This window comes from Pseudomonas sp. SB113 (assembly GCF_040754745.1).
In the GTDB taxonomy this organism is placed as follows: domain Bacteria; phylum Pseudomonadota; class Gammaproteobacteria; order Pseudomonadales; family Pseudomonadaceae; genus Aquipseudomonas; species Aquipseudomonas grimontii.
The window spans coordinates 55,139-105,545 of the sequence record NZ_JBFMHW010000023.1 but is presented as its reverse complement, the minus strand read 5'-3'; the positions used below and the strand labels follow the sequence as shown (position 1 = coordinate 105,545).

44 protein-coding genes and 3 pseudogenes (1 of these 47 only partly in view) are annotated in these 50,407 nt (G+C 60.4%); 31 read left to right on the top strand and 16 right to left on the bottom strand.

Annotation, left to right across the window (positions count from 1 at the left end; all coding sequences use genetic code 11):
* Nucleotides 1–200 precede the first annotated feature (200 nt).
* Genes recC through AB1462_RS25075 form a run of 6 tightly spaced genes read left to right on the top strand, consistent with a single transcriptional unit; the run spans nt 201 to nt 11,748 of the window.
* On the top strand, nt 201–3,650 hold the full coding sequence (gene recC, locus AB1462_RS25100; protein ID WP_367248150.1) for an exodeoxyribonuclease V subunit gamma: 3,450 nt from the start codon (nt 201–203) through the stop codon (nt 3,648–3,650).
* The gene (gene recB, locus AB1462_RS25095) at nt 3,647–7,321 is read left to right on the top strand and encodes an exodeoxyribonuclease V subunit beta (protein ID WP_367248148.1); all 3,675 of its coding nucleotides are present in this window, start codon (nt 3,647–3,649) and stop codon (nt 7,319–7,321) included. Before recC ends, recB begins: the two co-directional genes overlap by 4 nt.
* The gene (gene recD / locus AB1462_RS25090) at nt 7,318–9,423 is read left to right on the top strand and encodes an exodeoxyribonuclease V subunit alpha (protein ID WP_259194555.1); all 2,106 of its coding nucleotides are present in this window, start codon (nt 7,318–7,320) and stop codon (nt 9,421–9,423) included. Before recB ends, recD begins: the two co-directional genes overlap by 4 nt.
* A gap of 12 nt (nt 9,424–9,435) precedes the next feature.
* Complete coding sequence (locus AB1462_RS25085) at nt 9,436–10,002, top strand: YfiR family protein (protein ID WP_090400766.1); 567 nt, start codon at nt 9,436–9,438, stop codon at nt 10,000–10,002.
* Nucleotides 9,999–11,252, top strand: a complete 1,254-nt coding sequence (locus tag AB1462_RS25080; RefSeq protein ID WP_090400765.1) for a diguanylate cyclase — start codon at nt 9,999–10,001, stop codon at nt 11,250–11,252. Before AB1462_RS25085 ends, AB1462_RS25080 begins: the two co-directional genes overlap by 4 nt.
* Nucleotides 11,253–11,256: 4 nt before the next feature.
* Complete coding sequence (locus AB1462_RS25075; RefSeq protein ID WP_090400764.1) at nt 11,257–11,748, top strand: OmpA family protein; 492 nt, start codon at nt 11,257–11,259, stop codon at nt 11,746–11,748.
* Nucleotides 11,749–11,875: 127 nt separating this feature from the next.
* Here AB1462_RS25075 and AB1462_RS25070 read toward each other — a convergent pair whose 3' ends face one another.
* From AB1462_RS25070 to AB1462_RS25055, 4 genes are all read right to left on the bottom strand, one after another.
* Nucleotides 11,876–12,166 carry a DUF3077 domain-containing protein gene (locus AB1462_RS25070; RefSeq protein WP_367248146.1) on the bottom strand — a complete coding sequence of 97 codons (291 nt, stop codon included), beginning with the start codon at nt 12,164–12,166 and terminating at the stop codon, nt 11,876–11,878.
* A gap of 604 nt (nt 12,167–12,770) precedes the next feature.
* The gene (locus AB1462_RS25065; RefSeq protein ID WP_367248144.1) at nt 12,771–13,427 is read right to left on the bottom strand and encodes an MAE_28990/MAE_18760 family HEPN-like nuclease; all 657 of its coding nucleotides are present in this window, start codon (nt 13,425–13,427) and stop codon (nt 12,771–12,773) included.
* 10 nt (nt 13,428–13,437) lie between these two features.
* Nucleotides 13,438–14,544: a DUF262 domain-containing protein gene (locus AB1462_RS25060; protein WP_367248142.1), complete on the bottom strand. Its 1,107-nt coding sequence runs from the start codon at nt 14,542–14,544 to the stop codon at nt 13,438–13,440.
* 157 nt (nt 14,545–14,701) lie between these two features.
* Nucleotides 14,702–15,649, bottom strand: coding sequence for a LysR family transcriptional regulator (locus AB1462_RS25055; protein WP_367248141.1), 948 nt, complete (start codon nt 15,647–15,649; stop codon nt 14,702–14,704).
* A gap of 131 nt (nt 15,650–15,780) precedes the next feature.
* On the opposite strand from AB1462_RS25055, the gene AB1462_RS25050 reads away from it, so the two are divergent.
* Both AB1462_RS25050 and mmsB read left to right on the top strand, forming a co-directional pair.
* Complete coding sequence (locus AB1462_RS25050; protein ID WP_367248139.1) at nt 15,781–17,298, top strand: CoA-acylating methylmalonate-semialdehyde dehydrogenase; 1,518 nt, start codon at nt 15,781–15,783, stop codon at nt 17,296–17,298.
* Between the two features lie 14 nt (nt 17,299–17,312).
* Nucleotides 17,313–18,200, top strand: a complete 888-nt coding sequence (gene mmsB, locus AB1462_RS25045; protein ID WP_367248137.1) for a 3-hydroxyisobutyrate dehydrogenase — start codon at nt 17,313–17,315, stop codon at nt 18,198–18,200.
* 184 nt (nt 18,201–18,384) lie between these two features.
* Here the strand turns inward: mmsB and AB1462_RS25040 are convergent, their stop codons facing one another.
* Complete coding sequence (locus AB1462_RS25040) at nt 18,385–18,729, bottom strand: cupin domain-containing protein (protein WP_003230905.1); 345 nt, start codon at nt 18,727–18,729, stop codon at nt 18,385–18,387.
* 286 nt (nt 18,730–19,015) lie between these two features.
* On the opposite strand from AB1462_RS25040, the gene kynB reads away from it, so the two are divergent.
* Together kynB and kynA are read left to right on the top strand one after the other, a co-directional pair.
* Complete coding sequence (kynB, locus tag AB1462_RS25035; RefSeq protein ID WP_259194552.1) at nt 19,016–19,666, top strand: arylformamidase; 651 nt, start codon at nt 19,016–19,018, stop codon at nt 19,664–19,666.
* A complete protein-coding gene (kynA, locus tag AB1462_RS25030; RefSeq protein ID WP_090400760.1) occupies nt 19,663–20,520 on the top strand; it encodes a tryptophan 2,3-dioxygenase in 858 nt (285 codons plus the stop codon). Before kynB ends, kynA begins: the two co-directional genes overlap by 4 nt.
* Nucleotides 20,521–20,565: 45 nt before the next feature.
* On the opposite strand, the gene AB1462_RS25025 is transcribed toward kynA, so the two are convergent.
* Both AB1462_RS25025 and antC read right to left on the bottom strand, forming a co-directional pair.
* Nucleotides 20,566–21,969, bottom strand: coding sequence for an amino acid permease (locus AB1462_RS25025; protein ID WP_090400759.1), 1,404 nt, complete (start codon nt 21,967–21,969; stop codon nt 20,566–20,568).
* 72 nt (nt 21,970–22,041) lie between these two features.
* A pseudogene (gene antC, locus AB1462_RS25020) lies at nt 22,042–22,158 on the bottom strand (anthranilate 1,2-dioxygenase electron transfer component AntC); the annotation flags it as partial.
* Between antC and AB1462_RS25015 the strand changes: the two are divergent.
* A pseudogene (locus tag AB1462_RS25015) lies at nt 22,153–22,425 on the top strand (catechol 1,2-dioxygenase); the annotation flags it as partial. The pseudogenes antC and AB1462_RS25015 overlap by 6 nt on opposite strands.
* 15 nt (nt 22,426–22,440) lie before the next feature.
* Here the strand turns inward: AB1462_RS25015 and AB1462_RS25010 are convergent.
* Nucleotides 22,441–22,914, bottom strand: coding sequence for an Lrp/AsnC family transcriptional regulator (locus AB1462_RS25010; RefSeq protein ID WP_003176072.1), 474 nt, complete (start codon nt 22,912–22,914; stop codon nt 22,441–22,443).
* A gap of 143 nt (nt 22,915–23,057) precedes the next feature.
* Here AB1462_RS25010 and kynU point away from each other — a divergent pair, with 143 nt between their 5' ends.
* Both kynU and AB1462_RS25000 read left to right on the top strand, forming a co-directional pair.
* Entirely contained in the window at nt 23,058–24,308 is a 1,251-nt protein-coding gene (gene kynU / locus AB1462_RS25005; RefSeq protein ID WP_367248135.1) for a kynureninase, read from the top strand.
* Between the two features lie 127 nt (nt 24,309–24,435).
* Nucleotides 24,436–24,597: pseudogene (locus AB1462_RS25000) on the top strand (amino acid permease); the annotation flags it as partial.
* Here the strand turns inward: AB1462_RS25000 and AB1462_RS24995 are convergent.
* A complete protein-coding gene (locus tag AB1462_RS24995) occupies nt 24,543–25,439 on the bottom strand; it encodes a LysR substrate-binding domain-containing protein (protein ID WP_367248152.1) in 897 nt (298 codons plus the stop codon). The pseudogene AB1462_RS25000 and the gene AB1462_RS24995 overlap by 55 nt on opposite strands.
* Nucleotides 25,440–25,549: 110 nt before the next feature.
* Between AB1462_RS24995 and AB1462_RS24990 the strand changes: the two genes are divergently transcribed.
* From AB1462_RS24990 to AB1462_RS24970, 5 genes are all read left to right on the top strand, one after another.
* Nucleotides 25,550–26,314 (top strand): sulfite exporter TauE/SafE family protein, encoded by a 765-nt coding sequence (locus AB1462_RS24990; RefSeq protein ID WP_367248133.1) that lies wholly within the window; start codon nt 25,550–25,552, stop codon nt 26,312–26,314.
* Nucleotides 26,315–26,432: 118 nt separating this feature from the next.
* Entirely contained in the window at nt 26,433–27,023 is a 591-nt protein-coding gene (locus tag AB1462_RS24985; RefSeq protein ID WP_090400754.1) for an NAD(P)H-dependent oxidoreductase, read from the top strand.
* A 30-nt stretch (nt 27,024–27,053) separates the two neighbouring features.
* Complete coding sequence (locus tag AB1462_RS24980; protein WP_367248131.1) at nt 27,054–27,950, top strand: LysR substrate-binding domain-containing protein; 897 nt, start codon at nt 27,054–27,056, stop codon at nt 27,948–27,950.
* A 103-nt stretch (nt 27,951–28,053) separates the two neighbouring features.
* Nucleotides 28,054–28,947, top strand: coding sequence for an NAD-dependent epimerase/dehydratase family protein (locus AB1462_RS24975; protein ID WP_367248129.1), 894 nt, complete (start codon nt 28,054–28,056; stop codon nt 28,945–28,947).
* Nucleotides 28,948–29,101: 154 nt separating this feature from the next.
* The gene (locus tag AB1462_RS24970) at nt 29,102–30,547 is read left to right on the top strand and encodes a SulP family inorganic anion transporter (RefSeq protein WP_090400751.1); all 1,446 of its coding nucleotides are present in this window, start codon (nt 29,102–29,104) and stop codon (nt 30,545–30,547) included.
* A 4-nt stretch (nt 30,548–30,551) separates the two neighbouring features.
* Here the strand turns inward: AB1462_RS24970 and AB1462_RS24965 are convergent, their stop codons facing one another.
* Nucleotides 30,552–30,929, bottom strand: a complete 378-nt coding sequence (locus AB1462_RS24965; protein WP_259194545.1) for a lysozyme inhibitor LprI family protein — start codon at nt 30,927–30,929, stop codon at nt 30,552–30,554.
* A 247-nt stretch (nt 30,930–31,176) separates the two neighbouring features.
* On the opposite strand from AB1462_RS24965, the gene AB1462_RS24960 reads away from it, so the two are divergent.
* The 5 genes from AB1462_RS24960 to AB1462_RS24940 all read left to right on the top strand — a co-directional run bounded on the left by AB1462_RS24960 (nt 31,177) and on the right by AB1462_RS24940 (nt 37,881).
* On the top strand, nt 31,177–32,526 hold the full coding sequence (locus AB1462_RS24960; RefSeq protein WP_244176224.1) for a gluconate:H+ symporter: 1,350 nt from the start codon (nt 31,177–31,179) through the stop codon (nt 32,524–32,526).
* 12 nt (nt 32,527–32,538) lie between these two features.
* A complete protein-coding gene (locus AB1462_RS24955; RefSeq protein ID WP_090400748.1) occupies nt 32,539–33,399 on the top strand; it encodes a MurR/RpiR family transcriptional regulator in 861 nt (286 codons plus the stop codon).
* Nucleotide 33,400: 1 nt separating this feature from the next.
* Nucleotides 33,401–34,873, top strand: a complete 1,473-nt coding sequence (locus AB1462_RS24950) for an amidohydrolase family protein (RefSeq protein WP_367248127.1) — start codon at nt 33,401–33,403, stop codon at nt 34,871–34,873.
* A gap of 118 nt (nt 34,874–34,991) precedes the next feature.
* Nucleotides 34,992–37,436, top strand: coding sequence for a DUF6543 domain-containing protein (locus tag AB1462_RS24945; RefSeq protein ID WP_367248125.1), 2,445 nt, complete (start codon nt 34,992–34,994; stop codon nt 37,434–37,436).
* Nucleotides 37,437–37,512: 76 nt separating this feature from the next.
* Complete coding sequence (locus tag AB1462_RS24940) at nt 37,513–37,881, top strand: glyoxalase superfamily protein (protein WP_090400745.1); 369 nt, start codon at nt 37,513–37,515, stop codon at nt 37,879–37,881.
* A 117-nt stretch (nt 37,882–37,998) separates the two neighbouring features.
* Here AB1462_RS24940 and AB1462_RS24935 read toward each other — a convergent pair whose 3' ends face one another.
* The gene (locus AB1462_RS24935) at nt 37,999–39,918 is read right to left on the bottom strand and encodes a methyl-accepting chemotaxis protein (RefSeq protein ID WP_259194542.1); all 1,920 of its coding nucleotides are present in this window, start codon (nt 39,916–39,918) and stop codon (nt 37,999–38,001) included.
* Nucleotides 39,919–40,179: 261 nt separating this feature from the next.
* Between AB1462_RS24935 and AB1462_RS24930 the strand changes: the two genes are divergently transcribed.
* Nucleotides 40,180–40,797: an FKBP-type peptidyl-prolyl cis-trans isomerase gene (locus AB1462_RS24930; RefSeq protein WP_003176055.1), complete on the top strand. Its 618-nt coding sequence runs from the start codon at nt 40,180–40,182 to the stop codon at nt 40,795–40,797.
* Nucleotides 40,798–40,857: 60 nt separating this feature from the next.
* On the opposite strand, the gene AB1462_RS24925 is transcribed toward AB1462_RS24930, so the two are convergent.
* The 3 genes from AB1462_RS24925 to AB1462_RS24915 all read right to left on the bottom strand — a co-directional run bounded on the left by AB1462_RS24925 (nt 40,858) and on the right by AB1462_RS24915 (nt 42,732).
* Complete coding sequence (locus AB1462_RS24925; RefSeq protein WP_003194088.1) at nt 40,858–41,115, bottom strand: hypothetical protein; 258 nt, start codon at nt 41,113–41,115, stop codon at nt 40,858–40,860.
* A gap of 159 nt (nt 41,116–41,274) precedes the next feature.
* On the bottom strand, nt 41,275–41,616 hold the full coding sequence (locus AB1462_RS24920; RefSeq protein WP_003230858.1) for a zinc ribbon domain-containing protein YjdM: 342 nt from the start codon (nt 41,614–41,616) through the stop codon (nt 41,275–41,277).
* A 147-nt stretch (nt 41,617–41,763) separates the two neighbouring features.
* Nucleotides 41,764–42,732: a polyprenyl synthetase family protein gene (locus tag AB1462_RS24915; protein ID WP_053132020.1), complete on the bottom strand. Its 969-nt coding sequence runs from the start codon at nt 42,730–42,732 to the stop codon at nt 41,764–41,766.
* Between the two features lie 377 nt (nt 42,733–43,109).
* Between AB1462_RS24915 and rplU the strand changes: the two genes are divergently transcribed.
* From rplU to AB1462_RS24880, 7 genes are all read left to right on the top strand, one after another.
* Entirely contained in the window at nt 43,110–43,424 is a 315-nt protein-coding gene (rplU, locus tag AB1462_RS24910) for a 50S ribosomal protein L21 (protein ID WP_003176051.1), read from the top strand.
* A 34-nt stretch (nt 43,425–43,458) separates the two neighbouring features.
* Nucleotides 43,459–43,716: a 50S ribosomal protein L27 gene (rpmA, locus tag AB1462_RS24905; protein ID WP_003176049.1), complete on the top strand. Its 258-nt coding sequence runs from the start codon at nt 43,459–43,461 to the stop codon at nt 43,714–43,716.
* Nucleotides 43,717–43,910: 194 nt separating this feature from the next.
* A complete protein-coding gene (gene cgtA / locus AB1462_RS24900; RefSeq protein ID WP_015885843.1) occupies nt 43,911–45,134 on the top strand; it encodes an Obg family GTPase CgtA in 1,224 nt (407 codons plus the stop codon).
* A gap of 109 nt (nt 45,135–45,243) precedes the next feature.
* Entirely contained in the window at nt 45,244–46,362 is a 1,119-nt protein-coding gene (proB, locus tag AB1462_RS24895; RefSeq protein WP_053132023.1) for a glutamate 5-kinase, read from the top strand.
* A 16-nt stretch (nt 46,363–46,378) separates the two neighbouring features.
* Nucleotides 46,379–46,843, top strand: a complete 465-nt coding sequence (locus AB1462_RS24890; protein WP_015885841.1) for a CreA family protein — start codon at nt 46,379–46,381, stop codon at nt 46,841–46,843.
* A gap of 101 nt (nt 46,844–46,944) precedes the next feature.
* Nucleotides 46,945–47,427 carry a glutathione peroxidase gene (locus AB1462_RS24885; RefSeq protein WP_090400743.1) on the top strand — a complete coding sequence of 161 codons (483 nt, stop codon included), beginning with the start codon at nt 46,945–46,947 and terminating at the stop codon, nt 47,425–47,427.
* 194 nt (nt 47,428–47,621) lie between these two features.
* Nucleotides 47,622–48,725 carry an NADH:flavin oxidoreductase gene (locus AB1462_RS24880; protein ID WP_259194541.1) on the top strand — a complete coding sequence of 368 codons (1,104 nt, stop codon included), beginning with the start codon at nt 47,622–47,624 and terminating at the stop codon, nt 48,723–48,725.
* Here AB1462_RS24880 and AB1462_RS24875 read toward each other — a convergent pair.
* Nucleotides 48,694–49,896, bottom strand: a complete 1,203-nt coding sequence (locus AB1462_RS24875; protein WP_367248123.1) for a glycosyltransferase family 4 protein — start codon at nt 49,894–49,896, stop codon at nt 48,694–48,696. The two genes, AB1462_RS24880 and AB1462_RS24875, sit on opposite strands and share 32 nt — an antisense overlap.
* A gap of 54 nt (nt 49,897–49,950) precedes the next feature.
* Nucleotides 49,951–50,407, bottom strand: the 3' portion of a protein-coding gene (gene cysZ / locus AB1462_RS24870; protein ID WP_367248121.1) for a sulfate transporter CysZ. It continues 308 nt past the right edge of the window; only the last 457 of its 765 coding nucleotides appear in the window; its start codon lies beyond the right edge, outside the window; it ends in the stop codon at nt 49,951–49,953.

The window sequence follows — 50,407 nt, the reverse complement described above, 5'->3', positions numbered from 1 at the left end:
TGAAACGATGCATCGCCGATGGTAGTGTGGGGTTTCCCCATGTGAGAGTAGGTCATCGTCAAGATTAAATTCCGAAACCCCATTTGCGAAAGCAGGTGGGGTTTTGTTTTGCTCGGTCGAAAAGTGCGAAGAGGCGCCTCGGGGTGGCCTTCAGTGCTAAAGTCCATGCCCTCGATTTTGCTTTTCCCAAGGAAGCCGTTATGCCGGATGCGACGTCCCTCAGCGCTGGATTCATGGTGGTTCACGGCAACCGCTTGGACGAACTGCGCAGCCTGGTGGTGAGTTGGATGCGTCGTTACCCGCTGGCGCCCCTGGAAAACGAAATCGCCCTGGTACAAAGCAACGGCATTGCCCAGTGGCTCAAACTGGCCTTGGCTGAAGATCCGGAAGATGACGATATGGGGGGCTGTGGAATCGCCGCAGCCATCGATGTACAGCTCCCTGGCAGCTTCATGTGGCAGCTTTACCGCATGGTACTGGGACGTGACGAAATCCCTCCAAAATCCCTGCTCGATAAAGCGCCGCTCACTTGGCGCCTGATGCGACTGCTCCCGGAACTCATCAATCAACAGCACTTCGAGCCGTTGCAGCGCTTTTTGACCCACGACTCTGATCTGCGCAAACGCTACCAACTGGCGGAACGACTGGCGGACCTGTTCGACCAATACCAGGTCTACCGTGCCGACTGGCTGGAGGACTGGGCCGCTGGCCGTCATCAATTGCGTAACGGTCGAGGCGAATCAAAGCCACTTAACCCTGCCAACTGCTGGCAGGCCGAGTTATGGCGTGCGCTGTTGTTGGACGTAGGTGAAGAGGGCATGGCTGAAAGCCGCGCCGGCGTGCATCAGCGCTTCATCGAACGTATCAATGCACTTGAGGAGGCACCGAAGGGACTGCCTTCTCGGGTGATTGTCTTCGGGATCTCGTCCTTACCCGCCCAAGCGCTCGAAGCGCTGGCCGGTCTGGCCCGTTTCAGTCAAGTCCTGCTGTGTGTGCACAATCCGTGTCGCCACCATTGGTCCGACATCGTGGCCGACAAAGACCTGCTGCGTAACGAATATAAACGCCAGGCGCGCAAAGCCGGAATGCCCGTTACCATCGACCCACAAACCCTGCACCAGCATGCCCATCCGCTGCTGGCCGCCTGGGGCAAACAAGGTCGTGACTACATCAGCCTGCTGGACAGTTACGACGATCCCAACAGCTACCGCGCGGCTTTTCGCGATGGTCGAATCGACCTGTTCAGCGACAGCGAGCCCACCACACTGCTCAACCAGCTTCAGGACGACATTCTCGAACTGCGCCCACTCAATGAGACTCGTGAGCTATGGCCCGCTGTCGATTTAGAGCGTGATACATCCATCCGCTTCCACATTGCCCACAGCGCCCAACGCGAAGTGGAGATTCTCCACGACCAATTGCTCCAACGCTTCAGCGCCGACCCCATGCTTCGCCCAAGGGACATCATCGTCATGGTCCCCGACGTCGACAGCTATGCGCCGCATATTCGCGCGGTATTCGGTCAACTGGACAGAATCGATCCCCGCTTCATCCCCTTCACCCTGACCGATCAAGGCCAGCGCGGCCGCGATCCCCTGCTGATCGCCGTCGAACACCTGCTCAAACTCCCCGATAGCCGCTTTCCCGTCAGCGAGATTCTCGACCTGTTGGACGTCCCGGCCTTGCGCGAACGCTTCGCTATCAAGGAGCGCGATCTGCCTACGCTGCACCGCTGGATTGAAGGCGCCGGTATCCGTTGGGGGCTCAACGCCGAGCAACGCGCGGGTCTCGGTCTGCCGAGTGAGCTGGAACAAAACAGCTGGCGATTTGGCCTTCGCCGTATGCTTCTAGGCTATGCCGTCGGCACCGGTGCGGCCTGCGAAGGCATTGAGCCTTACGACGAAATCGGCGGGCTTGATGCGGCCTTGATCGGCCCGCTGGTCGCTTTACTCGATGCGCTCAGCGATGCCCATCAAGCGCTGTCACAACCCGCAGCGCCCCACGAATGGGGCGAACGTCTGCAACGCCTGATGCAACTATTCTTTCTACCCAGCAGCGAGCACGACGACTACCTGTTGGGTCAGCTTGAGCAACTTAGAGAAACCTGGTTGGAAACCTGCGAGTCCGTCGGCCTGCAGGATGAGTTACCGCTTACCGTAGTCCGCGAAGCCTGGCTGGCCGGCCTGGACCAAGGCCGTCTGTCCCAGCGCTTCCTCGCCGGAGCTGTCAATTTCTGCACCTTGATGCCCATGCGCGCGATTCCATTCAAGCTGGTGTGCCTGCTCGGCATGAACGACGGCGACTACCCACGCGCCCAGCCACCGCTGGATTTTGACCTGATGGGCAGCGACTACCGTCCCGGCGACCGTTCGCGCCGCGAAGACGACCGTTACCTGCTACTCGAAGCCCTGCTGTCCGCCCGCGATCAGCTTTATATCAGCTGGGTCGGCCGTAGCATCCGCGATAACAGCGAGCGCCCGGCCTCTGTACTCATTGGCCAATTGCGGGACCATATCGCCAGTGGCTGGCACAACGCACAAGAAACGCCGCTACTGGACGCGATGACTCAGGAACACCCGCTTCAACCCTTCAGCGCCCGCTACTTCCACGACGGTGATCCGCTGTTCAGCTACGCCCGCGAATGGCAGTTACTCCACGAAGCAGCGGATACCGTGTCAAAAGAAGACCCACTGGCGCAGCACCAACAAGAAGAACCCCTGAGCCTCGGCCAGCTACAGGATTTCCTGCGCAACCCGGTCAAACACTTCTTCAGCCAGCGTCTGAAAGTGTTCTTCGAAGCCGCCGAAGTACCGTTGGCCGATGAAGAGCCCTTCGTGCTTGACGCGCTGCAACGCTACAGCCTGAGCGATAGCCTATTGAACGCTGCGCTGTCCCAGCCCGAGCACCTCGACCAGGCCCTCAACGCCCAGGCCCTGCGGTTGCAAGGCAGTGGCTTGTTGCCGATGGTCGGCTTCGGCGAGTGCCTGCGCAACGAACTTATTGAGCCCCTGCCCGACTTGTTGCAACGCTACCAGCACTTGTTGGCTCTCTGGCCAACGCCACACACCGCTGCAGAACCGATCAGTTTCGAGCATCAAGGTATAGCGCTGGAAGGCTGGATCAGCGGGCTGCATCGACGCAGTGATGGCGGATTGTTAAGTGTGACCACCATCCCCAATAGCATCGGGTCGATCAAAACACGCAAATGGCATCGCCTGATCCGTCCCTGGGTCAATCATGTGGTGGCCTGCGCCTGCGGCCTGTCGTTGAGCACGGGGTTGGTGGCCAGTGACGATACGTTGCTACTGGCCCCGCTGGATCAGCCCATCGCCCGGGAAATCCTCGGCAACCTGCTGTTGGCCTGGCACAACGGCATGAGCGAACCGCTCCCGGTCGCCGTCAAGACAGCCTTCGCCTGGCTCAGCCAAACCGATCCGGCCAAAGCCCACGCCGCCGCGAGCAAAGCCTATGAAGGCGACGGCCTGACCACCGACGGTGAGCGCCGCGAAACCCCGGCGCTCACCCGACAGTTTCCCGATTACGCCGCCCTGGTCGCCAGCGAAGAATTCGAAGGCTGGTGCGAAACCTTGTATCGACCGCTCATCAACGCCCCATGGCGATCACTCACAGGCGAGGAGGCCGGCGCATGAGCAGCAAACCCTTGGCCCTGGCCTTCCCGTTGCATGGCAGTCAGCTGATTGAAGCCAGCGCCGGCACCGGCAAGACCTTCACCATCTCCGCCTTGTACCTGCGCCTGGTCCTTGGCCACGGTGGTGATGAGTCCGGTTTCGGTCGTGAACTGTTACCGCCGCAAATCCTCGTGGTGACCTTTACCGATGCCGCCACCAAAGAGCTGCGTGAGCGCATCCGCATTCGTTTGGCCGAAGCCGCGCGTTTCTTTCGCGAGGAGATTGAACAGCCCGACACGTTGATCGCCGACCTGCGTGCGCAATACCTCCCCGAGCAATGGCCCGCCTGCGCCAACCGCCTGGACATCGCTGCCCAGTGGATGGATGAAGCGGCGGTTTCCACGATTCACAGTTGGTGCCAGCGCATGCTGCGCGAACACGCGTTCGACAGCGGCAGCCTGTTCACCCAGACCTTGGAAACCGATCACAGCGACCTGCTCGGCGAAGTGCTGCGCGATTATTGGCGGCTGTTTTGCTACCCGATGCACGACGACGCGCTCAATTGGGTACGCAGCAACTGGGGCGGCCCGGCCGCGTTGATGCCACGCGTACGCGCACTGTTCGGCAGTGAGCGGCCGACCGACGAGCCCCGCGAGCCCGCCGAGCTGATCAACGCCTGCCTGCAAGAGCGCCGCGAAGCGCTGGTCGCACTCAAAGCCCCTTGGCAGCAATGGGCTGCCGAGTTGCGCGAAATCTGCCTGCAAGCCGTGGCCGCCAAAGCCGTCGACGGCCGCAAGATGCAAGCGCGTTACTTCGAGCCCTGGTTCGAAAAGATCAGCGCCTGGGCCGCTGACGAAACCCTCGAGCAACTGGACATTGGCACCGGCTTCACCCGCCTCACCCCCGACGGCATGGCCGAAGCCTGGAAGGGCGACCCGCCGCAACACCCCGGCATCGACGCCATGGCCAGCCTCAAGGCCGCCCTCGACGCGCTGCCAACCCCCGACGCCGCCGTGTTGCAACACGCAGCCGGTTGGGTCGGTAAACGCTTCGAAGAAGAAAAACGCCGTCGTGCCGAAATGGGCTTTGACGACATGCTGATCCGCCTCAACGCCGCCCTGCAAGCCGATGGCGGCGAGCGCCTGGCCAGTGTGATCCGCGAGCAGTTCCCGGTGGCCCTGATCGATGAATTCCAGGACACCGACCCGGTGCAATACAGCATCTTCGACAGCATCTACCGTATCGAAGAGAACCACCTCGACAGCGGCCTGTTCCTGATTGGCGACCCCAAGCAAGCGATCTACGCCTTCCGCGGCGCCGATATCTACACCTACCTGCGCGCGCGTAAATCCACGATCGGCCGTCATCACACCCTGGGCACCAACTTCCGTTCCAGCCATGCGATGGTCGAGGCGGTGAACCATGTGTTCCAGCGGGCGGAAATGGGCCGGGGCGCGTTCCTGTTCCGGGAGTCGAATGGCGACAACCCGGTGCCGTTCCACCCGGTGTTATCCCAAGACCGCAAGGAGAAGTTGCAGGTCGACGGCCAAACGTTGCCGGCGATGAACCTTTGGCACCTGCCCACCGACCAGCCGGTTTCCAACGCTGTATACCGCCAACAACTGGCCGGCGCCTGTGCAACGCACATTGTCGAGTTGCTCAACGGCGGGCAGCAAGGTACGGCGGGTTTCCTGCAAGCGGACGACAGCTTCAAAGGCGTACTGCCGTCGGACATCGCCATCCTCGTGCGCGACGGCAAGGAAGCCCAAGCCGTGCGCGCCGAGTTGGCCGCCCGTGGCGTGCGCAGCGTGTACCTGTCGGATAAGGACTCGGTCTTCGCCGCCCAGGAAGCCCACGATCTGCTCGCCTGGCTCAAGGCCTGTGCCGAGCCGGACGTCGAGCGGCCGCTGCGGGCAGCCCTGGCTTGCGTCACCTTGAACCTGTCACTGCCGGAACTGGAGCGTCTGAACCAGGACGAACTGGCGTGGGAAAGCCGCGTGATGCAGTTCCGTGGCTACCGCGCGATCTGGCGTACCCAAGGCGTGCTGCCGATGCTGCGTCGCCTGCTGCACGACTTCAAGCTGCCGCAAACCCTGATTGCCCGTAGTGACGGTGAACGTGTGCTGACCAACCTCTTGCACCTCAGCGAGTTGTTGCAACAAGCCGCGTCGGAACTGGACGGTGAACAGGCGTTGATCCGTCACTTGGCCGAACACCTCGCGTTGTCCGGCCAAGCCGGTGAAGAGCAAGTCCTGCGCCTGGAAAGTGATGAGCAACTGGTCAAGGTCGTGACCATTCACAAATCCAAGGGCCTGGAATACGACCTGGTCTTCCTGCCTTTCATCTGCTCGGTCAAGCCGGTCGACGGTAGTCGCCTACCGCTGCATTACCACGATGAACACGGCAAATCCCACGTCAGCCTGCGCCCGACCGCCGAGTTGATCGCCCAGGCCGACGATGAGCGCCTGGCCGAAGACCTGCGTTTGTTCTACGTGGCCCTGACCCGCGCCAAACATGCCTGCTGGCTCGGCGTCGCCGACCTCAAGCGTGGCAACAGCAACAGCTCGGTATTGCACCTGTCAGCGTTGGGTTACTTGCTCGGTGCCGGTGCGTCGTTGAGCGAATCCGCCGGCCTCGCGCGTTGGCTGCTGGATCTTCAGGACGGCTGCCCGGCCATCCACTACGCCGCTGTGCCCGACGCCCAAGACATCCTGTTCCACCCGCCGCGCAACACCGCCAACTTGCTCGCTCCCTTGTTGCCTAAGCGCAAGGCCGCCGAGAACTGGTGGATCGCGTCCTACAGTGCCTTGCGTATTGGCGACAGCATGAGTGTCGCCCACCTCGAGGCGCCCGAAAGCCCACAGGCGCAAAAGCTGTTCGATGACGAACGCCTCGATCCCGACGCACCGCGTGAAGTGGCGGCGTCCGGCGCAGACATTCACCGTTTCCCACGCGGTCCGAACCCCGGCACCTTCCTTCACGGTCTGCTGGAGTGGGCCGGGGAAGAAGGCTTCAATGTGACGCCGCAAGCTATCGAACACGCCGTAGGCGCGCGCTGCAATCGCCGCAACTGGGAAGGCTGGATCGTCACCCTCAGCCACTGGCTGGGCCATCTGCTGCAAACGCCGCTGCCGGTGGATAACGACCAGGTCGCGCTGAGCAACCTGCAGCACTACCAGATCGAAATGGAGTTCTGGTTCGCCAGCCATAAAGTCGACGTGCTCGCCCTCGACAAGCTGGTGTGCCAGTACACCCACGACGGCGTCTCCCGTGTCTCAGCCGAACCGGTGCTGCTCAACGGCATGTTCAAGGGTTTTATCGACCTGACTTTCGAACACGATGGCCGCTATTACGTGGCTGACTACAAATCGAACTGGCTCGGCCCCGACGATTCGGCCTACACCCAGGACGCCATGGAACAGTCGATCCTCGAGCATCGGTACGACCTGCAATACGTGCTTTACCTGCTCGCGCTGCATCGTCAACTCAAGGCACGCCTGCCGGACTACGACTACGACCGTCATGTCGGCGGCGCGTTGTACCTGTTCCTGCGCGGCACCCAGGCTGTCAGCCGAGGGGCGTTTTTCACCCGGCCGCCACGGGAACTGATCGAAAGCCTGGACCTGCTGTTCCAGGGCAAGCCCATCCCGCCCAAGGTTGAGCCCGCCTGGGAACAAGGAGTGTTGTTATGAGCCTGTCGCCGTTACCGCTTGAGGCGTTAGCGCCCTTGAGCCGCGCCGCCGACCTGGTGCACCTGCTGGAGCGTTGGGTTGAGCGGGGTTGGCTGCGGGCGTTGGACAAGGCCTTCGTGGGCTTCCTGCACGAACTCGATCCACACGCCGACCCCTTGGTGCTACTGGCGGCGGCGCTGACCAGCCATCAACTGGGCCACGGCCATGTGTGCCTGGACCTGTTCGAAACCCTCAAAGCGCCGGATTTTGCCCTGTCCTTGCCGCCCGAAGGCGACCTGCAAACCGGCGCCATGCTACTGCCGTCGCAGTTGCTCGACGGCCTCGACGGCGCCCACTGGTGCCATGCACTGGCCGTCAGCCCGTTGGTCGCCCTGGCGGTGGACGGCAGCGAATCGGCACACAGCCGTCCCCTGGTACTGTCGGGAAAACGTCTGTACCTGCGCCGCTACTGGACCTACGAGCGACGCATCGACACCGCCTTGCGCCTGCGTCTCGCCACCCAGGAAAGCGTCGCCGCCGATTTGCCCCAGCGCTTGAATGGCTTGTTTGACCAGCCGGCGCCCGATGGCGTGATCGACTGGCAGAAACTCGCCTGCGCCCTGGCCACCCGCGGTGCATTCAGCATCGTCACCGGCGGGCCCGGCACCGGCAAGACCACCACCGTGGTGCGCCTGCTCGCGTTGTTGCAGGCGCCTGCCGTAGAGTCCGGCAGTCCGTTGCGCATCCGCTTGGCCGCGCCTACCGGTAAAGCCGCCGCGCGCTTGACCGAATCCATCAGCCAGCAAGTGCTGTCGTTGAAAGTGCCGCAAAGCGTGAAGGAAAAGATCCCGACCCAGGTCACCACGGTGCACCGCTTGCTGGGCAGCCGTCCGGGCACTCGGCACTTCCGCCATCACCTTGGCAACCCATTGCCCCTGGATGTGCTGGTGGTGGACGAAGCCTCGATGATCGACCTGGAAATGATGGCTAACCTGCTGGACGCGTTACCGCCCCATGCCCGCCTGGTGTTGCTGGGCGACAAGGACCAACTCGCCTCGGTAGAGGCCGGCGCCGTGCTCGGTGATTTGTGCCGCGACGCCGAAGCTGGCTGGTACAGCCCCCACACCCGCCAATGGCTGCAAACTGTCAGTGGCGAAGACCTCAGCGCCAGTGGCCTGCACGAAGACCTTGATGGCAGCCATCCCCTGGCGCAGCAAGTGGTGATGCTGCGCTACTCGCGCCGTTTCGGCGAAGGCAGCGGCATCGGCCAACTGGCGCGCTGGGTCAACCAGCAAAATGCCGAAGAGGCCCGCAAGCTGCTGGCCGCGGGCAGCCACCGCGACCTGTTCTGCGTCAGCCTCAAAGGCGAGCACGACCACGCCCTGGAGCGCCTGGTGCTGGACGGGCAGGGCGACGGCGCCGAGGGTTATCGCCATTACCTCAACCTGCTGCACAGCGCGCGGCCCGCCGTCGACACCCCGCGTGACGACCTCGCCTGGACCCAATGGGCACAACAGCTGCTGCAAGCCTTTGATGCGTTCCAACTGCTCTGCGCCGTACGCAAGGGCCCTTGGGGAGTGGAGGGGCTGAACCTGCGCATCACGGCCGCCTTGCGCAAAGTGCGGCTGATCGAGGGTGATGAGCAATGGTACGAAGGCCGCCCGGTGCTGATGACCCGCAACGATTACGGCCTGGGCTTGATGAACGGCGATATAGGCATCGCCCTCAAACTGCCTGAAAGCGATGGCGGGCCCCAGGTGCTGCGCGTTGCTTTCCCACGTAACGATGGCCAGGGCGGCGTGCGATTTGTACTTCCCAGTCGTCTCAATGATGTGGAAACTGTGTACGCCATGACCGTGCACAAATCCCAGGGCTCGGAATTCACCCACACCGCGCTGATCCTGCCGGACGCGCTGAACCCGGTACTTACCAAAGAGTTGATCTACACCGGTATTACCCGCGCCAAGCGCTGGTTCAGCCTGATCGAACCCCGTGGTGGCGTGTTTGAAGAGGCCGTGCGACGCAAGGTCAAACGCTTGAGTGGGTTGATGCTGGAGTTGGGTCAGGAGCCAGAAATATCTGATGCTGTGCTATCGTTGCGGCATCACCCCGAAAACACCTGAGAGTATCGCTGCATGAACGTGGCCGTCTCGCCTACAGAGCTTGGTTTGAGCTGGAGACGCCTGCTGCTGATGGCGGTTCTATGCCTGCTGGCGCCCCGCGTATTTGCCGAGGCTCCGGGCCCGGCTGACCAGCGCGCCCAGGCGGTCACCCAAGTGGTACTCGGTATCCTCAGCTATGCTCGCTGGCCAGTAGAGCCTGAGCAACTGCGCCTGTGCATCGTCGGCCCGACCCAATACACCGACGACCTGATCAAAGGCACCACCCAGGCCACCGGCCGTCCGGTGGTGGTGCAGCGCCTGCTGGTCGACCACCCCGATGTCGTCAACGCCTGCGATGCCGTGTACATCGGCAAACTCAGCAGTGACGAACGCAGCCGTCTGTTTGCCTCGTTGATCGGCCACCCGGTGCTCAGCATCAGCGAAGGCGGCGACCAGTGCACCGTGGGCAGCCTGTTCTGCCTGCGGGTAGGCGATGAGCAAGTGTCGTTTGAGGTCAACCTCGACTCGGTGGCGCGCAGCGGCGTGCGCATTCATCCCAGCGTGTTGCAACTGTCCCGTCGACGGGCACCTGCGCCATGAAAGTGCGACCGACCCTGCGTTCGGTCATCGGCCGAGGGCACCTGATCCTCGCGCTGATGGCGGTGACCCTGGCCAGTGTGTCCCTGACCCTGCTCGGCGTATTGGCGCTACGGGTCTATGCCGAACATAACCTGCACCTGATCGCTCGCTCCATCAACTACACCGTGGAAGCGGCGGTGGTGTTCAATGACCGCGCCGCAGCCACCGAAGCCCTCAGCCTTATCGCCTCAACCGAGGAAGTCGCCGAGGCCGAAGTATTCGATGCCAATGGCAAGCTGTTGGCGTATTGGACGCGCCCGGAAACCGGGATGCTGTCGCGGGTCGAACTGGAACTGGCGCACGCCTTGCTCGAACAACCCATCATCCAGCCGATCCTCCATCAGGGGCGAACCATCGGCAGCATTCATTTGACCGGCCACGGCGGCAGCCTGCTGCGTTTTCTGCTGAGCGGCCTGGCGGGAATCCTGATCTGCACCGCCCTCAGCGCCTGGGTCGCCCTGTACTTGGCGCGGCGTCTGTTGCGCGGTATTACGGAGCCGCTGCAAAGCCTCGCTGCCGTGGCCCACGCCGCCCGCAGCGAGCGCGACTTCGACCGTCGCGTGCCGCCGGCCCGCATCGCCGAACTGGACAGCCTGGGCAGCGACTTCAATGCCCTGCTCGGCGAGATGGAAGCCTGGCAAAACCACCTGCAAAGTGAAAACGAGACCCTTGCGCACAAGGCCAACCACGACAGCCTCACCGGCTTGCCCAACCGCGCATTTTTTGAAGGCCGCCTGATTCGTGCGCTGCGCAGCGCCGCCAAAGCCAAGGAACAGGTGGCTGTGCTGTACCTCGACAGCGACCGTTTCAAAGAGATCAATGACAGCTTCGGCCATGCCGCAGGCGATGCCGTGCTTGTGGCCGTCGCCGAGCGCGTGCGTGCGCAATTGCGTGAAGATGACCTGGTGGCGCGCCTGGGCGGCGATGAGTTCGCCATCCTGCTGGCACCGCTGTACAAGGTGGAAGACGCCCAGCGCATCGCCGACAAAATCATCGCCAGCATGGACATGCCGATTGTTGTGCCTGGCGACACCCAGGTGTTGACCTCCCTCAGTATTGGTATCGCCATCTACCCCGAGCACGGCGTCACACCCGGCACCTTGCTCAATGCCGCCGATGCGGCGATGTACCAGGCCAAGCGATTGTCCTCGGGTGGCCAGCAAACGGCGGAGTCGGAGAGCCCCGTCGTCAACGTTCAACACAGGAGTTGATCCCTTGTTCTCGACCGCGCGTTTTATGTTTATCACCCTGCTGGTGGCACTGCTCGCCCTTGGCGGCTGCCAAACAGCGCCCCACAAAGGCCTCACCCCGGCGCAAGTCGCCGTGCTCCAGCAACAAGGCTTCGAGCTTACCGATGACGGCTGGGCGTTCGGCCTGTCCGGTAAAGTGCTGTTTGGCAGTGATGTCGAAGCCCTTAACCAACCCAGCACCGACATCGTCCAACGCATCGGCAAAGCCCTGCTGGGCGTAGGCATCGAACGCGTACGCATCGACGGCCACACCGACGCATCGGGCAAGGAAACCTACAACCAGCAACTGTCCCTGCGCCGTGCCAAAAGCGTGGCGACGGTGCTGCAAGGCGTGGGCATGAAAGAAGAAAACATCCAGCTGCGTGGGCTGGGCAGCAGTAAACCGGTGGCCACCAACGACACAGCGGAAGGGCGCACCGAGAATCGGCGGGTGGCGATTGTGGTGATCGCGGACTGAGCCGGCAGTCCGATTTCAATCTGAAATCCAATCAAAATGTGGGAGGGGGCTTGCCCCCGATAGCAGTGTGTCAGCCAGTCCATTCGGTTCTGGCACTCCGCTATCGGGAGCAAGCCCCCTCCCACATTTAACTGCCCGGCGTCATCGCCTGCGTCAAGTCATCCACCACCGCCTTGCCCATCTCACACAGGTAATGCGCAGCCCACGCGTATTGCTCACCGCGCACATCCATGGCGGCTTCCATCGCGAGTTTCTTGGAGTAGAAGAGCAGGGTGGAGGCGTGTTCCAGTGCTTCGCCGATAGGCATGCCGGAATTGACGCGGAACAGCGGTTTTTGGTTTTCGCCGTAGTCGCCGAAGGTGACTACGCCGAGGGTGGTGAGGGAGGAAAGGGGTGGATCGGGGACGATCTTGGACATGGTTTTTCCTTAGGTTAATAAGTAGAAACCGCCACGGCACGTCGCTAAACATGGATAGGTGGCAGCTGTACGCAGGTTAGCGAACCGGTAACCTAGGGAACCCGGTAGACCCAAAGGTCTCCCGCGTACAGCCGCCATAACACGATAAGGCCGGCAAAAGCTACCGGCCAAAAGAGTTGAGGAAGTCGTACCTAAGTTTCTCGGGTCGCTAAACCCAGTCGCTGTTATGCAGCGCCCCGAGGAGGCTAGACACTCAAACCCTAAGGCGCAATAGGGTGGAGATTCTCTAGGAAACGTCCTGCAATTTAAAGGGAATCTTCGCAGGTGGCCTTTTCGATCCGCCAACGATGATTTCTCCTCGCAACTTTGTGCATCTCACCTACGGCCTTCGCGAATAACTGGACGCAATTTTAGAATCACCAAGAGAAGTGAATTACCCCGAATTCTCTAGATGCCCTGAAATCTTAGTTATAAAGGTATCTACAAAGAGAAGAGGAAATTCAGAAGCGCCCTATAACGAGCGCTAGCATTTGAAATTATCGCTTATACGAGTTTCGAAGAAAGCTGCGTGGCTGAGGAGCAGGGAGGAATAAATCCTCGCTTCTCAATTTAAAATCGGTGTTACCCTTTTGTAACCCTCAGTCGAGGCCGCATTAAGCAAGTCTGTTTTGTAGTCTCGCATCAATTGAAGAACTTCATCAACTAGTTCGCCGAACTCCTTGCTTGCCAAGTCCATATATTCTCCATGAGCCACCTTGTTGCGTCGATTTACTAGGCTTTCATCAATAAGGTTGAATTTCGTTGAGTACTGTTCTATATCGATGTCTAGTGAGGTGGCGATGTTGGTGAATACTTTTGATGTAAGGTTCGACTCAGTATTAATGGCTGAAGACATTTGCATATGTGCGGGCTCCCCTAATTCAGATAGGATGAAGTCAAAGGCTTTGATGTTTGGGCCAGCTTTCCGAGAGTCGGATAACATTTGTAGTTTGCCTTTTAGCCCAAAAACTGCAAAGCAGCTTTTTAATTCTCGATAGGTGTGACCTCGATGATGAACAAAATTTAAGTATTGCTCGGAGGATGCCTTTATAAAACCCTCCCAGTGCGCATAAACGAGTGTTACTCCTGCGCGTATGAAGAATTTTTTTTCTGGACTGCCGCCTTTTGAAGCAACTCTGAAGGCACCGATCTCTTTCACTCGCCAGCCCATTTCCGAGTCCAGAGCATCTTGTAATTGGTCTAATGTACGGATATCTGGCATCGATAGTGGCTCACGGTTTCAGCAGGTCAGCTGCGATCGGCAGTAGTCGTGACAAGCGTGTGGTACCTCTGATACCAGCGCCAGAGTATTTGTTGAAAATTGGGTTATCCCAGAGGTTTTTCGCTGCCTGCTGGATAAAGTCATTTCTTTGTTGTTGTGGTAATAATTCTAGTTCGCCCACGTTGTGGGAGACGCCGGTCGACATTACCTCGAATACTGACATTAGGAACATGCCCCCAAAGTCGCGCCCATTCCAGCGCTTGAACGCGGAAGTGCCGAGCGCTTCGGACAAAAATTTAAATGTTTTGTTGAATATTGCGGTTTCGCCATTCATGTCAAAGGCTTTATCTGTAGCCATTTTCATCAAAGCATCATCAAGATACTCGTGAACATCCATGCCACCTTTATAAGGCACATATCTGAAGGCGAAGAAGCGGAGCGCCAACTCCACTCCTGCTTGTGAGTCCAGTGCCGTTTTCGTTTGACCAGTAGTCTCAACGAATTCTTGATTATTTGAATTTTCCATAAGCCAGTTATAGAAGTCTCTATTTAGCGAGACTGCAATGCTATTTCTGACCTCTTGCTCCGTCAAGCTGGCGCCGCCAGTATTCAAACGTTGAAAAAGTTCAAATTTCGCAGAAACGTCACTATCGGACTTTAGAATTTCGACTCTTACCCTCGCGCGTTTGATCTCAATCTGCAACGGCTGACTTAGACCGTCGTCAGCACCAATCGCTGATTCCTTCCATTGCTTCCCATTAAGGCTTGGCAGGAAGCGAGTGCCGTTAAGAACCAGTGTACCTAACTCCCCTGCGCGCTCCCCCTTAAGATCGCCTGTGAGCTGGAGAACCGTCGAGAGGCGTTGTAGTCCATCGATTAGCTCCCACACCCCATTCTCATCTTGGTATACGAAAATGGGTGGGATCGGGATCCCAAGGATGAGGGATTCGATGAACCGGGTTTTACGTTCGTCGTCCCAACGAAAAAGTCGCTGAAAAACAGGATCAATCACTAACTCTTCATCTTTATAGAGATTGATGATTTCGCCGAGAGACATCTCGTAGCCGTCGGTGATCACTTTTTTTCGAGCAGTTTGAATTTCGTCTGACAAAGCCATAATTTCTCCCGATGTCGGCGTATTGGCCGTTTAAAACTTTTAATGAATGAGCCGCACCATGATGCGTTGTGTTGCAGCTGATGGTCGAGGGCTTATACATTCAAGATTACTATTTGCCGAATGTCCATGTGATTGAATTCCGTGTGTTTGAGTACGGTTAATCCGCGAACGTGATCTCCCGCGTCTCCCCCATCAACAACCCCCGATTCTGCTCCGTCACCTCGCGGATGTAATCCCACAACAACGTAATCCGCTTCAACTTCCTCAGATCCTCCCGGCAATACATCCAAAACTGGCGAGTAATTGAAATCTGCTCCCCCAACACCGGCAGCAACCGTGGATCCTGAGCCGCCAGAAAGCACGGCAATATCGCCATCGACCGCCCTTGCTGCGCGGCCACGTACTGCGCAATCACGCTGGTACTGCGCAAACTCGCGCTGGCGCCGGGCACTACGTTGGCCAGGTACAGCAACTCCGAACTGAACGCCAAATCATCCACATAGCTGATAAACGGATGCTCGGCCAAATCGGCCGGGCGTTGGATGGGCGGGTGTTGGTCGAGGTATTCCTGGGTCGCGTACAGCTGCAGTTTGTAGTCACACAGTTTGCAGCACACGTAGGGCCCGTGTTCCGGGCGTTCCAGGGCGATGACGATGTCGGCTTCGCGCTTGGACAGGCTGATGAAGTGGGGCAGCGGCAGGATGTCGACCGATATGGCCGGGTAGGTGTCGACGAAGTGGCTCAATTGCGGGGTGACGAAGAAGCTGCCGAAGCCTTCGGTGCAGCCCATGCGCACATGGCCGGACAGCGCCACGCCGGAGCCGGATACCTGCTCGCAGGCCATGTGCAGGGTGCTTTCGATGGACTCGGCATACCCCAGCAAACGCTGGCCTTCGGGGGTGAGGACGAAGCCGTTGGTCCGGGATTTTTCGAACAGCAGGGTACCGAGCGACACTTCCAATGAGCTGATGCGCCGCGACACGGTGGTGTAGTCCACCGCCAGGCGCTTGGCAGCGACGCTGGCCTTGCGGGTGCGGGCCACTTCGAGGAAAAACTTCAGGTCATCCCAGTTCAGGGAGCCCAGTGATGTGATGTTTTTTTGCATATTGGACCGGCTTTTATGTGCGTTCTTATTAGAGATTTGCACATCTATACTCCAAAAACAGTCCGAACGCCTCATTTCCCAAGGCGGTTTACGCGCCTTGTCTCTGTATAAATATAAAAGTTGGAGACCACATGAACGCATCTGCCGATATTTCCGTGCAACAGGTCAAGTTGCTGATCAAGGGTGAGTGGGTCGAGTCCAAGACCACCCATTGGCAAGACATCGTCAACCCGGCCACCCAGCAAGTGCTGGCCAAAGTCCCGTTCGCCACCGCCGATGAAGTCAATGCCGCCATCGACGCCGCTCATCAAGCCTTCCAAACTTGGAAGCTGACGCCGATCGGCGCCCGCATGCGCATCATGCTCAAGCTGCAAGCCTTGATCCGCGAACACTCCAAACGCATCGCCGCGGTCCTCAGCGCTGAGCAGGGCAAGACCATTGCCGATGCCGAGGGCGATATTTTCCGTGGCCTGGAAGTGGTGGAGCACGCCTGTTCCATCGGCACCCTGCAAATGGGCGAGTTCGCCGAGAACGTCGCCGGTGGTGTCGACACCTACACCCTGCGCCAACCCATCGGCGTATGTGCCGGCATTACTCCGTTCAACTTCCCGGCGATGATTCCGCTGTGGATGTTCCCGATGGCCATCGCCTGCGGTAACACCTTCGTCCTCAAACCGTCCGAACAGGATCCGCTGTCGACCATGCTGCTGGTGGAGCTGGCGCTGGAGGCTGGCGTGCCGGCGGGTGTGCTCAACGTGGTGCATGGCGGCAAGGATGTGGTGGATGCGCTGTGCACTCACAAAGACATCAAAGCCGTGTCCTTTGTCGGCTCGACCGCTGTCGGCACTCACGTCTACGACCTCGCGGGCAAACACGGCAAGCGCGTGCAGTCGATGATGGGCGCCAAGAACCACGCCGTGGTGCTGCCGGATGCCAACCGTGAACACACCCTCAATGCCCTGGTCGGCGCCGGTTTCGGCGCGGCGGGCCAGCGCTGCATGGCCACCTCGGTGGTGGTGCTGGTGGGCGCGGCCAAGCAATGGCTACCGGACCTGAAAGCGCTGGCGCAAAAGCTCAAGGTCAACGCCGGTAGCGAAGCGGGCACGGATGTCGGCCCGGTGATCTCCAAGCGCGCCAAGGCCCGCATCCTGGAGCTGATCGAAAGCGGCGTGAAAGAAGGCGCCAAGCTCGAGCTGGACGGCCGCGATATCAAGGTGCCGGGTTTCGAACAAGGCAACTTCGTCGGCCCGACCCTGTTCTCGGGCGTGACTACCGATATGCAGATCTACACCCAGGAAGTCTTCGGCCCGGTGCTGGTGGTGCTGGAAGTCGACACCCTCGACCAGGCCATTGCGCTGGTCAACGCCAACCCCTTCGGCAATGGCACCGGCCTGTTCACCCAGAGCGGTGCGGCGGCGCGTAAATTCCAGAGCGAAATCGATGTGGGCCAGGTCGGCATCAACATCCCGATCCCGGTGCCGGTGCCGTTCTTCAGCTTCACCGGTTCCCGTGGCTCCAAGCTCGGCGACCTCGGCCCGTACGGCAAGCAAGTGGTGCAGTTCTACACCCAGACCAAAACCGTCACCAGCCGCTGGTTCGATGACGACACGGTCAACGATGGCGTCAACACCACCATCAACCTGCGCTGATTCGGGAGACGACCATGAAGATTGCATTTATCGGCTTGGGCAACATGGGCGCGCCCATGGCCCGCAACCTGATCAAGGCCGGCCATGCGCTGAACCTGTTCGACCTGAACCAGGCGGTACTCAAGGAACTCGCCGAACTGGGCGGCAGCATCAGCGACTCGCCGCGTGACGCCGCCCAAGGCGCCGAGCTGGTGATTACCATGCTGCCCGCCGCCGCCCATGTGCGCAGTGTCTGGCTGAATGAGGACGGTGTTTTAGCCGGGATCGGCAACGGTGTACCTGCGGTGGATTGCAGCACCATCGACCCGCAAACCGCGCGCGATGTCGCCGCTGCTGCCGCCAAGCACGGCGTGGTGATGGCCGATGCACCGGTCTCCGGCGGCACGGGCGGCGCCCAGGCGGGCACCCTGACCTTTATGGTCGGCGCCACCCCGGAACTGTTCGCCACCCTGCAACCGGTGCTGGCGCAGATGGGCCGCAACATCGTGCATTGCGGCGATGTGGGCACCGGCCAAATCGCTAAGATCTGCAACAACCTGCTGTTGGGCATCAGCATGGTCGGCGTCAGTGAAGCCATGGCCTTGGGCGACGCGTTGGGCATCGACACCCAGGTGCTGGCCGGGATCATCAACAGCTCCACCGGGCGCTGCTGGAGTTCCGACACCTACAACCCATGGCCGGGCGTGATCGAAACCGCGCCGTCCTCCCGAGGTTATACCGGCGGGTTCGGCGCCGATTTGATGCTCAAGGACCTGGGCCTGGCCACCGAAGCCGCTCGCCAGGCCAAGCAACCGGTGATCCTCGGCGCCGTGGCCCAGCAGTTGTACCAATCGATGAGTCAGCGTGGGGAAGGGGGCAAGGACTTCTCGGCGATTATCAACAGCTACCGCAAACCCGAATAATCTTGTAAGGGGACCTACTGTGGCGAGCGGGCTTGCCCCGCGTTGGGCTGCGAAGCAGCCCTAAAGGAAAACGCCGCGATCTTCCTGGAAGATCGCAGCGTCGGGTTCAGGGCTGCTGCGCAGCCCAACGCGGGGCAAGCCCGCTCGCCACAACAACGTCAAAGTTGCCCGCTTTGGAAGTGGCTCAAGCAAACACAAAATACTTACGCACCGTCTCGACCACTTCCCACGTCCCCTTCATCCCCGGCTCCACCACGAAAATATCCCCAGCGCGCAGATGGATCGGTTCCATCCCCTCAGGCGTGATCACGCAGTAGCCTTCCTGGAAATGGCAGTATTCCCACTTCACGTATTCCACGTACCACTTACCCGGGGTGCAGATCCAGGTACCCATGATTTTGCTGCCGTCTTCGCTGGTGTAGGCGTTGAGGTTGACGGTGTGCGGGTCGCCTTCGAGCTTTTCCCATTTGCAGGCATCCAGGACCGGCAGGGGGTGAGTGTCGCGCAGTACGGTGATGGGCTTGGACATGATGACTCCGAGGCAGGGAATGGAAAGATGCACCCTAAGGCCTTGGGCGTTGCGCCAGTGGTCTGAACTCGACATCGGGATGCCCAGAAGCGCAGGTGAATGCGACTCCTCAGGCCATGTGCAGTCAATGTGGCAGCTCCACTGTGGCCTGGCGACACTTCTGAGCGTAAATCCAGCATTTCCTCGCAGTAAGTGCGAAAGATTTCCCACTTGGCGCAGGAATTCGCAAGAAAATTCGCAGCTGGCCCTCGTATCATTCATCCCAGTAACCGCCGAGAGCCTTTAAATGAACCCAATAAAAACGTGGTGGGACATCAGCCCGCCCTTGAGCACGGCGACCCCGACCTGGCCGGGCGATACGCCGTTCCAGGAAGAGCGTGTGTGGCAGTTCGGCCCGGAGTGCCCGGTTAATGTCGGGCGCATTACCTTGTCGCCGCACACCGGCGCCCATGTGGATGCGCCGCTGCATTACAGCGCGGACGGTGCGCCGATTGGCGAGGTGTCGCTGGATGTCTACATGGGCCCGTGCCGGGTACTGCATTGCCTGGACAGCGGCGCGCTGGTACAGCCGCATCAATTGGAAGGGCGTGTGGATAACCTGCCGGAGCGCGTGCTGTTGCGTACTTATCCACAAGCACCGCTGACCGAATGGGATTCGAACTTCACCGCCATCGCCCCACAAACCATTGAGCTGCTGGCCAGCCTCGGTGTGCGCCTGATTGGTATCGACACGCCCTCGCTGGACCCGCAACAGTCCAAGACCATGGATGCCCACAACACCGTGGCGCGGTATGGCATGGCGATTCTCGAAGGCATCGTGCTCGATGACGTACCGGAGGGCGACTACGAACTGATCGCCCTGCCGCTGCGTTTCGCCAACCTGGACGCGAGCCCCGTCCGTGCCATTCTCCGACCGCCCAAGGAGCCCACGCGATGAGCCAATGTCCTTTCTCTGCCGACTACCAGCCACCGGAAGAATGGCATAACGCCGAACTGAATTTTTCCGAGTCCATGAGCTATGGCGACTACCTGGACCTGGGCAAAGTGCTCAGTGCCCAGCACCCGCTGTCGCCGGACCACAACGAAATGCTCTTCATCATCCAGCACCAGACCTCCGAGCTGTGGATGAAACTGATGCTCCACGAACTCAAGGCCGCCCGCGAACACGTGCGCCTGGGCGAGTTGCCGCCGGCGTTCAAGATGCTGGCGCGGGTGTCGCGGATCTTCGATCAACTGGTGCACGCCTGGGCTGTGCTGGCGACCATGACGCCATCGGAATACAAGGCGATTCGCCCGTTCCTTGGGCAGTCGTCCGGGTTCCAGTCGTTCCAGTACCGCGAGATCGAATTTATCCTCGGCAACAAGAGCCCGGCGTTGCTGCGGCCCCATGCCCATCGGCCTGAGTTGTTGCAAGAGTTGCAGGTAGCGATTGCCACACCGTCGCTGTATGACGAGGCGATCAACCTGATGATCAAGGCCGGCCTGGCGATTGATCCGAAACGTGCCGAACGCGACCCGACGGCGGCGACGGTTCACGATGAGTCGGTGGAGGCGGCGTGGCGCGAGGTGTATCGCGACCCGAGCCGGTATTGGGACTTGTATCAGTTGGCCGAGAAGTTTATCGACCTGGAAGATTCTTTCCGCCAATGGCGCTTCCGGCATGTGACCACGGTGGAGCGGATTATCGGCTTCCAGCCCGGCACCGGCGGCACCGAGGGCGTGGGTTACCTGCGCAAGATGCTCGACACGGTGCTGTTCCCCGAGCTGTGGCGAGTGCGTTCCACGCTGTAAACGCAATCAAATGTGGGAGGGGGCAAGCCCTCTCCCACATGGATATTACTGCGCAGCGGCTACCGCTTTCGTCTTACTCACTCGCAACCGGTAGGCCACATAGATAATCCCCACCCAAACCGGCATCGCATACACCGACTCGCGAATACCCGGGATCGCCAGCATCACGCTGATGATCATCAGCATGAACGCCAGGCACAGGTAGTTGCTGAACGGGAACCAGAAGGTCTTGAACGACGGCGTCACGCCTTGCTCGCCCATGGCTTTGCGGAACTTGATATGGGTGATGCTGATCAGCGCCCAGTTGATCATCAGCGAGGCAACCACCAGCGCAAACAGTAACTCCAGCGCACTCTTCGGCGCCACGTAGTTGACCACCACGCACAGCATCGTCACCAACGCCGAGATCGCCAGGGCCCGCAGCGGCACGCCTTGCTTGTTGAGCTTCATCAGCGCTTTTGGCGCATCACCTTGCTCGGCCAGGCCGAACAGCATGCGGCTGTTGCAGTACACGCCGCTGTTGTACACCGACAGCGCCGCGGTCAGCACCACGAAGTTGAGGATATGGGCGGCGGTGTCGTTGCCGATCAGCGAGAAGATCTGCACAAACGGGCTGCCGCTGTAGGCATCGCCCGACGCGCCGAGGGTTTGCAGCAGTTGGTCCCATGGGTACAGCGACAGCAGCACGGCCAATGCACCGACGTAGAAAATCAGGATCCGGTACACCACCTGGTTGATCGCCTTGGGGATCACCTTGCGTGGCTCACTGGCCTCGGCGGCGGTGATACCCACCAGCTCCAGGCCGCCGAACGAGAACATGATGAAGGCCATGGACATCAACAGCCCCATGCCGCCATTCGGGAAGAACCCGCCGTGGCTCCACAGGTTACTGATGGAGGCTTGCGGGCCGCCGGTGCCGCTGAACAGCAGGTAGCAACCGAGCACGATCATGCCGACAATCGCCACCACCTTGATGATCGCAAACCAGAACTCGGCCTCACCGAAGAACTTAACGTTCAGGGTGTTGATCAGGTTCACCGCGACAAAGAACACCAGTGCGCTGACCCAGGTCGGGATCTCCGGCCACCAGAACTGGATGTACTTGCCCACCGCGGTCAGCTCGGCCATGCCCACCAGCACGTAGAGTACCCAGTAGTTCCAGCCGGCCAGGAAGCCCGCGTAACCGCCCCAGTATTTGTGCGCGAAATGGCTGAACGAGCCGGCCACCGGTTCTTCGACGATCATCTCGCCGAGTTGGCGCATGATCAGGAACGCGATGAAACCAGCGATCGCGTAGCCCAGGATCATCGACGGCCCTGCCGACTTGAGTACCCCGGCCGAACCGAGGAACAGCCCCGTGCCAATCGCCCCTCCCAAGGCGATCAACTGAATATGCCGGTTCTTCAGGCCACGCTTGAGGCCTACCGGGTTAACCATGTCATCCGCCATTAACGTTCCCTTCTACTTGTTTTTCTCGGGGTTGATTGCACGCCGCATCCGCCCCTCAGAAGTGCTGAGGAGTCAGATATTACTCTGCGTAAACTTTTCGTAATACAGCTGAACGCCATCAAGTGCCTGATCCGCCAGCCATTGTTGGATGGATTCGACCCTCGGCGGGGGGCCGCACACGTACATATCCACTTCTTCATCTCGGCACCGGGGGATCGGCACCTGACCACGCAGATCAACCTGCCGGATGACCCGTACCTGCATGATGATTTTGCCTACGCGACGCGGGACGAATTGATCGCCGAGATTCGCTTCAGCGACGATCAGCAAATGGCGCGGGAGTTTGGCGTGGAAGGGCGGTTTGCGCAGATTGATTTTGACGTTGAGTTGCAGGTGACTGACGCGCCGGTAGAGCAAAAACGCATGCAGCGGGTCCACGCCCTCTCCCACATTTGACGGATGGTGCTGCTCCTATTTGCGAACGACCAGATCAAGCACCTCATCCCGATCCTTGATCTTCTGCAACACAATCTCCGAACGGATATCCATCACCCCCGCCGTGCGGTTCAGGTGGTTCACGATGAAGTCGGAAAAGTGCTTGAGGTTGCGCGCCTGCACGCGCAGCACATAGTTGCTGGCGCCGGTGATCACGTACGCGCTGGCCACTTCCGGCCAGCCTTGCACCTTCTTGATAAACGTCTCATGCCAATCCTCCACATCCTGGCGCAATGACAGGTGGACGATAGCCTCCAGCTCAATCCCCAGTTGCTCTGCATTCAATACCGCGCGGTAGCCGCTGATGATCCCTTCGCTCTCCAGCAGACGTAAACGGCGCAGGCAGGCAGAGGGCGACAACGCGACTTTTTCCGCCAGTTCCTGGTTGCTGATACGGCCATCCTGTTGCAGGAAATGCAGCAGGCGCAGGTCGGTGGCGTCAAGGATCATGATTAGAATAAATCCGTGTGTTCAGGGGTTAAATTCGAATTTCCTACAGCTTAATTAGCCTGTTACCCACCACTTTGCACGAAAATTCTCCAAATCTTCGTTCATTATTTGGTCCGTCTTCACGATAAAAACCAGGATCGCCCATGACCTCCCGAAGCCGCTGCCAAACCCTCGACGCCAGAGACCCGCTGGCGCCCCTGCGCCATCAGTTCGCATTGCCTGCGGGCGTGATCTATCTCGACGGCAACTCCCTCGGCGCGCGTCCGGTGGCATCGCTGGCAAGGGCACAACAGGTGATTGCCGAGGAATGGGGCAATGGCTTGATCCGCAGTTGGAACAGCGCCGGTTGGGCTGACTTGTCCCAGCGCTTGGGCAACCGCCTGGCACCGCTGATCGGTGCGCGCGCCGGTGAGGTGGTGATCACCGATACCACCTCGATCAACCTGTTCAAGGTGCTCAGCGCCGCCTTGAGCGTGCAGCGCCAACGCGCGCCTGCGCGCAAGGTGATCGTCAGCGAAGCGAGCAACTTCCCCACCGATTTGTACATCGCCCAGGGCCTCGCCGAGTTGCTGCAGCAGGGCTATTCCCTGCGTCTGGTCAACAGCCCGGATGAGCTGCCCGAGGCCATCGACGGGGATGTGGCGGTCGTGATGCTTACCCACGTCAACTACAAGACCGGCTACATGTACGACATGCCGGCGCTCACCGCCTTAAGCCATGAATGCGGCGCGCTGAGCATCTGGGACCTGGCGCATTCGGCAGGCGCGGTGCCGATCGACCTGCACGGGGCCGGTACTGACTATGCGATTGGCTGCACCTACAAATACCTCAACGGCGGCCCAGGCTCCCAGGCGTTCGTGTGGGTCAGCCCAGCGTTGGTGGACCTGGTGCACCAACCGCTGTCGGGCTGGTTCGGGCATACCCGGCAGTTCGCCATGGAATCCAGCTACGCGCCGAGCGCCGGCATCGCCCGCTACCTGTGCGGTACCCAGCCGATCACTTCGCTGGCGATGGTGGAATGCGGGCTGGAGATTTTTGAACAGACCGACATGGCCAGCCTGCGCAGCAAATCCCTGGCATTGACCGACCTGTTTATCGAGCTGGTCGAAAGCCGCTGCGCCGCCCATGACCTCGTGTTGATTACTCCGCGTGAACACGCCCGGCGTGGCAGTCATGTGAGCTTCGAACACCCTGAAGGCTATGCGGTGATCCAAGCCTTGATCGCCCGCGGCGTGATCGGTGATTACCGCGAGCCGCGCATCATGCGCTTTGGGTTTACGCCGCTGTACACCAGCTTCAGCGAGGTGTGGGACGCCGTGGAAATCCTCGGTGAGATTCTCGATAACAACACTTGGGACCAACCCCAATTCAAGGTCCGCCATAGCGTTACCTGAATAAACGCCGGAGAAAATGTGGGAGGGGATCTGTGACAACAGTTAGACAGGGCAACCCCAATAATAAAGGGGCACACCACGTGACCATGCCAGACAACGGCTTTGCCGAGATCACCCCCCGCGAACTGGGCTGGTGCTGATGGGGGCGGTGATGATCACCACGTACTTCACCGAGGCGTTCAAGATGACCCGGGTGTTTGGCGTGCCGTTCCTGCTGATCCTGTCGGCGGTGTATTACGGGTTTTTCCGCGAGGGCAGGGCCAAGGCGTCGAACAAGGCCCTGGCGTAACCCGGCAGTTGTTCGAACGAGCGCGCGCATAACAGCAGCGTTCGGCGAGCCCACTCTTCCTGCAACGGTTGGGCAGTGAAGGGGTGTGGCGCTGGCCAGCGCGCCAACGCCGCCTGGGGCACGATGCCCAGGCCGGCGCCGCGGGCGACCATGCGAATCAGCCCGTCAAAACCCTCGGCGCGGATGCGCGTCTGCACACGAAAGCCTGCATGCAGTGCCTGTTCTTCCAGGTACACCGAGAGTGCGCTGGCGGCGCCCAGGCCCACGTAATCGTATTGCAGACTGTCGACAAAGCTCACCTTGCCGTTTGCCAGGGGATGGTCGCGCGGCATGATCAGCACCAGTGGGTCGTCGCGAAACGGCAAGGTCTGCAAGCCGTGGGTGTCCACCGCGTCGGAGATGATCCCCAGCTCCGCCGTGCCCTGGCGCAAGGCCTGGGTAATGCGCAGGCTGGGCAATTCCTGCAGGTCGATATCGAGGTTGGGGTGTTCGCGCAGAAAGTCCGCAAGCAGTTCCGGCAGGTATTCGCTGAGCGCGGTGGTGTTGCACAGCAGGCGCACCTGGCCTTTGACGCCGTTGGCGTATTCCGCGAGGTCCTGTTGCAGGTGCTCGGCCTGTTGCAACAGCAGCCGGGCGTGACGGGCCAAGGCCTTTCCCGCCGGTGTGGGGGTGACGCCGCGACGCCCACGGTCGAGAAAATCGATGCCCAATGAGGCCTCCATCGCCCGGATGCGTGCACTGGCGGCGGCCAGGGATAAATGACTGCGGGCCGCGCCGGCGGTGATATTGCCGGTGTCGAGGGTGTGCAGGTAGAGGCGCAGGTCGATCAGGTCAAAGTGCATGGCGGATTGCTCGGGGGACTGGACTGGCGACATCAGCCTCACGCAAAACAAGAGGCTGCCTCAGTATATGGCGAATTTCCGAGCGCATCGAAAAGTCGCACACTTTGCCCATGAATACCTTCCTCGCGTTCTACCAAAACCTCGGCCCCGCTCTTACTTTGCTGGTGATCGGCACCTTCCTGCTGGCCGGTACCGTCAAGGGCGTCATCGGCCTGGGCCTGCCTACCGTGGCCATGGGCATGCTCGGCCTGGCTATGTTGCCGGCGCAGGCTGCGGCGTTGCTGATCATTCCGTCGACGGTTACCAACCTGTGGCAATTGGCATTCGGCGGGCACCTGGGGGCTTTGCTCAAGCGCCTGTGGCCGATGTTGCTGCTGATTTTCCTCGGCACCGGATTGGGCACGTTGTGGCTGGGGATGGGCGGCGGGCAATGGGTGGTGCGCGCGCTGGGGGCGGCGTTGCTGGCGTATGCACTGAGCGGACTGTTCCTGCCCACGTTCGAGGTCAACGCCAAAACCGAGCGCTGGCTGGGCCCGTTGTGTGGGTTGATCACCGGCATCATCACCTCGGCCACCGGTGTGTTTGTGATTCCGGCCGTGCCGTACCTGCAGGCGCTGGGTTTGAATCGCGATCAACTGGTGCAGGCGTTGGGGCTGTCGTTCACGGTATCGACCCTGGCGCTGGCCGCCGGCTTAGCCTGGCGCGGTGCGTTGGGCGGCGGTGAAATCAATGCATCGTTGCTGGCGCTGGTGCCGGCGCTGCTGGGCATGTGGCTGGGCCAGGTGGTGCGCCGACGCATCAGTGCAGTGTTGTTCAAGCGGGTATTTTTTATCGGTATGGCACTGCTGGGCGGGCATCTGCTGATCGCTGGTTAACAATTCCCGATGTATTCGTGCTTTTGGGTCAAAGGTATTTTGCCCGGTGGCCGCTTATTCCGAAGGGCCGAGGTCGATAGTCTGCGTCCAGACATTTTCAACCTTCTGGATGCCTCCCATGAAAAAAGTACTCCTGCTCAACGGCGGCAAAAAGTTCGCCCACTCCGATGGCCGCTACAACACCACCCTGCATGACACCGCCTTGGCGGTATTGGACCGAGGCGGTATCGATGTCAAAGTCACCCATATCGACGAAGGCTACGACGTGGCCGAAGAGGTCGCCAAATTCCTCTGGGCCGACGTGATCATCTACCAGATGCCCGGCTGGTGGATGGGCGCGCCATGGATCGTCAAGAAGTACATCGACGAAGTCTTCACCGAAGGCCACGGCAGCCTGTACGCCAGCGATGGCCGCACCCGTTCCGACGCCTCGCAGAAATACGGCAGCGGCGGCCTGGTCCAGGGCAAGCAATACATGCTGTCGCTGACCTGGAATGCGCCGCAGCAAGCCTTCGACGACCCGACTGACTTCTTCGAAGCCAAGGGCGTGGACGCGGTGTACTTTCCGTTCCACAAAGCCAATGAGTTCCTCGGCATGACCGGCCTGCCGACCTTCCTGTGCGTGGACGTGATGAAGCGCCCGGCCATCGAAGCCGACGTGGCGCGCTACGAGCAGCATCTGGCGCAGGTGTTCAACCTCTCGGTGTAAGCTGCTGTGAACCGATAACGAGGACCGCCTGTGAAAGCCCGATCCGATGAGCTGCAGATCTTCGTCAGCGTGATTGAGTGCGGCTCGATTTCCGCGGCGGCGGAGCAGGTCGGGCAGACGCCGTCGGCGGTCAGCCGCACGCTGTCGCGCCTGGAAGCCAAGCTTGAGACCACGCTGATCAACCGCACCACGCGGCGCATGGACCTGACCGAGGAGGGCAAGTACTTCTTCGAGCAGGCCAAGCTGATCCTGGCGCAGATGGACGAGCTGGAAGAGCGCCTGTCGTCACGCCAGAAAAACCCCACCGGGCGCCTGCGCATCAATGCCGCCGTGCCCTTCATGCTGCATGGGATCGTGCCCTACATCGCCGAATTCCGGCGTTTGTATCCAGAGATCCAGCTGGAGTTGAACAGCGATGACCTGATCATCGACCTGCTGGAACAGAGCACCGATATTGCGATTCGCATCGGTGCCCTGGCCGACTCCACCCTGCATGCGCGATCCCTGGGTTGTACGCCGCTGCATATCCTCGCCAGCCCCGACTACCTCAAGCAGTACGGCACGCCGACGACGGTCGCCGAGTTGGCCGATCACACCTTGCTGGGCTTTACCCAGACCGAAACCCTCAACCACTGGCCGTTGCGCCATGTGGAGGGTGACCGCTGGCTGATCCAGCCCAGCGTGGCCGCGTCCAGTGGTGAAACCCTGCGCCAGTTGGCGTTGGAAGGGCAGGGCATTTGCTGTCTGTCGAACTTCATGACCTCCGAAGACATCAATGCCGGACGCCTGGTGCCGGTGCTGGAGGCGTTCAACAGTGGGTATCGCCAACCGATCCACGCGGTGTTCTACCGCAACTCGCAATTGGCGCTGCGCATCCAGTGCTTCCTGGACTTTATCCAGGCCAAGCTGGCGCGGTATGCCTGCTGATTCGTGACCGTCGCGCAAGAGTGAATTGGGCGGTGCGGGCTTATTCGTCAGGGATGAGTCCGTAACAATGGACCCATCACTTACCCCGTCAGGAGCACTCTCCATGCACGTATTCATTACCGGCGCAGCCGGCTTTATCGGCGGTTCCATCGCCACTGGCCTGGTCAAGGCCGGTCACAGCGTTACCGGCCTGGTACGCAACGCCGAGCAAGCCGCTGAAATGACCGCCCAGGGCATCAACCCGGTGATCGGCACCCTCGACGATGCTGCTGTGTTGACCGAGCAAGCGCAGAAAACCGATGCAGTGATCAATGCCGCGAGCAGCGACCATCGTGCCGCGGTGGAAACCCTGCTGGCCGCGCTGAAAGGCTCGAACAAGCCATTCCTGCACACCAGCGGTTCGAGCATCGTCGGCGATGCGTCGGGCGGTAAGGCCAGTGATGTCATCTACTTCGAAGACAGCCTGCCGGAACCGACCGTCGACAAGGCCGCGCGCGTGGCCATCGACCAGCTGATTCTGGCGGCGGCAAAAGACGGCGTGAACTCAGCGGTGATCTGCAACACCCTGATCTACGGCCACAGCCTGGGCGTGAAGCGCGACAGCGTGCAACTGCCGCGCTTGCTCAAGCAGGCACGCAAGAGCGGTGTGGTGCGCCATGTCGGTACCGGGCAGAACATCTGGTCCAACGTGCACATTGAAGACGTGGTGGCGCTGTACCTGCTGGCACTGACCAGGAACGTGCCGGGGACGTTCTACTTTGTGGAAAGCGGCGAGGCCTCGTTTATCGACATGACCACGGCTATCGCCCACGCCCTGGACCTGGGCCAGCCACAGGATTGGTCACTGGCCGAGGCTGAAGCCGAGTGGGGCTATGAAATGGCCAACTATGGCCTGGGCTCCAACAGCCGCGTGCGCGGCAAGCATGCCCGCGAGTTGCTGGGCTGGGCGCCGAAGCGCACGTCGGTGGTGGAGTGGATTCGCGACGAGATGGTCTAAGTTTTCTGTCTTTTACGTGTGGCAAGCCCCAATGCCGGTCAGTCAAGGAGCAACACTGTCCCTGTGGCGAGCGGGCTGGCCTTAAAAATCTGGCCCCACCGGGCTCAATTCCGTACCATTCCCCGCCTTATCCCCCGCAATGCCCTGGTACCTCATGAACCTCACTCGTCTGCGCGCCGATGCCCTGGCCGGCCTCACCACGTCCTTTGCGCTGCTGCCCGAATGCATCGCCTTTGCCCTGGTGGCTCACCTCAACCCGCTGATGGGGCTCTACGGCGCCTTTATCATTTGCACCCTGACCGCCTTGTTCGGCGGCCGGCCCGGCATGGTGTCCGGGGCGGCAGGCTCGATGGCGGTGGTGATCGTCGCGCTGGTGGTGCAGCACGGCGTGGAATACCTGCTGGCCACGGTGCTGCTGGGCGGGCTGATCATGGTCGCGTTCGGCCTGTTACGCCTGGGCAAGCTGGTGCGCATGGTGCCGCACCCGGTGATGCTGGGGTTCGTCAACGGCCTGGCGATCATCATTGCCCTGGCCCAGTTGGAGCATTTCAAGAACGGTGAAAGCTGGCTCAGCGGTATGCCGTTGTACGTGATGACGGGCCTGGTGCTGGTGACCATGGCCATCGTCTACCTGCTGCCACGCATCACCCGCGCGGTGCCGCCGGCCCTGGTGGCGATCCTTGGCGTGGGCCTGGCCGTGTACCTGCTCGGCCTGCCGACCCGTACCCTCGGTGACATGGCCCACATCGCCGGCGGCCTGCCGACCTTTGCGCTGCCGCAGATCCCCTGGACCCTGGAAACCCTCGGCATCATCGCCCCTTATGCGTTCCTGATGGCCATGGTCGGCCTGCTGGAAACCCTGCTGACCCTGAACCTCACCGACGAAATCACCGAGACCCGTGGCTACCCCGACCGCGAAAGCGTGGCCTTGGGCGCGGCGAATATGCTCTCGGGCCTGTTCGGCGGCATGGGCGGTTGCGCAATGATCGGGCAAACCGTGATCAACCTCAGCTCCGGCGGGCGCGGGCGTTTCTCCGGGGTGTTCGCCGGGGTGATGATCCTGCTGTTTATTTTGTTTCTGTCACCGCTGATCGAGCGGATTCCGCTGGCGGCGCTGGTGGGGGTGATGTTTGTGGTGTCCCAGCAGACCTTCGCCTGGGCGTCGCTGCGAGTGATCAACAAGGTGCCGCTCAATGATGTGCTGGTGATTATCGCGGTGACGGTGATCACGGTGTTCACCGACCTGGCCACCGCCGTACTGTGCGGCATCGTGATCGCGGCGCTGAACTTTGCCTGGCAACAGGCCCGTGAACTGTATGCCGATGAGCATCTGGAGGCGGACGGCAGCAAGCTTTATCGCCTGCATGGCACGTTGTTCTTTGCCTCGACTACGCCTTTCCTGAACCAGTTCGACCCAGCCAACGACCCGGCCCACGTGACCCTGGATTGCCGTCACCTGAGCTTTGTCGACTACTCGGCGATTGCCGCGCTGATGACCCTGCGCGAGCGCTACAGCAAAGCCGGCAAGCATCTGCGCGTGCTGCATTTGTCTGAGCGCTGCAAGAAGTTGCTCAAGCGGGCACGGGTGCATCACGACTGATTTTTCATGGCCCGACCAGGTCTTCCAATTCCTGGGCGCGGGTCTGGGTCATGTCCAACACGCAGCCGGTGCCGTTGACCTGGTCGATGGTGCCACCGGTGGCGGAGCCGGCGAAGGCGCAATTGGCATCACGGTATTTGATCCACAGGCGCTGCAGGTCCTGCAGTTGCTGTTTACGTGTGCCTTCCTGGGCGGCGAGGGCGGTCTTGTAGGCCCGGTTCAGGCGCGCGTCCTGCACCTTGGTTTCCTTGACGTTGCAACCGACCATGTCGGCGGTAGTGTTGGCGCCGTCCATGCATTTTTTCAGCGCCGCGTTGTCGGCGGCAGCAGTACCGCACACGGTGAGAAGCAGGGCGCCGGCGGCGAGTGTGGTGCGAATCATGCTCGATTTTCCTGGCATCAGTGGATGTGCATTCTATGACTCAAGCGTGTTCGTTGAGTTTCCAGCCTTCTCTGATCTTCATGTAAGAACACCCCCCGAATTTTCATGCGCGGCCCTTGGGCATACCCCAACGCGACAGCGCTTATCCGTGGGCGAAAGTTACTTTCATAACGTTTGAAAATACGCCTCGGTAATGATTTATGAGTTTCACAACCAACTCGACGTGACCCTTTCCGAGGAGTACCGCATGGCCGCATCACCGGGCTTCGGGCTGTTGGCATACGCTGCCATCGCCATCATTGCGTTGATCGTGCTGATCGCACGTTACCGGCTCAACCCGTTTATCGTCATTACCCTGGTGTCCATCGGCCTGGCGCTGATGGCCGGGATGCCGGCAGACACCATCATGGGTTCCTACGAGGCGGGCGTCGGCAAAACCCTGGGGCATATCGCCCTGGTCGTGGCGCTGGGCACGATGCTCGGCAAGATGATGGCCGAGTCCGGTGGCGCCGAGCAGGTGGCGCGCACGCTGATCAACCGTTTCGGCGAACGTAATGCCCATTGGGCCATGGTGTGCATCGCGTTCCTGGTGGGGCTGCCGCTGTTTTTCGAAGTGGGCTTTGTGCTGCTGGTGCCAATCGCCTTTACCGTGGCGCGGCGCGTGGGGGTGTCGATCCTGATGGTCGGCCTGCCGATGGTCGCCGGCCTGTCGGTGGTGCATGCGTTGGTGCCGCCACACCCGGCGGCGATGATGGCCGTGCTGGCGTATAACGCGTCGGTGGGGCAGACCGTGCTCTATGCGATCCTCATCGGTATCCCGACGGCGATCATTGCCGGTCCGCTGTACGCCAAATTCATCGTGCCGCACATTCACCTGCCGGCGCAAAACCCGCTGGAACGCCAGTTTATCGAGCGTGAACCTCGCGAGCGTTTGCCGAGCTTTGCACTGACCATGGGCACTATCCTGTTGCCGGTGGTACTGATGATGATCGGTGGCTGGGCCAACGTGATTTCCACCCCGGGCACCGGCTTCAATCAGTTCCTGCTGTTTATCGGCAACTCGGTGATCGCGCTGCTGGTGGCGACCCTGGTGAGTTTCTGGACCCTGGGCCTGGCGCAGGGCTTCAACCGCGAGTCGATCCTCAGGTTCACCAATGAATGCCTGGCGCCGACCGCGAGCATCACCTTGCTGGTGGGCGCGGGTGGCGGTTTGAACCGGATATTGGTGGACGCTGGCGTTACCAACGAAATTCTAGGCCTGGCGCATGCCTTCCACCTGTCGCCGCTGGTGATGGGCTGGTTGTTCGCTGCGTTGATGCGGATTGCGACGGGCTCAGCCACGGTGGCCATGACCACGGCTTCGGGCGTCGTAGCCCCGGTCGCCCTGGGCCTGGGTTATCCACACCCGGAATTGCTGGTGTTGGCCACTGGCGCGGGTTCGGTGATCTTTTCCCACGTTAACGACGGCGGCTTCTGGCTGATCAAGGAATACTTCAATATGACGGTAATCCAGACTTTCAAGACCTGGACCGTGCTGGAGACTTTGATTTCGGTGGTCGCCTTCGGTCTCACTTATGGTCTGTCCTGCATCCTGTAAACCGGAGACCCCATGGACATCCTCTACCAGATCCGCGCCCGCCAGGATTCCTTCAGCGCCGGCGAAGGGCGTATCGCCAGGCTGATGCTGGAGGATGTGGGCTTTGCCGCCTCGGCCAGCCTGGAAGAGCTGTCCCAACGGGCCGAGGTCAGTACCGCGACCTTGTCGCGTTTTGCCCGCAGTGTCGGTTGCCGGGATTTGCGCGACCTGCGCCTGCAACTGGCCCAGGCCAGCGGCGTCGGCAGCCGCTTCCTGGACCCGGCGGGGTTGCCTGAACAGTCGGCGTTTCACCGGCAGATTCTCGGCGATATCGAGGCGACGTTGCGCCAGCACTTGTCGGGTTTCAGCCAGGCGAGTTTTGTCGATGCGGTGAACCTGCTGGGCAAGGCGCGGATGATCCACGCGTTCGGCATGGGCGGGCCGTCGAGCCTGTGCAGCGATGAATTGCAGGTGCGCCTGGTACGCCTGGGCTATCCAATTGCCGCCAGCCACGACCCGGTGATGATGCGCGTCACGGCTGCAACCCTGGGGCCGGAACATGCGCTGATCGTCTGCTCGCTCACCGGCCTCACTCCCGAATTGCTCGATGTGGTCGCCCTGGCCCGCAACTACGACGCGCGCATCGTCGCCATCACCCTGGCCGACTCACCCCTGGCGCAGTTGGCGGATGTGCTTCTGCCACTGCAACCGGCCGAAACCAGCTTTATCTACAAACCCACGGCGGCGCGCTACGGCATGCTGCTGGCCATCGACCTGCTCGCCACCGAGCTGGCGCTGGCCCTGCCCGACGACAACCAGGAGCGCCTGCGCCGGATCAAGCTGGCCCTCGACGATTATCGCGGCGGTCCTGACAGCCTGCCGCTTGGAGATTGATATGACGTACGACACGCTGATTCGCCAGGCGCTGATCATCGATGGCAGCAACACCGAGGGTTATGTCGCCGATGTGGGGCTGCGTGACGGGCGCATCGAGACGATCGGCGACTTGTCGACGGCGGCGGCCGTGCATGAAATCGATGCGACTGGCCGTGTGCTGGCGCCAGGCTTTATCGACGTACACACCCACGACGACACGGTGGTCATCCGCCAGCCACAGATGCTGCCCAAGCTCAGCCAGGGCGTGACCACGGTGATTGTCGGCAACTGTGGCATCAGCGCCTCACCGGTGAGCTTGCGCAGCGATCCGCCGGACCCGATGAACTTGTTAGGCAGCGCTGCGGCGTTTGTTTATCCCCGTTTCAGCGACTATCGCAGCGCCGTTGAAAGCGCTCATCCAGCGGTCAACGTCGCGGCATTGATCGGCCACACGGCGCTGCGCAGTAACCACATGGACGACCTGCATCGCACCGCCACTGCGGCTGAAATCGCCGCCATGCGCGTGCAGTTGCACGAGAGCCTTGAGGCCGGCGCCCTCGGTTTATCCACAGGCCTGGCCTACGCCAGCGCGTTTAATGCCGAGACCGATGAGGTGCTGCAACTGAGTGAAGAGCTGACGGCCTTCGGTGCGGTGTACACCACGCATTTGCGCAGCGAATTCGAACCGGTGCTGGAGGCGATGGACGAGGCTTTTCTGATCGGCCGGCACGCACAGGTACCGGTGATCATTTCCCACCTCAAATGTGCGGGAGCGGGGAACTGGGGGCGTAGTCCGCAGCTGTTGGCAGCGTTGGAATCGGCGGCGAAAACCCACCCGGTGGGGTGTGATTGTTACCCCTACGCGGCCAGTTCTTCGACCCTTGATCTGAAGCAGGTGACCGACGCGTTTCGCATCACGATTACCTGGTCGACGCCGCACCCGGAAGTGGGTGGGCGCGACTTGCAGGACATTGCCGGCGAATGGGACGTCTCCCTGATGGACGCCGCCCGTCGTCTGCAGCCTGCGGGGGCGGTGTACTACGGGATGGATGAGGCGGATGTGCGACGCATCCTCGCGCATCCGCTGTCGATGGTGGGGTCGGATGGCTTGCCTGAGGATCCGTTTCCACACCCACGTTTGTGGGGCGCGTTCCCACGGGTGTTGGGACATTTCAGCCGGGATGTCGGGTTGTTCCCGCTGCATACGGCGGTGCACAAGATGACCGGTTTGTCGGCGGCGCGTTTTGGGTTATCCGAGCGTGGTGAAATTCGTGAAGGGCATTGGGCCGACCTGGTGTTGTTCGACCCGTTGCGGGTGCGTGATGTGGCGGATTTCAAGGCGCCGCAGTGTGCGGCAGAAGGGATTGAGAGCGTGTGGGTCAATGGCGTGCAGAGCTACAGCAATGGGCAGGCGAACACTCAGCGAGCAGGGCGTTTCCTGGCGCGCAGTGGCGATTTGCGGCAGGGTTTCAAGTGGGAGTCGGGCACCTGACGGGGTGCTGCCAAGTCGAATAGCGTTTCAGAATATGGCCAATTAGCGCTTACAAAAAGCGAATTGAGATTGTGTAGTCGCTCTCTAAGATGGGCCCCCCGTTTACTGGAGAGTCCGTATGACCACTCAATCTGCTGGTTCCAGTCATGTTGGCAGTCTTCTCACTCCACTCGCCGGCGTCACTCGTAGCGCAAGCGTTGTTCCAAGCATCAATGCTGTCGCGGCGTTTCCTTTTCCCCGTGACACGATCAAAGGCTGGATCCAGGAAAAAGTCTGGAACTTGACCAATCAATGGATCGACCCCGACAAGGTTTACCTGCATCAATTCTCGCCCGCAGACAGTACCCATGCCGGCAGCGCTGTGACGGGGTGGGAACATCACGGGGCACCCCTGTCATCCATGACGCTCACCGAAGCTGTCGCCAGTGATTTTTTCTCGGCGGAACGCTACGGTACTGCCGGCAAGGCTCAGGCGGTGGCGCATTTCCTGTCTTCGAACACCAGCCCGTTTTCGTTGTTTCACAGCGAAAGCGTTCCGGACTTTTTCGGCCGGCTGGGCCGATTAATTCTTGATCGAACGGGGCCTGGCTACCTCTATTCGAAGATTCATGATGACGTGCCTAGCGCCAAGGAGACATGGCGTGATCTGGATTCAGTCTATGGCCTTTATCTGGACGGCCCGCGCAAGGGGACATATGACGCAGACAACCAACTGCGTATGAAACCCAGTGAACTGCTGAGCCTTGTGCGCGAGGGTGATTTGCAGAAGAAGGTAATCGCCAAGCTGGACGATTTCTGGACACAGCACGGCAGCGAGTGGCGGATGCTGGCGAAAAACCAATTTGTGCTGGAGGCGCGTGCCGCGCGGGCCCTCAACCAAAAGGACCCCGACCAGGGCCTGAGCCTGCAAGCCTATACCCATCTCATGAGGGCGGCGGTACCCAATGTGCCACTTGAGGGGCCGGTATCGAAGACACAATTGCAGGCAGAGGCGACGCCGGATCCGGATACCAAAGTGTTTTGCTTCGACATAAATGGCTATAAATCCAACGATATATTGCGGTTCGTGTCCAAAGACGACACTGAAACCTTGTATGTCCCCGGTGGAAAACCCGCCCTGCTGACGTTCAAGAACCGTGCTGCGGTGGAACAATGGGTGCTTGAACAGAGCAAGGAGCCTGCCAAGGCCACGGCATTGGCGGAGCATTTCGCACTTCGCGATCGCCAACAGGGTGTATTTGGTGCCCTGAGTGTCAATGGTGTGGACGGTACCCTGAAAAAAATCGGTGCCGGCGTCATGGTGGCCAATGCGAGCCATATCAATACCCTGGATTTCCCTATCGGCGCAGACGTGTTTTCCTTCATGGCCAGCCAGACACGCCAGCGCATCAACAACGATGCCGACACCGAAATGAAGTCCAATGCCGAGGTGTACAAAGCTGATGCACTGGGTTTGTTGCAAGCCGGAAACGCAATATTCTCCATCCCCATGGCATTGCTTGGGCCGATCGGTATCGCCGTAGGCGCTACCTCATACGGGGCGCAGGTGGGGATGGAAATTGACCAGGCCGTTGAAGGCGACACCCAGGCTGAGCGCGAAAGCGGCTTGCATGCCGCCGCGATGGACGTAGCGACCATGGCGTTTTTCCATGCGCTGGGCAAGGCCGGCCCCTCCACCGGCGACCCCGCCGCCGAAACGGCCGCGCAGTCGACCGCGGGCGACGCCGCCGGTAAACCCTTTTTCAATTATCGACGGGTGAACGGGAAGATCGGCGTGCTGATGAGTCCGACTCAACCAACTCGATTACCCGAAGCGCCAGAGGGGGCGGTGAACCCTCTATGGGATTCGTCCATGGAAATATACCTGCGGCCGGGAGCCAAGCGTCCGCTGGAACAGCCACGCTACGAGGTCGTGGAGGCGCCACCGCCCACGCCCAAAAGGCCAAGAGTTGACGCGCCGGAAAGTGAGCAGTCGGCAGATGAGGCTTCGCCCTCTTCCGTTGCATCGGATGCCACGTCATCCGGGAATTATGAGCCGTATGACGATGACAGCGTCCTCAAGACCAACCCGTTCAAGGCCAATGTCAACCTGCCTGTCGGTGGGTATTTCAACGGTCGTGGCATGATCGAACGCACCGATGTAGCGAAGTTGTATCGCGTCGAAAAGGCCGACCGCGTAGAGCGTCGAGGCGATCCGCAGAATTATGGTTTTCGGGACTCGAATTTCTTTTCCGGTCCCGAAAAAATGATGGATGGCAATGTCGTGGTGGCCTCCCGCTCCAAGGCGGCGGCAATGCAATTTGGCGACACCGAATTTAATGGCCAATACCACCTTTACGAAATCGAGAGTAAAGGTCTTCCGGTCGTCTCGTTTAATGAAAACATCGAGGCAAACCCGCAGTTTGTGGAAGCTCGTCAGTGTGTGGCGCCAGGTACCATTGAGCGTTTGCGCAACGAGGGACGCCTGGAGGAGTTTGCGGACAATGCCTACAAGTTCGATGAAGTGCATGTGGATAATGATCGACTGTCGAGCGCAATGATCACCCGAATTTCCCACGGTTGATGGTGTTCACTTTGGATACTTATTGGGCTAGGGTGATCGCTTGCCAACAGCGAGTGCTTCGCCCGTGGAGAGTCATATGAACTTAGGAAAAGTCACCCCCATCCTGCGGATTTTCGATGAGGCCAAGGCGCTGGAATTCTACGTCGACTTCCTGGGTTTCAAGGTCGATTGGCAGCATCGCTTCGAGGCGAATTTCCCGCTGTACCTGCAGGTGTCGTTGGGAGAGTGCGTACTGCATTTGAGCGAGCACCATGGCGATGCTTCGCCGGGCGCGGCGGTGCGGATCCAGGCGCAAGGGGTGGACGCGTACCAGCAGCAATTGCTGGGCAAGGATTACCGTTACGCCAAGCCTGGGGTTGAGGAAACGCCTTGGGGATCGCGGGAGATGAGCATCAAGGATCCGTTTGGGAATCGTGTGGTGTTTGTTGAGGAAGGCGAGGGCTGAGAGGCAAATCGCAGGCAATAAAAAACCGCCTTGTCAGGCGGTTTTTTGCAATCCCAGTTTGCGGCTGGGGTTGCTGGGCGAGGGAGCAAGCGTCCTCGCCACAGTGAGAGCGGTGTCTTAAACCCGGAAGTGGCTGACCATCTGCTGCAACTGGCTACCCAAGCGCGCCAGTTCCACGCTCGATTTCGCCGTTTCATCGCTCGCGGTGGCGGTCTGCTCGGACACATCACGCACATTCACGATACTGCGGCTGATCTCTTCGGCCACGGCGCTTTGTTGTTCGGCGGCGGCGGCGATCTGCTGGTTCATCGACTGGATGTTCGACACCGTGCGGGTGATGTTTTCCAGTGACACACCGGCCTTGCGCGTCAGTTCGACACTGCTGTCGGTGAGGCTGCGGCTGTTGTTCATCACGTTGGCAACTTGCTGGGTACCATTCTGCAAACCGGCGACCAGGCCTTCGATTTCCTCGGTGGATTTCTGCGTGCGCTGGGCCAGGCCACGCACTTCGTCGGCGACCACGGCAAACCCACGACCGGCTTCACCGGCACGCGCCGCTTCAATCGCCGCGTTGAGGGCCAGCAAGTTGGTTTGCTCGGCCACAGCCTTGATCACGTCCATCACGCTGCCGATCTTGTTGCTCTCTTGTTGCAGGTGCGCCATGGCGTCGGTGGAACGCGCCACTTCGGCGGCCAGGCGTTCGATCTGGGCGATGGCCTCGGCTACCACTTTGTCGCCTGCACGGGCTTGGCCATCGGCATCGGCGGCGGCCAGGGAGGCTTGCTCGGCGTTGCGGGCGACTTCCTGCACGGTGGCGGTCATTTCGTGCATCGCCGTGGCGACCTGATCGGTCTCGATCTTCTGGCTGTTCACACCGGCGCTGGTCTGCTCGGTGACGGCCGACAACTCTTCGGCGGCGCTGGCGATCTGGGTCACGCCGTCGCGAATACCGCTGATCAATTCACGCAGGGTCGTGCCCATGCGCTGAATACCTTGTTGTAGTACGCCCAGCTCATCGCGACGGGTGACCTGGATGTTGTGGCTCAGGTCGCCGGAAGCGATGCGTTCAACCACGGCCAGGGTTTCCTGCAGTGGACGCGTGATCTGGCGGGTGATCACCAGTGCCGCGACGATACCGACCAGCAGTGCCAGCAACGTGCTGATCAACTGCAGGCTACGGGCCTGGGCGCTTTCGGCGTCGCGACGGTCCAGCTGGATGTCGTACAGCTTGTCACTGATTGTGACAATGTCGGTACCTTGGGTGGTCATTTCGGCACGGGCAGCCACGATGTTGGCGTTGGCGGCCTTGTAGTTCTGTACGGCGCTGCGATAGGCGCCAAGGGCGGTTTCCAACGAGCTCAGGGCGCTTTGCTGGCTGGCGCCGAAGGCGGCGCTGAGGCCTTTCAAGCCGCTGATAGCTTTTTCGATTTGTGCGGCAGCGCGGGCTTCGGTATCCGGGTTGACGTTGCCGGTGTAGCCGCGCACTTCGTAGCGGGCCAACTGGAACTGCATCTTGGCGTCGGCCACGGCCTGGAACTGGGCAAGGTGCTCCGAGCTGTCAGGCATTTGCTTCACGCTGGTTTCCAGTGCGTCGATTTGGGCGTTGGCGATGTCGGCCTTGTCGCCCATCACCTGGCGAGAGGCATTACCGTTACGGTAAGCCTCACGCATTTTGTTCAGGGATTGCTGATAAGCCGTGATGATGGCTTTCTGCTCGTTGAGCAGCTTGACGTTTTCCGGGCTCTTGAAGCTATCCAGGAGTTTCTGTTGCTGGGCAGTGAAGGCATCCAGGCTGGTCTGCACGTTCTGCGCCACGGCTTCATCGCCGTTGGCCAACATGTATTGCAGACGCACGATGCGCAGTTTGGTCAGTGATGCGTTGAGCTGGGTGATGTCGCTCATCCAGTTGCTGCGGTCGATCAGGCCGCCCAGGCTGGTCCAGCCGGTGAGGGCCAGGATCGAGGTGAGGACCAGTACCAGGCCGAAGCCCAGGCCCAGTTTGAGGTTGACGCTGATGTTACCGAACCAGCTGTTCATCTAAAGCTCCGCAAAGGTGATATCTGTCTGCTGGACGGTGTTGTTATTGGAGCCAGCCAAAGTGTGTAGCGCTGTATCGGCGACGAGAGGGGAATCTGAAGTGCTTTTATTGCGCGTGCGACGAAGGGTCGCGATCCCGGTGCCGCGCTACCGTGGAGGGCTCATCATGAGCAGGTCTTGTGTGCTAGTCTGCTGGCCCTTTTAGTTCAGGGCGGCGCGCCAAACACTGTTTCCAGTGCTGCCCTACAGCGGAGCCTCTTCATGTCCGAAGTTAATCTGTCCACCGACGAAACCCGCGTCAGCTACGGTATCGGCCGTCAGTTGGGCGACCAACTGCGCGACAACCCACCGCCGGGTGTGAGCCTGGACGCGATCCTGGCTGGCTTGACCGACGCATTCGCCGGCAAACCAAGCCGTGTTGACCAAGAGCAAATGGCTGCCAGCTTCAAGGTCATCCGCGAAATCATGCAAGCCGAAGCGGCTGCCAAGGCTGAAGCGGCCGCAGGCGCTGGCCTGGCTTTCCTGGCTGAAAACGCCAAGCGTGATGGCATCACCACCCTGGCTTCCGGCCTGCAATTTGAAGTGCTGACCGCCGGTGACGGCGCCAAGCCGACCCGTGAAGACCAGGTGCGCACCCACTACCACGGCACCCTGATCGACGGCACTGTGTTCGACAGTTCCTACGAGCGTGGCCAGCCGGCAGAATTCCCGGTCGGCGGCGTGATTGCCGGCTGGACCGAAGCCCTGCAACTGATGAATGCCGGCAGCAAATGGCGCCTGTACGTGCCGAGCGAATTGGCTTACGGCGCTCAAGGCGTTGGCAGCATTCCGCCGCACAGCGTTCTGGTATTCGACGTCGAACTGCTCGACGTTCTGTAAGACCTGCTGGTTACCTGTGGGAACGCGTCCGTTCGTTCCCACAGTGTTTTGCCGGGGTGCTCATGGATGGAATTTGCCATTGAGCTCCGTCGCCGGGCGCAGCGCTCGGGCATAGCAGAATAGAAACAGATTGCGCACCACTTCCTTCAGTACTCCAGGTTCACTCGAACTCAGGCCGTTGACGTCCAGGTCGCCCTGATCCTGCAATTCATTCAGCGCTTCTTCTTCCAGCACAGCACAGACTTCGCCGGTTTCCCGATGGAGGATGCGCAGGTAAGGATGTGGGCGGTCGAGCCAGGCATCTATCAAATAAGTCATGGTTACATCTCCTTGATGGGGTTCAATGAGAATAATTCTTATTCGTAGAATAGCAAGTGCCTATTGGCAGTTTCCTGGTTTTTCTGTGTGGATATTGAGAGGGGTCAACGGGCAGGGCAAAACGCCATCCCGCGCGGGCGCGGGATGGATGCAGCAGGTTCAGACTTTGCGCACGAACTCGGACTTGAGTTTCATCGGGCCGATACCGTCGATCTTGCAATCGATATCGTGGTCGCCGTCGCACAGGCGGATGTTCTTGACCTTGGTGCCGACCTTCACGACCAGGGACGTGCCCTTGACCTTGAGGTCTTTGATCACGGTGATGGTGTCGCCGTCCTGCAGGACGTTGCCCACAGAGTCTTTCTTCACGGTTTCATCGCCGGCCACTTCGGCCTCGCCGTTGGCGGACCACTCATGGGCGCATTCCGGGCAGATCAGCTGGGCGCCGTCTTCGTAGGTGTATTCGGAATTGCATTTTGGGCAGGGTGGCAACGTGCTCACTAAAGCTCCTTAACGGTCAGGATGGCTAAAAGTCGCACATTATATAGGGAATTGGACCAAGGCAGGGCGCGGTCTTGGATGGGTAATACAAACTAAATGTGGGAGGGGGATTGTCCCTTCCCACATTAGTCCGCGACTGCAAGTATTTTAGTGCGTACGTGCGACCGCAAACTCGCTCAGCTCAACCAGGGCATCCCGGTATTCGCTGGCTGGAAGGGCTTCCAGGCACTTGATCGCACGCGCGACGTAGTCACGAGCCAGTTGTGCGGTGTAGTCCAGGGAGCCAGAGGCTTCCACAGCCTCACGGATGCTTTCCAGGTCTTCGATCCCGCCTTTCTGGATCGCCTTGCGCACCAGCGCCGCCTGTTCCGGCGTGCCTTCGCGCATGGTGTAGATCAGCGGCAAGGTCGGTTTGCCTTCAGCCAGGTCGTCACCAACGTTCTTGCCCAGGGTTTCGGCATCGCCACGGTAGTCGAGCAGGTCGTCCACCAGTTGGAACGCTACGCCCAGATGGTCACCGAAGGTACGCAGGGCTTCGGCCTGTTCGGCGGTCGCGCCACAGAGCGCGGCGGCACTGTGTGTGGAGGCTTCGAAGAGCATCGCGGTCTTGCCGCGAATCACTTCCATATAGGTTTCTTCGGTGGTGCTGGCGTCGCGGACCTTGGACAGCTGCAACACTTCGCCTTCAGCAATGATGCGCGTGGCCTGGGAAAGAATCTTCATCACCGGCATCGAGCCCAGCTCGACCATCATTTCGAACGAGCGCGAGTACAGGAAGTCACCCACCAGCACGCTCGGGGCATTGCCCCACATCGCATTGGCGGTCTCGCGGCCACGGCGCATGCCGGACATGTCGACCACATCGTCATGCAGCAGGGTCGCGGTGTGCAGGAATTCGATGGTGGCGGCCAGCAGGCGCAGGTCATCGCCTTCGCGGCCCAGGGCCTTGCCACACAGCAACACTAATAAAGGACGCAGGCGTTTACCGCCCGCCGACGTAATGTAGTCGCCAATTTTGGAGACCAGCGGCACTTTAGACGTCAGCTGCTGCTTGATGATGCCGTCGACGGCGCTAAAATCGTCCGCGACCGCGCGGTAGAAAGCTTGGGGTTGCATCAGCGACAGTCGCTCCAGAAGGGTTGCGCGGCATGCTAGGACCCTGACCCCGTAGTGTCAAGGCGCGGCCAGTCACCGTGAAAGCTACTGCGCTCGGTAATCCTGCGTCAAAAACAGGCTCGGAATGCTCATTTACAACCAGTAAACTCCGCTTCCTCGCCTGTTTTTTCCTTGTCTTCCCTTCGCTCGCTACGCTTTCACGGCGACTGGCGGCCTCTTGCAACACCCATTTACCTTGCGTACAATCGCGCACCCTGAACTTCCTGGGCAGCACCTGCCTTACGCAATTGCATTCGGGACGTCCATCCCATGCAGCCATGCCAGCCAATACCTCTTCTTATAAAGCGCTGGGTGAGCAGGATTATCGGAGAAATACCATGTCGTACGCAGTAATTGTTACTGGTGGCAAGCAATACAAGGTCGCCCCAGGTGAATACCTGAAGATCGAAAAACTGGAAATCGCTACCGGCGAATCCGTTACCTTTGATCGCGTTCTGTTGGTCGCCAATGGCGATGACGTGAACATCGGCGCTCCAGTTGTTGCTGGCGCTACCGTTGTGGCTGAAGTGATCTCCCAAGGTCGTCACGATAAAGTCCGCATCATCAAGTTCCGTCGTCGTAAGCACCACATGAAGCGTATGGGCCACCGCCAGTGGTACACCGAGATCAAAATCACCGGTATTCAGGCTTAATTTCAGCCTAATTCCTCACTAGGAGAATTGACTCATGGCACACAAAAAAGCTGGTGGTAGTACCCGTAACGGTCGCGATTCAGAAGCCAAACGCCTTGGCGTTAAGATGTATGGCGGCCAGAAAATCATTCCGGGCAACATCATCGTGCGTCAGCGCGGCACCCAATTCCACGCCGGTTACGGTGTTGGCATGGGTAAAGATCACACCCTCTTCGCGAAAATCGAAGGCGTGATCAAGTTTGAAGTAAAAGGCGCGTTCAACCGCCGTTACGTGAGCGTTGTCGCCGCTTAATTGCGCGATCGCTGGAAAAGCCCTGTCTTGCGACGGGGCTTTTTCGTTTGTGGAGTGAGTCTCTTGCAAAGCTGTTTGTAATGGGCTCAAGCAGCTGGATTTGCGGCTGTTGATTGAGGTCCCTGCGCTCATTTTTGCAAGAGTCTTATGTCTTGGTTTCTTAAGCTCGTCCATGCGGCGAGAGGCGTTTTGTTATGAAGTTCGTTGATGAAGTTTCCATCCGAGTAAAAGCAGGCGACGGCGGTAACGGTTGCATGAGTTTCCGTCGCGAAAAATTCATCGAAAACGGTGGCCCTAACGGCGGTGATGGCGGTGACGGCGGTTCCATCTACATGATGGCCGACGAAAACCTCAACACCCTGGTCGACTACCGTTACACCCGGCACTTCGATGCCGAGCGTGGCTCCAACGGCGGCAGCACCGACTGCACCGGTAAAAAAGGCGAAGACCTGGTACTGCGTGTGCCGGTCGGCACCACGATCATCGACTCCGCCACCCAGGAAGTGATTGGCGACCTGACCAAGGCCGGCCAGAAGCTGATGGTTGTGCAGGGCGGCTGGCACGGTCTGGGTAACACCCGATTCAAGTCCAGTACCAACCGTGCACCGCGCCAGACCACGCCGGGCAAGCCGGGCGAGCAGCGCGACCTGAAGCTGGAAATGAAGGTACTGGCGGATGTGGGCCTGCTGGGCCTGCCGAACGCCGGCAAAAGTACCTTCATCCGCTCGGTATCGGCCGCCAAGCCGAAAGTCGCCGACTACCCGTTCACCACCCTGGTGCCAAACCTGGGCGTGGTCAGCGTCGACCGCTGGAAAAGCTTCGTGATCGCCGATATTCCTGGCCTGATCGAAGGCGCCTCTGACGGCGCAGGCCTGGGGATTCGCTTCCTCAAGCATTTGTCCCGCACCCGTTTGCTGCTGCACCTCGTCGACATGGCGCCATTGGATGACACCAGTGCACCGGATGCCGCCGAAGTGATCGTCAGCGAGCTGACCAAGTTCAGCCCGGCCTTGGCCGAGCGTGATCGCTGGTTGGTGCTGAACAAGTGCGACCAGATCCTCGAGGAAGAGCACGAGGAGCGCGTCAAGGAAATCGTCGATCGCCTGGAATGGACAGGTCCGGTCTACGTGATCTCGGCTATCGCCAAAGAAGGCACCGAGCGCCTGACCCGCGACATCATGCGCTACCTGGAAGACCGCGCCGACCGCCTGGCGGCCGACCCGGTGTTCAAGGCCGAACTCGCCGAACTCGATCAGCAGATCGAAGACGAGGCGCGTGCCCAGCTGCAAGCCCTGGACGACCAGCGTGCCCTGCGCCGCAGCGGCGTGAAGTCGGTCCATGACATCGGCGACGATGATTGGGACGAAGAAGACGTGGATGATGAAGACGGTCCGGAAATCATTTACGTGCGCGACTGATCCGTTGCGATAAACTTGAACGCCGCTCCCTGGAGCGGCGTTTTGGTATCCGGGTATAACGTTATGGGCGGCGCTGGGTCGCGCGGCCCTCAATCTAAGGTTGAAGATGATGCGGAGCAAAGTGACAGGTGCGCAGCGCTGGGTCGTAAAGATCGGAAGTGCGCTGCTGACAGCAGATGGCAAAGGTCTGGATCGCGCAGCCATGAGCGTCTGGGTCGAGCAGATGGTGGCCTTGCATGAAGCAGGTGTCGAGTTGGTGCTGGTGTCGTCCGGGGCGGTTGCTGCCGGGATGAGCCGCCTCGGCTGGACCGCGCGACCCAGCGCGATGCACGAACTGCAAGCCGCCGCCGCCATCGGCCAGATGGGCCTGGTGCAAGCCTGGGAATCCAGCTTTGCCGAGCACGGCCGCCATACGGCGCAGATCCTGCTGACCCACGACGACCTGTCCGACCGCAAGCGCTACCTCAACGCCCGCAGCACCTTGCGTGCACTGGTGGAGCTCAAGGTCATCCCGGTGATCAACGAGAACGACACCGTGGTCACCGACGAGATTCGTTTCGGCGACAACGACACCCTGGCCGCGCTGGTGGCCAACCTGGTGGAGGCTGACCTGCTGGTGATCCTCACCGACCGCGACGGCATGTTCGACGCCGACCCACGCAACAACCCCGATGCCCAACTGATCTACGAAGCGCGCGCCGATGACCCGGCGCTTGACGCCGTGGCCGGCAGCGTCGGTGGTGCCCTGGGCCGTGGCGGCATGCAGACCAAGCTGCGCGCGGCACGTTTGGCCGCGCGTTCCGGGGCTCACACCATCATTGTCGGTGGGCGCCTCGAGCGTGTGCTGGATCGCCTCAAGGCGGGCGAGCGCATCGGTACGTTGCTGTCGCCCGAGCGCGGCATGCTGGCGGCGCGCAAGCAGTGGCTGGCCGGTCACCTGCAAACCCGTGGCACCCTGGTGCTCGACGATGGCGCAGTGTCGGCGTTGTCCCAAGGCAACAAAAGCCTGCTGCCGGTGGGCGTCAAGCTGGTGCAGGGCAGCTTCCGCCGTGGCGAGATGGTGGTATGCGTGGCGCCCGACGGTCGTGAGATCGCCCGCGGCCTGGCCAACTACAGCGCCTTGGAAGCGCAGAAAATCATTGGACAATCGTCTGAAGCGATTGTCGGACTATTGGGTTACATGGCGGAACCGGAACTGGTTCACCGCGATAACCTGATCCTGGTCTAAACAAAGGGAATACACGATGCGCGTGATGAAGGGATTGCTCGGCCTGCTGCTGGCCATGCCACTGCTGGCCTCGGCCGAAGAGATTGGCCAGGTGTCGACGGTGTTCAAGTTTGTCGGTCCCAACGACCGGATCGTGGTCGAAGCGTTTGATGACCCCAAGGTCGACGGCGTGACCTGCTATTTGTCGCGCGCCAAGACCGGCGGCGTGAAAGGCGGCCTCGGCCTGGCCGAAGACCGTGCCGAAGCATCGATCGCCTGCCGTCAGGTCGGCCCGATCCGCTTCAAGGGCGAGCTCAAGGACGGCGACGAAGTGTTCAAGGAGCGCACCTCATTGGTGTTCAAGACCATGCAGGTGGTGCGCTTCCTCGACAAGAAGCGCAATACCCTGGTGTACCTGGTCTACAGCGACCGTTTGATCGAAGGCAGCCCGCAGAACGCGGTGACGGCGATTCCTATTCTGCCGTGGCCGACCGCTCAGTAATCCGCAGGCGAGTTTTGTAATCGGCGTCTATGATTGCAGGCTTGCGGGTTGTAATCTCGAAGCGTCGCTTTGCTAAGAACATGGGAAATCTGGAGTTCGTCATGAGTGCTTTCCACGACCTGAAACTCAAAGCTTTGGACGGACAAGAGCTGCCGCTGGCGCCCTTCAAGGGGCACGTTGTGCTGGTGGTCAACGTAGCCTCCAAATGTGGCTTGACCCCGCAATACGCGGCGTTGGAAAACCTCTATCAGCAGTACAAGGGCCAGGGGTTTACCGTGCTTGGCCTGCCGTGCAACCAGTTTGCAGGGCAGGAACCGGGCACCGAGGAAGAAATCCGCGAGTTCTGCAGCCTGAACTACGGCGTGACCTTCCCCTTGGGCAGCAAACTCGATGTGAACGGTCCTGAGCGTCACCAGTTGTACCGCTTGCTGGCGGGTGAGGGCGCCGAGTTTCCTGGGGATATCACCTGGAATTTCGAAAAATTCCTGCTGGGGAAAGACGGCCGGGTCCTCGCGCGCTTCTCGCCACGTACCGCACCGGATGATCCGACGGTCGTGCAGGCCATCGAAAAAGCCCTGAGTTGAACACCTGCCGGTGCAGCTTCAAGTTGTAAGCTTGAAGCTGCAAGTAGAAGCACATGCGCGGCTCTTGCAGCTTTAAGCTTGCAGCTGGCCGCTGCTTTCATACCCCTTAATCACCCAAATCAATAGTGCTACCCGGCATTGCGCACGGCCCATATTATCCACATCATAAACCTCGTCTTCCGTGGAGTGCTCCCATGCCTGTCCAAGCCTTGTTCAAACCGTTCCAGCTCGGTGCACTGACGCTGTCGACCCGTGTGGTCATGGCGCCGATGACCCGTTCGTTTTCCCCGGGTGGCGTGCCTAATTCCAAGGTCATCGAGTACTACCGCCGCCGTGCCGCAGCCGGCGTGGGCCTGATCATTACCGAAGGCACCGTGGTCGGTCACCCGGCCTCCAACGGCTACCCGAATGTCCCGCATTTCTACGGCGAGGCGGCGTTGGCGGGTTGGAAGAAGGTCGTCGATGCCGTGCACGCCGAAGGTGGCAAGATTGTCCCGCAGCTGTGGCACGTGGGCAGTGTGCGCCGCATCGGCACTGAGCCTGACGCCAGTGTGCCGGCCTACGGCCCGATGGAAAAACTCAAGGATGGCAACGTGGTCGTCCACGGCATGACCACCCAGGACATCAAGGCGGTGATCGCCGCGTTCGCCCAAGCCGCCAAGGATGCCCAGAGCATCGGTATGGACGGCGTGGAAATCCATGGCGCCCACGGTTATCTGGTCGACCAGTTCTTCTGGGAAGGCAGCAACCAGCGCACCGACGACTACGGCGGCAGCCTGGCCAACCGTTCGCGCTTTGCCATCGAGCTGATCCAGGCCACCCGCGCTGCCGTCGGCCCGGACTTCCCGATCATCTTGCGTTTCTCCCAGTGGAAGCAGCAGGACTACACCGCACGCCTGGTGCAAACCCCCGAGGCATTGGGTGAGTTCCTCAAACCGTTGTCTGACGCCGGTGTGGATATTTTCCACTGCTCTACCCGTCGTTTCTGGGAGCCGGAGTTCGAAGGCTCCGACCTCAACCTCGCCGGTTGGACCCGCCAACTCACCGGCAAGCCGACCATCACCGTCGGCAGCGTCGGCCTGGATGGCGAATTCCTGCAGTTCATGGTCAACACCGACAAGGTTGCGCAACCGGCCAGCCTGGAAAAACTGCTGGAGCGCTTGAACAACGACGAGTTCGACCTGGTTGCCGTGGGCCGTGCGCTGCTGGTAGATCCGGATTGGGCGGTGAAGGTACGTGAAGGTCGTGAGGCCGACATCCTGCCGTTCAGTCGTGAGGCGTTGACGACTTTGGCATAAGCGGCGGCAGGACGGGCACCGGGAGCCCGTCCTCGCACACACCGCGCAACTGGCGTTCGAACTGCTCGATAATCGCCGGCCAGCCCTGGCGACTGGCATGTTGGCGGGCATTCAGCCGGGCCCTGCGCAAGGTCTCGCGTTCTTCCAGCAGCCAGATGGCCGCATCGCAAAATGCGTTTTCATCTCCCGGCATCGCCAGCACGCCGTTGTAGCCATGGCGAATATGCTGGGTGGCGGCGGCCTGGTCGTACGCTACGACTCCCAGGCCGGACGCCATCGCTTCCAGCACCACATTGCCGAAGGTTTCGGTCAGGCTGGGGAACAGGAACAAATCCCCGGACGCGTAATGCCGCGCCAGTTCTTCGCCGCGCTGGGTGCCGCAGAACGCCGCATCGGGCAGGTCGCGCTCAAGCATCGGGCGTTGCGGGCCATCGCCGACGATGATCAGCTTCAGCCGCCGCTGTGGATACGTCGCCTGCAGCGCATCAAAGCATCGCTTGAGCAGCCCGAGGTTTTTCTCCTGGGCCAGGCGCCCCACGTGCAGCACGGCAATATCGTCGTTTTCCAGGCCCCAGCTTTCGCGTAACGCATTGTTGCGCTTGGCCGGGTGGAATAGTTTGCTGTCTACCCCGCGCGCCAGCATCCCCAGGCGCTCGAAATGCCGTCGCTCCAATTCCAGGCGTTGGCTGGCGCTGGGCACCAGAGTCAAGGTCGAACGGTTATGAAACCAACGCAGGTAGTGCGTGACCATGCGGCTTAACAGGCTCAAGCCGTACTGGTTGGAGTACTGCTGGAAATTGGTGTGAAAACCGCTGACCACACTGATTCCCAGGCGTCGCGCCGCCCGCAGCGCCGACAGCCCCAGTGGGCCTTCGGTGGCGATGTAGAGCACATCGGGGCGCTGGCGTGTCCAGCGGCGCAGCAACTTGTGCATCGACGACTGGCCCCATTGCAGCCCTGGGTACCCCGGCAGCGGCCAGCCACGACAGAGCAACAAGCCATCATCGCTGGGCCGGCTAGCGTCGGCGCCCTGGCGCGGGCGCACCAGCTCGACTTGATGGCCGCGCGCGCGCAAACCTTCGCACAGGCGGCCAAGGGTATTGGCCACCCCGTTGATCTCTGGCGGGAAGGTTTCGGTGATGAGAGTGATGTGGAGCGAAGCTGTCGTCATGACCCACAGTGTCGCCGTGGGCCATGTCGCCATTGTGTCATGCAGATGATGGATTTATGACTTGACCACTTTCGACGTCGCCATGGCCTCGGCGCCCTGTTCGCGCACCCAGAACAACGTGGCCCCGGCCACCGCTGCCGGCATCATCAGCAGGTTGACCACCGGCACCAGCAACACCAGGTAGACGATGCCGCCGAAGCTCATGCTCTGCCAGCGTTTCTGGCGCAGCCAGGTGAGCATTTCGTTCCAGCCGAGTTTGTGGTTGTCGGCCGGGTAGTCGATGTATTGGATCGCCATCATCCACACGCCGAACAGCAGCCACAGCGGCGCGGCGATCAGGTTGACCACCGGAATGAACGACAGGATAAACAGGCCGATGGCCCGTGGCAGGAAGTAGCCCAGCTTGCGCATTTCCCGGGCCAGGGTACGCGGGACCATTTCAATCAGCTCGCCCCATCTGAATGCCGGGAAGTCATCGGTGCCACGGACCACCACTTCCACTTTCTCGGAG

What these genes read in the sequence shown, in the direction of transcription:
- recC (WP_367248150.1), top strand. Translation starts at nt 201, where the DNA reads ATGCCGGATGCGACGTCCCTCAGCGCTGGATTCATGGTGGTTCACGGC.
- recB (WP_367248148.1), top strand. Translation starts at nt 3,647, where the DNA reads ATGAGCAGCAAACCCTTGGCCCTGGCCTTCCCGTTGCATGGCAGTCAG.
- recD (WP_259194555.1), top strand. Translation starts at nt 7,318, where the DNA reads ATGAGCCTGTCGCCGTTACCGCTTGAGGCGTTAGCGCCCTTGAGCCGC.
- AB1462_RS25085 (WP_090400766.1), top strand. Translation starts at nt 9,436, where the DNA reads ATGAACGTGGCCGTCTCGCCTACAGAGCTTGGTTTGAGCTGGAGACGC.
- AB1462_RS25080 (WP_090400765.1), top strand. Translation starts at nt 9,999, where the DNA reads ATGAAAGTGCGACCGACCCTGCGTTCGGTCATCGGCCGAGGGCACCTG.
- AB1462_RS25070 (WP_367248146.1), bottom strand. Translation starts at nt 12,166, where the DNA reads ATGTCCAAGATCGTCCCCGATCCACCCCTTTCCTCCCTCACCACCCTC.
- AB1462_RS25065 (WP_367248144.1), bottom strand. Translation starts at nt 13,427, where the DNA reads ATGCCAGATATCCGTACATTAGACCAATTACAAGATGCTCTGGACTCG.
- AB1462_RS25060 (WP_367248142.1), bottom strand. Translation starts at nt 14,544, where the DNA reads ATGGCTTTGTCAGACGAAATTCAAACTGCTCGAAAAAAAGTGATCACC.
- AB1462_RS25055 (WP_367248141.1), bottom strand. Translation starts at nt 15,649, where the DNA reads ATGCAAAAAAACATCACATCACTGGGCTCCCTGAACTGGGATGACCTG.
- AB1462_RS25050 (WP_367248139.1), top strand. Translation starts at nt 15,781, where the DNA reads ATGAACGCATCTGCCGATATTTCCGTGCAACAGGTCAAGTTGCTGATC.
- mmsB (WP_367248137.1), top strand. Translation starts at nt 17,313, where the DNA reads ATGAAGATTGCATTTATCGGCTTGGGCAACATGGGCGCGCCCATGGCC.
- AB1462_RS25040 (WP_003230905.1), bottom strand. Translation starts at nt 18,729, where the DNA reads ATGTCCAAGCCCATCACCGTACTGCGCGACACTCACCCCCTGCCGGTC.
- kynB (WP_259194552.1), top strand. Translation starts at nt 19,016, where the DNA reads ATGAACCCAATAAAAACGTGGTGGGACATCAGCCCGCCCTTGAGCACG.
- kynA (WP_090400760.1), top strand. Translation starts at nt 19,663, where the DNA reads ATGAGCCAATGTCCTTTCTCTGCCGACTACCAGCCACCGGAAGAATGG.
- AB1462_RS25025 (WP_090400759.1), bottom strand. Translation starts at nt 21,969, where the DNA reads ATGGCGGATGACATGGTTAACCCGGTAGGCCTCAAGCGTGGCCTGAAG.
- AB1462_RS25010 (WP_003176072.1), bottom strand. Translation starts at nt 22,914, where the DNA reads ATGATCCTTGACGCCACCGACCTGCGCCTGCTGCATTTCCTGCAACAG.
- kynU (WP_367248135.1), top strand. Translation starts at nt 23,058, where the DNA reads ATGACCTCCCGAAGCCGCTGCCAAACCCTCGACGCCAGAGACCCGCTG.
- AB1462_RS24995 (WP_367248152.1), bottom strand. Translation starts at nt 25,439, where the DNA reads ATGCACTTTGACCTGATCGACCTGCGCCTCTACCTGCACACCCTCGAC.
- AB1462_RS24990 (WP_367248133.1), top strand. Translation starts at nt 25,550, where the DNA reads ATGAATACCTTCCTCGCGTTCTACCAAAACCTCGGCCCCGCTCTTACT.
- AB1462_RS24985 (WP_090400754.1), top strand. Translation starts at nt 26,433, where the DNA reads ATGAAAAAAGTACTCCTGCTCAACGGCGGCAAAAAGTTCGCCCACTCC.
- AB1462_RS24975 (WP_367248129.1), top strand. Translation starts at nt 28,054, where the DNA reads ATGCACGTATTCATTACCGGCGCAGCCGGCTTTATCGGCGGTTCCATC.
- AB1462_RS24970 (WP_090400751.1), top strand. Translation starts at nt 29,102, where the DNA reads ATGAACCTCACTCGTCTGCGCGCCGATGCCCTGGCCGGCCTCACCACG.
- AB1462_RS24965 (WP_259194545.1), bottom strand. Translation starts at nt 30,929, where the DNA reads ATGATTCGCACCACACTCGCCGCCGGCGCCCTGCTTCTCACCGTGTGC.
- AB1462_RS24960 (WP_244176224.1), top strand. Translation starts at nt 31,177, where the DNA reads ATGGCCGCATCACCGGGCTTCGGGCTGTTGGCATACGCTGCCATCGCC.
- AB1462_RS24955 (WP_090400748.1), top strand. Translation starts at nt 32,539, where the DNA reads ATGGACATCCTCTACCAGATCCGCGCCCGCCAGGATTCCTTCAGCGCC.
- AB1462_RS24950 (WP_367248127.1), top strand. Translation starts at nt 33,401, where the DNA reads ATGACGTACGACACGCTGATTCGCCAGGCGCTGATCATCGATGGCAGC.
- AB1462_RS24945 (WP_367248125.1), top strand. Translation starts at nt 34,992, where the DNA reads ATGACCACTCAATCTGCTGGTTCCAGTCATGTTGGCAGTCTTCTCACT.
- AB1462_RS24940 (WP_090400745.1), top strand. Translation starts at nt 37,513, where the DNA reads ATGAACTTAGGAAAAGTCACCCCCATCCTGCGGATTTTCGATGAGGCC.
- AB1462_RS24935 (WP_259194542.1), bottom strand. Translation starts at nt 39,918, where the DNA reads ATGAACAGCTGGTTCGGTAACATCAGCGTCAACCTCAAACTGGGCCTG.
- AB1462_RS24930 (WP_003176055.1), top strand. Translation starts at nt 40,180, where the DNA reads ATGTCCGAAGTTAATCTGTCCACCGACGAAACCCGCGTCAGCTACGGT.
- AB1462_RS24925 (WP_003194088.1), bottom strand. Translation starts at nt 41,115, where the DNA reads ATGACTTATTTGATAGATGCCTGGCTCGACCGCCCACATCCTTACCTG.
- AB1462_RS24915 (WP_053132020.1), bottom strand. Translation starts at nt 42,732, where the DNA reads ATGCAACCCCAAGCTTTCTACCGCGCGGTCGCGGACGATTTTAGCGCC.
- rplU (WP_003176051.1), top strand. Translation starts at nt 43,110, where the DNA reads ATGTCGTACGCAGTAATTGTTACTGGTGGCAAGCAATACAAGGTCGCC.
- rpmA (WP_003176049.1), top strand. Translation starts at nt 43,459, where the DNA reads ATGGCACACAAAAAAGCTGGTGGTAGTACCCGTAACGGTCGCGATTCA.
- cgtA (WP_015885843.1), top strand. Translation starts at nt 43,911, where the DNA reads ATGAAGTTCGTTGATGAAGTTTCCATCCGAGTAAAAGCAGGCGACGGC.
- proB (WP_053132023.1), top strand. Translation starts at nt 45,244, where the DNA reads ATGCGGAGCAAAGTGACAGGTGCGCAGCGCTGGGTCGTAAAGATCGGA.
- AB1462_RS24890 (WP_015885841.1), top strand. Translation starts at nt 46,379, where the DNA reads ATGCGCGTGATGAAGGGATTGCTCGGCCTGCTGCTGGCCATGCCACTG.
- AB1462_RS24885 (WP_090400743.1), top strand. Translation starts at nt 46,945, where the DNA reads ATGAGTGCTTTCCACGACCTGAAACTCAAAGCTTTGGACGGACAAGAG.
- AB1462_RS24880 (WP_259194541.1), top strand. Translation starts at nt 47,622, where the DNA reads ATGCCTGTCCAAGCCTTGTTCAAACCGTTCCAGCTCGGTGCACTGACG.
- AB1462_RS24875 (WP_367248123.1), bottom strand. Translation starts at nt 49,896, where the DNA reads ATGACGACAGCTTCGCTCCACATCACTCTCATCACCGAAACCTTCCCG.